This window comes from Burkholderia sp. HI2500, from assembly GCF_002223055.1.
Lineage (GTDB): Bacteria > Pseudomonadota > Gammaproteobacteria > Burkholderiales > Burkholderiaceae > Burkholderia.
In genome coordinates, this window is record NZ_NKFL01000006.1 from 115,344 (window position 1) to 171,395 (window position 56,052).

Below are 56,052 nucleotides of genomic sequence, written 5' to 3' on the forward strand. Positions count from 1 at the left end.
CCGACCGTCACGCCGAGCGGCGCATTGCCGTTGTCGGCGTGGGCGGGCGGCAGCGCAAACCAGTGCACCGGCGTGCGCTTCGGCGGGACGGCGGGCGCGGCCGCCGCGGGCGCGTCGAGCGAATACGGCACGGGCTCGCCCGCGCCGTTGAAGATGCGCACGTCACCGAGGTCGTCGCGCCGGCTCGCCGCGTAGACAGGCTGCGGCACGGTGAGCTGGTAATACGCGGCGGTGCCGTCGAGGTCGAGCGAGAAGCGCTGCGCGACGCGCCCGTCGGCCGCCGCGAACGACGCGAGCAGGCTCAGTCCGAGCAGGGCGGCGAGTCGTTTCATGGCGTGTCGTCCTGCTGCGCGGCGGCCTTCGGCGGCAGCGGCGAGAAATACCCGATCAACAGCAGCAGCACGCCGATGCCGATGAACGACACGATGCGCTCGATGCCGGTCACGTGCGACAGGTCGAACAGGAACAGCTTGACGACCGTGAGCGCGAGCAGCGCGGCGCCGACGAACCACAGCGGACGCAGCCCGCGGCGCGTGGCCCAGATCGTGATCGCGAGCGCGCAGAGCGTCCAGTACACGGATACCGATGCCTGCACGAGCGTCGATTCCGCCATCGCGCCGAGTTCGTACGGCACGCCGGCCCAGTGATGCAACGTGCGCAACAGGATCGCGTTCAGCCACAGGAACGCGGTCGCGCCGGCCGCGCTCAGCAGCTCGACGCGATACTTGCCGAACGACCAGCCGAGCTTGCGTGCGCGCACGAACCACGACGCAGCGAGTGCGTAGACCACCGCGAGCACGAGGTCGAGCGGGTTGAAGAGCGGCACGCGCGCCCAGTTTCCGCCGTCCTGCGTGAAGTTTGCGTAGAAGGTCCACCCCCACATCACGACGATCAGCGGCAGCGACGCGAGCGCGCACACGCGGGCGATGCCGTCGCGACGCGTCAGCCACATCCCGGCGAACGCAAACAGGCTCCAGCCGACCATGAACACCTGCTGGATGCCGAACGACGACAGCACGGTGTCGATGTCGTAGGCCAGGTGGAAGCGCTGATGCAGCGTGCGCAGCATCAGTGCGTTGAACCACAGGAACACGGTGGCGATGGCCACGTAGTCGACGACGCGCGGATGCCACGCGATGCCGAGCGTCTTCAGCCGGCGCAGCCACACGGCGAATGCAATGAACACCAGGCACTGCGCGATGTCGAGCGGGTTGAGCAGCGGCAGCCAGAAGAGCGGCGCCGCGTTGCCGTCGCTGATCACGCTGGCAATGCTCCACAGCCACAGCAAGGCCGCGAGCGGCGCCGCACCCCACACCTGGTACGCGCGCGGAAACGCCGCGACGGGCCAGCGCAGCCGCGAGCCGGGGCCCGACACCAGCAGGAGCAGCGCACCGAAACCGTAGGCCCACGTGCTCCAGCTCCACGCGCCTTCGGGCACGTACGCACGCAGGCGCCAGAAGCCTTCGAGCGACAGCAGCCCGCACGCGGTCCAGAACATCAGCGTATGCAGCGGCGCGATGATGGCTGCGGAGAGAGATGGCGCGACGGCGCGCGCCGAGCCTGGCGCGGAATCGGCGCCTGCCGTGCCGCGCGACTGGCGCCACAGCAGCGCAAGGCCTGCGCCGACGGCGACGGGCCACGCGAACGCGCCCATCCCCGACAGCGGCGCTTCGTGCGCATCGAACACACGCAGCGCGAGCAGCGCCAGCACCGGCGTCAGCGCGAGCGCGGGCCATTCGGCGAGCGGCCACGCCAGCCGGCGGCGGGCGACGTGCGCGAGCCACGCGGTGCCGGCCGCGAACAGCGCGGTCGAATCGACGACGAAGCGGTCGGCATGCAGGTCGACGTGACGGCTCGCGTAGACGAGGATCTCGTGCAGGCCGCCGCTCACCCACCACAGCAGCCCCCATGCGGCGGCCGCGGCGCCGATCTCGGGCATCCACGCATGCCACGCGCGGGCTTCGCCGCGCCCGTGCAGCCACCAGCCGGTGAACAGGCCGGCGAGCGCGATCAGCAGCATCGCGATATACGGGCTGTTGAGCACCGGCAACGCGGTGGCGTCGGCCGGCCCGAGCAGGCTCGTGAAGAACGCGCCGGCCGCGGCAACCTGCATCAGCAGCCCGAAGCCGAACCGCAGCATGCGCTTCTCGCGCACGCCGAGCCAGACGACGGCCGCGCCTTCGATCGCCCACGCGGCGCTGGTCGTCGGACCGGAGAACGCGAGCGGCACGGCCAGCGTCGCGAAGATCACCGCGAGCGCGAGCGTGGATTCGAACAGCAGCGCGAGGCGGTCGCGGCGCCGCGCGAGCCACGCGGTGACCACGACGTAGAACGCCGACAGCGCGACGGCGCTCCACGCGAGCCCGAACGGCATGTCCTTCACGAGCGACGCCTGCAGCGCGGTCGCGACGATCGGCGTGCCGAACACGAGCGTGCCGTCCACGTAGTGCCGCAGCGCGAGTTCGCGCTTCACCGCATACAGCAGCGCGATGCCGACGTACATCAGGAAGAACAGGATGAGGAACGGCTCGGTGCTCGCGAACAGCGCGGGGCGGTAGGCCGTCACGCCCCACGCGGAGCCGATCGTGAACGTGAAGACGAAGCCGAGCAGGTTCAGCGGACGCCAGGCCTTGAACCACGCGATCGCGAAGATGCCCGCGTTCAGCAGCGCGTAGTAGCTGAACAGCGCGACATGGTTGCCCTGGCCGGTCGACAGCAGCACCGGCGCGAGAAAGCCGCCCGCGGTGCCCATGAACGCGAGCGGCAGCGCGTTCTGCCGCACCGCGAGGAACGCGCTCAGCGCGCACACGGCCACCATCAGCGGGAACGCTGCGCCGACGGGCAGCAGCGCGTAAAGCTTGGTCGCGGCGAAGATCGTCAGGTACAGGATGCCGACGCCGCCGCCCTGCAGCACGAGCCCGTACGCCGAACGGCGCGCGCGTACGCGCCAGCCGATCGCGAGCAGCGCGGCCGCGGCGAGCGCGGTGCCGGCGAGGCGGAATTCGATCGGCAGCATGTGGTTGTCGGCCGCGTACTTGAGCAGGAACGCGACGCCGAAGAACAGCACGATGATCCCGACGCGCACGACCGTGTTGCCGCCGAGCAGCCAGTCGCGTGCGGCGCGGAATGCGCGCTCGACGAGGTCGGGCTCGCGCGGTTTGGGCGGCGCGGGAGGCGCCGACGGTGCGGGCGCCGGGGCGGCACGCGTTTCGCTCGCGCGGATCGCGGCGGCCGGTGTCGGTGCCGGCGTGGCGGCGCGAACGAGGGTGGGAGCGGGGGCCGATGCGGACGCCGGTGCATCCGCGCGTGCGGCGGCCGGCTGGGCAGGCGGGCGCGGCGGCAGGGCGGCCGAAGGCGGGACGGGTGCGGATGGGGTGGCGGAGGCGGTGCCGGAGGGCGTGTGCACCGTCGCGCCGCTCGCGGCCGAGCCGGCTTTCGCACCGGCCAGCTGGCCGCGCAGCGATGCGACTTCGCGCGTCAGCGTCTCGACGGTCGCCTCGAGGCGCGCGACGCGCTCGGCCAGGGGAACCAGCGGCTGGGCGGGCGGTGCCTGCATCGCGAACGCATCGGGGGCCGTGCCTTTGTTCTTGCGCTTGCGCTGTTGCAGCGTGTTGTCGAGGCAGAACCCGATCGCGGCGCCGAGCACTGCGCCGGTAATGGCGGAGAAATCCCCGATCAATGCGGCAATCCCGCCCACGATGAAGCCGATTGCGGTAAAAGCCCAGTTCATCTCGCCTTGCTCCCTCTCTCGTATCGTTATCGGCCTGCGATCGGATGTTTGCCGGTCGAGGCGGTATCGGCATGGCCGGCAGGCGAACCGGCATGCGCTGCTGACCACGGCGGCCGCGTGATGGCCTGTGTCGCGGTCAGCCTGTTGGCGGGGAATGTATCACAGCGGCTGTCGGGGATTTTCCGGGTTGGCGCGGTATCGCGGCGTGCACCGTCCGGTGTCGCCGCGCGGCTTTTTGCACGGTCATGCTTTTTATCGGTGGAGACGATGCGCTTTCGTCTGAGCAGATCGACGCGTGATCGGACGTGAAATTGTCGTAAAGCGACGCGTGCCCGATGCGAATTGGCGCAACGCGCGACGCGATCCGCGCCGCGTTGCTGCGCACAAGTCCGACGCGCGACGCCCGCCGTTGCTGGCCGTGCGCGTATTGCGCCGCCGCAATCGGGGGCCGCCGCGTGCCGCGGCCCGCCCGGCGGGGCTGGCAGCCGTGTCGTATTTGCGCAAGCGTTTGTCGTAATTCGTCGGCAGGTCGGGGTTTTTTCTGGCAACTATGTAGGCACGCTAAGACAAGCGCGAGTCCCCGCTACACGAGGAGAAGGTTTCGATGGATGCCCCCAAGGTCGTGGTCGAAGGTCTGTGCAAGGTGTTTGGAAGCAACCCGCAGCAGGCGCTCGACATGCTCGCCGCCGGCGCGACGAAGGACGATGTGCTCAAGCGCACCGGCCAGGTCGTCGGCGTGCACAACGTCTCCTTCGATGTGCAGGAAGGCGAAATTTTCGTGCTGATGGGCCTGTCCGGCTCCGGCAAGTCCACGCTGATCCGCCTCGTGAACCGGCTGGTCGATCCCAGCGCCGGCAAGGTGATGATCGACGGGCTCGACGTCGCGTCGGCGCGTCGCTCGGCGCTGACCGCGCTGCGTCGCAAGGACATGAGCATGGTGTTCCAGTCGTTCGCGCTGATGCCGCACCGCACCGTGGTGTCGAATGCCGCGTTCGGACTCGAAGTCGGGGGCATGGGCAAGAAGGAGCGCGAGCGCCGCGCGATGGAAGTGCTCGAGCAGGTCGGCCTCGCCCCGTTCTCGCACAAGCTGCCGTCCGAGCTGTCGGGCGGCATGCAGCAGCGCGTCGGCCTTGCTCGCGCGCTGGCCGTGAACCCGTCGCTGATGATCATGGACGAGGCGTTCTCCGCGCTCGATCCGCTCAAGCGCCGGGAAATGCAGGATGTGCTGCTGCAGCTGCAGAAGGAACAACGCCGCACGATCATGTTCGTGTCGCACGATCTGGAAGAAGCGCTGCGCATCGGCAACCGCATCGCGATCATGGAAGGTGGCCGGCTCGTGCAGGTCGGCACGCCGCAGGACATCATCGCGAACCCGGCCGACGATTACGTGCGCGCGTTCTTCGACGGCATCGACACCAGCCGCTACCTGACGGCCGGCGACCTGATGCAGACGGGCGCCGTGCCGATCGTGTCGAAGTGCGATGCCGCGAACGTCGCGGCGACGCTGAACGGCAGTGCCGACTATGCGTTCGTGCTCGATGCGCAACGCAAGATCCGCGGCTTCGTCACGCGCGACGCGATCGGCCAGGCGACGCCGTCCGTGAGCCCGATCGAATCCATCCGGCGCGACGCGTCGCTCGAACATGTCGTCGCGCGTGTGGTCGCGAGCCCGAATGCACTGCCGGTCGTCGACGACGACGGCTGCTACTGCGGCTCGGTCGATCGTGCGCTCATCCTGAAGGCCATCACGCGTTCGCGAGGTTCCCATGTCTGAAATGATTCCGCTCGGTACCTGGGTCGACCAGTCCGTTCACTACCTGCTCGACCACGACGCCAAGACGTTCGACACGATCGGCCAGGCGATCGAAGGGCTCGCGGCATTCGTCGAGCACGGCCTGCAGGCGATCCCGATGTGGCTGATGATGGCGATCTTCATCGGCGTCGGGCTGTGGCGGGTGGGCTGGCGCTTCGCGCTGTTCACGACGCTGTCGCTGCTGCTGATCTTCGCGACGGGCTTCTGGGACCAGACGGTCATCACGCTCGGCCTCACGCTGTCGTCGACGATCATCAGCCTCGTGCTCGGCATCCCGCTCGGCATCTGGGCCGCGAAGAGCAAGTGGGTCGCCGCGATCGTGCGCCCGATCCTCGACCTGATGCAGACGATGCCCGCGTTCGTCTACCTGATTCCGGCCGCGATGCTGTTCGGTCTCGGCCGCGTGCCGGGGATCCTGTCGACGGTGATCTTCGCGATGCCGCCCGCGGTGCGCCTGACGAGCCTCGGGATCCGCCACGTGAACCGCGAGATCGTCGAAGCCGGCCAGGCCTTCGGCTGCACGCCGTGGCAGCTGCTGTACAAGGTGCAGTTCCCGAATGCGCTGCCGTCGATCATGCAGGGCGTGAACCAGACGATCATGATGGCGCTGTCGATGGTGATCATCGCGTCGATGGTGGGTGCGGGCGGCCTGGGCAACGACGTGCTCGCCAGTATCCAGCGCCTCGACATCGGCCTCGGTTTCGAAAGCGGTCTGTCGGTCGTGCTGCTCGCGATCATTCTCGATCGCATCACCGAAAGCTTCGGCCGTGCGCCGGGCACCGTGAAGGCGCCGCTGTTCTCGGGCCTCAAGCAGCTGTTTCGCGTGAAGGCCGCGCCCGCGCAGGCCTGACCTCCGGCGGCCGGCATCCCCGGCCGCTCACCCTGAATGAATAACGGCTTCCGCGGTTTCCGCCGCGGGGCTGGCCCCCTGCAACCTCCTCGCCAGGAGACCGATGTGACGTCCGCCGTCGCTGTCGCGCCCGCAGCCTGCGTTTCACCGGTTTCATCGCTCGCCCATTTCGGCTTCCTGACGCTGCCGAACTTTTCGATGATCGCGTTCTCGAGCGCCGTCGAAGTGCTTCGGATGGCGAACTACGTCGGGCGTGCCGATCACTATCAGTGGTCGATCTATTCGCTCGACGGCAGTCCGGTTCACGCCAGCAACGGCATCGCGGTACGGCCCACGCAGGCGCTCGACTACACGAACCTGCCCGACGTGATGATCGTGTGCGGCGGCATCCGCATCCGCGACGTGGTCGACGAAGGCGCGCGCGATACGCTCGCGGCGCTCGCCGAACGCGGTCTGCCGCTCGGCGGCATCTGCACGGGCGCGTATGCGCTGATGTCGAGCGGGCTGCTCGACGGCTATCGCTGCACGGTGCACTGGGAGAACCTGTCCGCGTTGCATGCCGAGTTTCCGCAAGTGGGTTTCGCCGATGAACTGTTCGTCGTCGACCGCGACCGGCTGACCTGCACCGGCGGCACCGCGCCGCTCGACCTGATGCTGAACCTCGTCGGGATGCGCTTCGGCCAGCAACTGGCCGCGCAGGTGTCCGAGCAGTTCATCCTGGAGCGCATCCGCAGCTCGACGGACACGCAGCCGATTCCGGTCGATGCGCGCGTCGGCTTCTCGCGCGCGGAGCTGATCGAGGTCGTGCGGCTGATGGAGGCGAACATCGAGGAGCCGCTGTCGCTCGAGGAGCTCGCGCGGCTCGTGCGGCTGTCGCAGCGGCACCTGCAGCGCATGTTCAAGGTGTACCTGAACGTGTCGCCGACCCACTATTACCTGACGCTGCGCCTGAAGCGCGCACGCGACCTGCTGCGCACGACCGACGCGTCGATCGCACGCGTGACGACGGTCTGCGGTTTTCATTCGCCCTGCCATTTCAGCAAGGCCTACCGTGCGCAGTTCGGCCACGCGCCGAGCTACGAGCGCCGGTTGCCGGGGCGCTGACTAATCCAATGGTCCGCGACGCCGCCGGGATCGCGGCGCGCGGCTTCAATAAACGATCCCGCATTCAAGCAAACGACATCACTTTGAGGAGAAGCAAGATGAAGCGCCTATTGATCGCAGCGGTGTGCGGGATCGGGATAACCGCGCCGATGTCGGCCGTGTATGCGGCCGATCCGCCCGTGTGCAAGAACGTGCGCTTCGCGGACGTCGGCTGGTCCGACATCGCGGCGACCACGGGCCTCGCATCGACGATGCTGCAAGGGCTCGGCTACAGCCCGACGAAGACGATCGCGTCGGTGCCGATCACGTTCGCCGGCATCAAGAGCAAGCAGATCGACGTGTTCCTCGGCTACTGGTCGCCGACGATGGACCCGATCATCCAGCCGTTCACGAAGGCCGGCCAGATCAAGGTGCTGTCGACGCCGAACCTGACCGGCGCGAAATACACGCTCGCGGTGCCCGACTACGTGTACCAGGGCGGCCTGAAGTCGTTCGCGGATATTCAGAAGTACGCGGACAAGCTGAACGGCAAGATCTACGGGATCGAACCGGGCAACGACGGCAACCTGCTGATCAAGAAGATGATCGACGGCAACAAGTTCGGCCTCGGCAAGTTCAAGATGGTCGAGTCGAGCGAGGCCGGGATGCTGGTCGAGGTGAATCGCGCGATCCGCGACAAGCAGTGGATCGTGTTCCTCGGCTGGGAACCGCATCCGATGAACGTGCAGATGAAGATCGACTACCTGAGCGGCGGCGACGACGTGTTCGGCCCGAACTACGGCGAAGCGAAGGTGCTGACGGCGACGCCGCCCGACTACTCGCAGCGCTGCCCGAACGTCGCGAAGTTCGTGTCGAACCTGCAGTTCACGACGTCGATCGAGAACCACGTGATGATGCCGATCATGAACAAGGAAGACCCGAACAAGGCGGCGGCCGAGTGGCTGAAGGCGAACCCGCAGGCGCTCGACAAGTGGCTCGCCGGCGTGACGACGCTCGACGGCAAGCCGGGCCTGCCGGCGGTGAAGGCCTATCTCGGCGTGCATTGAGCGTGACGCGTCGGGCTTCGCGGCTTCGGCTGGAAGCCTGACATGTTTCCGAGCCGGTGGAAGCAGGGTGCGCATCCTGCTTCCACCGGCTTTTTGCTTCCGGCTTCAGGTTCGGCCCGTCAGTGGACGGGCGATGCGCTAGACTGCCCGATCCCGATCGAGGAGACGGCAATGATACGCAGTGCGCTTGAGGTGCCCGGATGGCGGCAGGTAGCCGGCACGCGGTCGAGGCCGAACGGCGCGTCGGCTTGTCGCGACGCAGGCTGCAGCCGGACGATGCCGCACTGCGGCCATTCACGCGCATGAAGCGCATCGAGCAAGTGGTGCTGGCTGCCGATCTCGCGGGCACGGCGGTGTTCGCGGTCGAGGGTGCCAATGCGGCGATCGGCGCCGGGCTCGACCTGTTCGGTGTGATGGTGCTGTCGCTCGTCGTCGCGCTCGGCGGCGGCGTGATCCGCGATCTGCTGATCGGCGCACGGCCGCCCAGCGCCGTGAGCGACTGGCGCTATCCGGCGCTTGCGTTCGCGTCAGGCCTGTTCGCGTTCGTGTTTCATGAGCGGGTCGCCGCGTTTTCTCCGTCGCTGCTCACGACGCTCGATGCGGCCGGCCTTGCGTTGTTCGCGGTCGCGGGCGCGGTGAAGGCGCTCGAATTCCGGGTTCACCCGTTCATTGCGACGCTGATGGGCGCCGTGACCGGTTGCGGCGGCGGTGTCGTGCGCGATGTGCTGCTTGCACGGATTCCGGTCGTCCTGGTCACGGACATTTATGCGAGCGCGGCGCTGCTCGGCGCGGTGGTCGTCGTGTCGTGCCGGCGGCTCGGCTGTTCGCCGATCGTCGCGGCCGTGCTGGGCGGCGCCGCATGCTTTGCGCTGCGGATGGCGGCGGTGCGCTTCGGCTGGCAATTGCCGAAAATTGCCGCCGGGGCGTGAGCGTTCGACTCATTGCCCCTTCGTCGCCGCCGGCACGTCGAACACCCGATCGAACGCCCACTGGAACACGAACGCGTAGCAGAAGAAGAACGCGAACAGCCCGATGTCGACGACGAACGCGTCGAGCCACGAGATGTCGAGCCACCCCGCCACGACCGGCACCAGGATGAAGATCAGCCCGCCTTCGAATCCGGTGGCATGCAGGATCCGCCGCCCGAGCGTGCGTGTCGGCTGGCGACGCGACGCTTCCCAGCGCTCGAACAGCGCGTTGAAGATCATGTTCCACAGCATCGCGATCGCCGACATCGTTGCCGACAGCGCGCCCGAATAGACGAGATCCTGCTTGAAGATCGCCGCGATCACGGGCGAGATGCAGGAAATCGCGATTGCTTCGTAGAGCACCGCCTGTGTGATCCTGCGCGGTAGGCCTTGCACGTTGTTGCTCCGGTGGGACGTCACTCGCCGCGGCACCGTACCGCGACGTCCCGCAAGGCTATCCGCGTTGCACGCCCGCTTCAATTCACCTAATCTCACCCGGATTCAATTGAATTCAACCCGGCCCGATCCGGCCCGCGAGGCCCCGTGTTCTCGAAAATCCCCCTGACTGCATTGCGTGTATTCGAGTCGTCGGCACGGCTCGGCGCATTCAAGGCCGCCGCGGACGAACTGTCCGTGACGCCGGCCGCCGTGTCGCACCAGATCAAGTCGCTCGAAAGCCGGCTCGGCGTGCTGCTGTTCGAGCGCGGTGCGAGCGGCGTGCGGCTCACGGACGAAGGCGAACGCCTGTTTCACGCGAGTCACGATGCACTGCTTGCGTTGAGCCGCGGGCTCGACGCGGTGCGGCCCGAGGCGGCCGGCGAGCGCACGCTCGTGCTGACCACCACGCCCGCGTTTGCCGCGATGTGGCTGATTCCGCGCCTTGGCCGGTTTCGTCGCATCGATCCGCAACTGCATATCAAGGTTGAAACCGGCAACACGCTCGCGGATCTCGAACGCGATGCGCGGATCGATCTCGCGATTCGCGCGACGTCGCGCACGTTTCCGGCGCTGCACGAGATTGCGCTGATCGACGAGTATTTCGGCGCGTATGCGGCCGTCGGGTTCGACGCGCATCGCACGGACGAGCCGCTCGACCTGATCGAGACCGTGTGGGATACGCCGCTGCCGGTGTCGGTCGACTGGGCGTCGTGGTGTCGCGCGGCCGGCCGCGATGCGTGGCTCGAGCGCGCGGTGTTCCGTCACTACGACGACGAGCATTACGCGTTGCAGGCGGTGCTGCACGGGCAGGGCATCGCGTTGCTCAGTTCAGTTCTGGCTGCCGAGCATGTCGCGCATGGGGCGCTGACGCCAATCGAGCCGGCGGTGCGGATCGAGGGCGCGCGTTTTGTCGCGCTGTGCCGGCCCGGGCGGGAGCGCGAGCCGCAGGTCAGGTCGTTTCTCGACTGGCTCGAGGCGGAAATTGCGCAGACGCGGGAGGCGGTGGGGCGGATGGGGGCGGGCGTTGAGCGGTAAAGCGGGCCGTGCAGGCCCGATGCGAACCGACCCGCCCGCACACCTACCATCACCCGAACCTGACGCAATAAACCGGTGGCAAATGCGCAGACACCAGTTGCCAGTTTTCGCCGCCGTCGCCGGACGTCCATAACCCGCCGGTGGTCGATCCCATTGCGAGGTGCGTGCCCGTGTCATCGATCGCGAGCCCGTGCCGATACACGAGGTCGTACGCCGGCGCACTCGGCAGCCCGTTCGAGAATTGCTCGAAACTGCGCCCGCCGTCGCGCGTGCGCGTGACGACGAACCGGCCGTTCACCGGAATCCGGCACGCGTCCTTCACGGCCGGCACGAACCACGCGGTGTCCGGTTCATGCGGGTGCACGGCTACCGCGAAGCCGAAGCTCGAAGGCTGCGCCTCGATGCGCCGCCAGTGCTCGGCGCCATCGGTCGAGCGGAAGATCGCGCAGTGATGCTGCGTCCACAGCACGTCCGGGTTGGCCGCGCACTGCACGACGCGGTGCGGGTCCTGCGCGTTGGGCTCGCCGCGCCGCTCGGGCGGCATGTAGTCGGCTTCCATGCCGTCCGCGGTCACGCGCCACGTCGCGCCGCCGTCGACTGTCTGCCAGACGCCGCCGCACGAGATGCCGACCATCACGTGCCGGCTGTCGCGCGGATCGACCATCACCGAATGGATGCCCGGCGCATCGTATCCGCCGCCGCCCCATTCGGCGCGCTCCGGGCGATCCCACAGTGCCCGGTTGAGCACCCAGGAACTGCCGCCGTCGTCGGAGCGGAACAGGCCGCCGGGAATCGTGCCGGCCCACAGGACGCCCGGCTCGTCGGCGCCGCCGGCTTCGAGCGACCAGATCTGCTGGAGCGTCCATGGCGGTTGCGGCGGGCCGGGTGGCGCGTCGTCGTCGTCGCCGGTGCCGGCATTCACGCTGGCGCTGGCGGGTGGGGCGTCGGCGGGCTGTGGCGGATAGACGGGAACCGCGCATTCCTCCCAGTCGGCGGCGCCTGCGCGCTGGCGGTGCAGCTTGACGCCGAAATGGCCGAGGTTCAGCGCGGCGTACAGCGTGCCGTCGCGCGGGTCGGCGAGCGCCATGCTGACCGGCTCGCCGGCGAAGTGCGGCTCACCGAGCGTCCAGCCGCCGTGGCCGTCGGCCTGCAGGACGAACAGGCCCTTGCGGGTGGCGACGAGCAGTCGATCGTTCATTTGCGATGTCTCCGGATGCCCGGCTTGACGTTGGGGTGCGCGGCCGGTGCTTGTGCATATGTCCCCTTATCCGCCCGTCAACGCCTGCACGACATAGACCCGGCTGGCGTTGCCGAGCACATCGGACAGGTGTTGCCGGTCGCGGATCGGCTGGCCGTCGATGAATACCGACAGGTGTTTGCGCAGCGCACCCTGGTCGTCGAGGATGTAGCCGCGCAGCCGCGGCTGCTCGCCGAAAACGGTGTCGAATGCTTCGCCGACCGAGTGGGCGTCGATTTCGCGCTCGGGCGTTTCGATATGCCGCTGGATCGAGGCGGCGAAGAAGAGGTGCGCCATGGCGGTGGCTGGCAGGAGCCTCGCGGAGGGGACGGTCTGTAGTTTAGGCGATCCAGCGGGCACGACGGGGCTGGATCCCGCATCGGTTTGGTCTTGCGGGGTCGCCCCGTCGGGCGCTTCGGTCACGCGTACTTGTCACCCACCGCCGCCCTGACCGGATGCGTGTCATAGACGATGATCATGCGCTCGACGCGTCCGCTTTCGTCGAATTCGAACACATCGACACATTCGAACTGCACCGCCGAGCCGTCCTTCAGCCCCCAGTCATACGCGAAGTAACCGGTTGCCCGTCGTGCGCCGGTCGCGCTGACGCAGATGTCGATCGCCGTGATGCGGCTTTGTCCGGATGCCGAAACGACTTTTTCGAAAAACGGTGTCGGCTGCATCCAGCCGAGAAACGGCGAAAAAATCCGCGCATCCGGCGTGAACAATGCGCAGATCGCGGCGACGTCGCCGCGCTCGAGCGCCTTCAGGTAGGTGTCGACCTGCCGCGTGTATAGTGCCTTCGACGATGGGTCCATTCTCTTTCTCCGCTGGTTGTTGACGAGCCGGGCCGCGACAGGTGAGGCGGACCCGGCGCAACCACGATAGCGATGCACAGATGTCCGAACAATCGAAAAATCCGCAACCCGGGCATGCGGCCCGTGCATACCCGCTGGCCGAACTCACGCGAACCCTGCCGCCATTGACGGCGTTCCAGGCCTTCGTTGCCGCGGCCGAACTCGGCAGCTTCAGCCGGGCCGCCGATCATCTGTGCCGGACCCAGGGTGCGGTGAGCCGTCAGGTGCAGCAACTGGAAGTGCATTACGGGTGTGCGCTGTTCGTGCGTCATGCGTCGGGGCTGACACTGACTGCGGAAGGCGGCGCGTTGCTGACGGTGGCCGTCGACGTCCTGACGCAACTGGCACGCCACGCGGAGGCGCATGGCGACGTCGCGCCGGTTCTCACGCTGCGGTTGCCGTCGACCTTCGCGATCCGCTGGCTGCTGCCCCGTCTCCCGGCGATCAATCGCGCACTCCCGCAGACCGAGCTGCGGATCCAGACGTCGGCGGACGACACGCCGGATTTCGCCGGAACCGACGTCGACGCGATCGTCGTACGAGGCGCCGGGCACTGGGCCGGCATGGTGTCGGTTCCGCTCTTTGCAGAGCGGCTGACGCCGATGTGTACCGGCACGCTGGCCGCTTCCTTGAGATCGATCGCCGATCTTGCGCAGGCCACGTTGCTTCATCCCGCCCCCGGGCACGACGAGTGGCGCTGCTGGCTCGCGGCCGTCGGCGCGACGCAGGTCGACCCGGAAGCCGGGCTCGTACTGGACACGCTCGAGCTGACGCTCACCGCCGCCGAGCAGGGGCACGGCGTGGCGATCGGTGACCCGCGCATGGCCCGGGACCGGCTTGCCGCCGGGTCGCTGGTTGCCCCGTTTGGCGACGTCGCGGACAACGGTCTCGGCTATTTCCTCGTGTACCCGTCGCCGCGTGCGATGCAGCCCAAGATTCGCGCGCTGACGTCGATCCTGACGGAACTGGCACAGGACGATTCGCCGCGCATGGCGTGACGGGAAGCCACGCCGCTCACACGCGCTAAACCGGAATCGATCGCCCGCGCATCCTGATCCCGATTCGCACGACACCGATCACCGCATTCGACAGCCACGTGAGCAGGCGCGGCATCCCGCGCCGGCGGATATCGAGCAGCAGCACGATCCGCACCGCGTCGCTGTCGTTCCACACCTCGTGCATGAACGTGTCGTCCCACAGCAGGAAACGCCCTTCCTCGAGCCGGTATTCGTGGCCGTCGACTTTCAGCACGGCGGCCGGCGTGCCGTCCGCGCGCTTCGGCATCGACAGCACCAGATAGCCGCGCAGGATGCCGCGAAACGGCCCGCGATGCGGGGGAATGTGCTTGCCGGGCGCGAGGAACGACAGCGATGCGGACAGCACGTCCGGCGATGCCGCGACGATCGACGCGACGGTCGGGCAGCGCGACAGGTTGCGCGGGAACGGCTGGCCGTATGCCTGCATGATGAACATCCGCCAGTCGCGTGCATCGTTGGCCGAGATGTCGTACTGCTCGCGCATGATCTCGTGAAAGCGCGGGATGCGCGGCATGTCGAGCGCCACGGCGAATGCCTCTGCCTGGATGTCGGTCCATGCACGGACGAAACGCTCGGTGTCGGGAAACACGGCCGTGTCGAGCACCGCGCCGCCGTCGATATGGCGGTCGAACAGCGTGCGCAGCAGGCCGGCTGCATAGTCGTAGGCGACGGACATGATCGAAGGGCGATCCGTAAGGGGTGACGTCAGTCTGCCCGAAGCGCGGCGGGCGCTGCGTTACGTCAGGTTACGCCGGCTGACGAAAGAATGACAGTTGCATGAACGTCCGTCCCGGGCGCGCCGGCGCTCGAGAAGCCGCGTGATCCGGGTTGCGCGACGCGCGGGAATAAACGCACGCGTTCCGTCGTCATACGGGTGTAGCACGTCGTCTCGTTGACTTCTCAAGGAGTGGAACATGAACACGCATTGGCTGGTGGCCGCCGCGGTGGCGGCGATTTCTCTCGCGGGTATCGCGACGCAAGCGTCGGCACAGGCACTGACGCGCGCGCAGGTCAGGCAGGAACTGATCGACGCCGAAAACAACGGGCTGCGCTTCGTGACCGACACGTCGTATCCGGACGTGAGCCCGCTGTTCCAGCGGCAGGTCGAACAGATGCCGGCGCATCAGGCCAGCACGGCGGTCGGCAGCGATCCGGCCGCGTCATCCGAAGCGGGCAGGCCGGCGACGATGTCGCCGCGACAGGGTTCCGCCGCATGCGTCGGCCCCGCGAGCTTCTGCGCGGTCTATTTCGGAAGCTGACGCAGCCGCCTGCGTTCGCAGGTCAGGCATTCAAGGCATTCAACACGGTTGATCGATACGGAACATTGAAGGAGTTCATGATGAAGACATATATCGCAGTCCTGACGATGATCGGCGCGATCGTCGGTCAGTCGGCCTTCGCGCAATCGGCCGCGCCGCTCACGCGTGCCCAGGTTCGCGACGAATTGATCCGCCTGGAAGCGGCCGGGTACGACCCGGCAAAGGGGGACGACGGCGAGTATCCGGCGGACATCCAGGCGGCGGAAGCGAAGCTTGCCGAGCAGGACCGGGCCCGGATGGCGGCTGCCGCCGCGCACGCGCCGGCCGCCGGTATGCCGGCGCAGACCAGCAACTAGGTGTCGACATGGTCTTGTGCGACTTCAGGCCGTCGTGTTCGCGACACGGCCGTACGGCAGCCCTTCGTGCCGCTCGACGCGGCAGAAGGGCGCCGGCCGCGCCGCCGGTCATCGCGCGCCGCTTCGCGCGGCGGCGCGATCATCTCATCGGCCGCGTGCGATGAGCGGCCGGTCGGGCGTGCGACGAACCGGAACGAAGACGGTAGCGGTATCGGTGGCAATCCGGCACATGCGCACGATGGCATGCGGTGCCGCCAGCATGGCTATCACCAGGGCATCATGCGCTGCATGACCTGATCGCGCAGCACGAAGCGGTGCGCGAGCGCGGCCGCCACGTGCAGGCAGATGCCGACGAACAGTGCCCACGCGAGGATGCCGTGCACGTCGCCCATCGCGTGGCCGAACGCGGAGCCGGCCGCCGACAGCGCGGGCAACGGCACGATCCCGAGCAACGTCACGCTCCATGCGCGCGACGACGCGTTGATCCAGCCGAGCAGCGGCACCGCGATCAGCAGCGCGTAGAGCGCGAAATGCGTCGCGCCCGACAGTGCGCGCATCGCGGGCGGCAGGTCACTCGCGGGCGGGCGATGCGTCACGCGCCATAGCACGCGGCAAGCCATCGCCGCGAGCAGCGCGGTGCCCACGAGGAGGTGCGCGGCGATCAGGCCGATGGGCTGCGTGTCGCGATGCACGTCGGGCATCGTCCAGCCGATCGCATATTGCGCGATGACCAGCGCGACGATCAGCCAGTGAAGCAAGCGCGCGACGGTGTCATATCGGGCGGGCGTGGACATGGAGACTCCTGCGGACGACGGGGACGATATCGGTCGAGCGGATTCTACGTTCGCTTTCTTAACGAAACGTTAAGCAGGCGTCGCCACAATCGTTCTCAGCTGGACTTTCGCCTTTCTTCATCCTGACCTACGCGACCTTTCGAATCTTTCAGATCGATAGTGGTCGTCCGCACAGGGAGACTCTTTCACCATGGCACCTTCGACGATCGAGCGATGGCGTGCCCACCTGCTGATCGCCGCGCTGGCCGGCATGTTCATCCAGGGTTTCATGCTGGTGTCGTTGCTTGCATGGCACGTACCCGAAGCATTTTTCACCACGATGACGTTTCGTATCTGGGTCGCCATCGCGTTAGCCACCGCGATCCTTTCGGCCCGCAAGCTTGCCGACGTCGCGTTCCGCGCCGCGCTCGCCTGCGGCTACGTGCGCGTGACAGGAATCGATCGTCGCACGGTAGTTGTGTCATCTGATTGCGCGTATCGTCGCTTGGTCGTCCTTCATATCCGGCTCCACGGGAATCGATACGGCGGCGTGCACGGGTGACCCTGCGTGCGCGCGGCGGCTCCCGGGTGTCGTGGTCGCACGGGTCACCACTGGGGAGAAGCATGGTTTTGCTGCATGTGCTGCGCGCGCTGGCCGGGGCAATGTCGATCGTCTGCGGGCTGGGCGTGTTACTGGGCATTGCCTACACGATCACGGCCAGCGTGCTGGTCGGCCGGTTCTTTTCCCGGGCGGCGGCCGAGCCGCGCGATTATCCGGGCGTCACCGTCGCGAAGCCGCTGCACGGCGACGAGTGGCAACTCGTACAGCATCTCGAAAGCTTCTTCGTGCAGAATTATCCGGGGCCGGTCCAGCACCTGTTCGGCGTGCACGATGCGAACGACAAGGCGCTCGTGGCCGTCGAGGCGCTGCGGACGCGCTACCCTGATGCGAACATCAAGGTCGTCGCCGATGCGCGGCTCTATGGGCCGAACCGCAAGATCGCCAATCTCGTGAACATGCTCGAACACGCGGAGTATTCGGTGCTCTGTCTCGCCGACAGCGACGTGCGGGTCGAGCGCGATTATCTGCGCGCCGTCGTCGGCGCGCTGCAGCAGCCGGAGGTCGGCATCGTGACGAGCGTGTATCGCGGCATCGCATCGCCGGGCTTCTGGCCCGGTGTCGCCGTCGCGATGACGAACTACCATTTCCTGCCGGGCGTGATCACCGGGCTCTTCCTCGGGCGCGCACGGCCATGCTTTGGCCAGACGATTGCGATCACGCGCGCGACGCTCGAACGCATCGGCGGCCTCACGCGTTTCGCGCATCGCCTGGCCGAGGATCATGCGCTGGGCGAGGCGGTGCGGCAGGTGGGCGCGCAGGTCGTCATTCCGCCGTTCGTCGTCGGGCATGCGTGCGTCGAGGAGACCTTCGCGAAGCTGTACGCACACGAATTGCGCTGGAGCTGCACGATCCGCGCGGCGGACCGGCTCGGTCACGCCGGCTCGGTGCTGATGCACCCGGTGCCGCTCGCGCTGCTGGCGCTGCTGTTCTCCGGCGGTACGGCCGTCGCATGCGGGCTGGCGGTCGCGGCGCTTGCCGCGCGGGCGCTGCTGATGCTGAACACGAGCCGGGCGACCGGCGCCGGCCTGCGCGGCGCGCTGTGGCTGCCGTTCGTCGATCTCCTGCAGTTCGTCGTGTTCGTGTCGAGCTTCTTCTCGTCGCATGTCGTGTGGCGCGGCACGCGCTTTCGCGTCGACCGGGAAGGCCTGCTGTCGCCCGCGAGCGAATCATGACGACCCCAACGAACCCCGCTGCCGATGCCACGGAGCGCAACGCCGCGCGGGGCGACGCACGGCTGCGCCACGTGGGGCGGGTGGCGGCGCTGGGCGGGCTGGCGCTCGCCGTGTGGCTGATCTGGCGCGAGCATCCGCTGGACATCCTGCATCGCCTGCAGATCGCCGGGGCCGGGCTGTTGCTCGCGGCGCTGGCGCACATCCTGCCGATGCTCGCGAATGCGTGGGACTGGCGGATGCTGATCCGCGGCCCGCGCCGGCCGTCGTTCGCGACGATGCTGAAACTCGTGTGGATCCGCGAATCGATCAACGGGTTGTTGCCGGTCGCGCGGATCGGCGGCGAGATCGTGTCGTTCGGCCTGCTGCGGCAGGCGGGCGTGCGGCCGGCCACCGCCGTCGCCAGCCTCGTCGCCGACATGCAGCTGACGCTGATCAGCCAGCTCGTGTTCGCGCTGGTCGCGATCGGCTACGTGCTCGAGCACGTGTCGTCCGACGCCGCGCGGGTGGCCGGCAACCTCGCGATCGGCATGGCCGCGCTGGTGCCGGTGCTGCTGCTGTTTGCGCTGGTGCAGCATGCGCGGCCGTTCGAGCGCGCGATGCGCGTGCTCAACCGCGTCACGAGCGGCAAGGTGGTGGCGCTGGTCGGCGAATCGGCGCGCACCGATCAGTCGATCCGGATGATCTGGAGAAAGACCGGCATCGTCGTGCGTTATCTCGTGATCTGGCAGACGCTGCAGTTCGTCGGCTATGCGCTGGAAATCTGGCTCGCGCTGTATTTTCTCGGCGCGGAGCCGACGTTCGCGCAGGCGCTCGCGATCGAGGCGCTGATCCAGCTCGTGAGCAGCATCGCGTTCCTGATGCCGGGCGGGCTCGGCGTGCAGGAGGGCGGGTTCGTGCTGATCGGCGGGCTGCTCGGGTTCGACCCGCCGACCTGTCTCGCGCTGGCCGGCGCCCGCCGCGTGCGCGACCTGCTGTTCTATCTGCCGGGCCTGCTGGCATGGCAGTGGGCGGCCGGTTCGGCGAAGCGGCCAGGCGCGACGCAAAACCCGTCGTTGCCCATCGGGGAATCGGCCCGGCCGCGTTGATGCGACCGGGGAGCCCACGCCCGCGCGGCGGGCCGCGCGGGACTCAGCGCCGTTCGTCGGCGAGATGGCTGCGGATCACGTCCGCGAACGACGTATCGCCCTTCAAGCCGAGGGCTTCCGCGCGCGACGTATCCCAACGGCCCGGCCAGCTGCCGACGATCTTCTCGACGCGCTCGTCCGGCACATGGCGGATCAGCTTCACGACGTCGTCGCCCGCGACTTCGCGCAGCGCCGCGATCATTTCGTCGACCGACACCGACAGGCCGGGCAGATTGATCACCCGTTTGTTGCCGAGCTTCGCGCTGTCGATCTCGCAGCCCGCGACGAGCGCTTCGATCGCGCCGCGCGGCGACAGCAGCCACAGCCGCGTCGAACCCGGCACCGGGCACACGCTTTCCTCGCCGTTCAGCGGCTCGCGGATGATGCCGCTCGCGAACGACGACGCAGCCGCGTTCGGGCGGCCCGGCCGCACGCTGATCGTCGGCAGCCGCAGCACGCGGCCGTCGACGAAGCCGCGCCGCGCGTAGTCGCACAGCAGCAGCTCGGCGATCGCCTTCTCGGCGCCGTACGACGATTGCGGGTTCAGCGCGGTGTCGTCCTGCACGACGTCGGGCAGCGTGCCGCCATAGACCGCGACGGAGCTCGTGAACACGACGCGCGGCCGATGGCCACGCGCGCGGCACACTTCGAGCAGCGTGCGCGACGCGTCGAGGTTGATCCGCATGCCGAGATCGAAATCGGCTTCGGCCTGCCCGCTGACGATTGCCGCGAGGTGGAAGATCGCGCCGGTTTGCGTGTCGATCGCGCGGTCGAGCACCGCGCGATCGGCGATGTCGCCGACGATCGACGTCACGCGTGCGTCGCCGAAATCGCTGCCTGCGACGACGTCGAGCAGCACCAGCTCGTCGATCTTCTCGCTGCGGCCATCGGGGCCGGTGAGTTCGCCGCGCTCGAGCAGCTTGCGTGCGAGACGCTGGCCGAGAAAGCCGGCGCCGCCGGTGATCAGTACTTTCATGTTGTTTACCCTCAGAGGAATGCTCGAATTACAGGTACGGCCTGAGCCAGCCGAGGCCTTCGGACGTGCCGGCCTTCGGGCGGTACTCGCAGCCGATCCAGCCGTCGTAGCCGAGCGCGTCGATCAGCGCGAACAGATACGGGTAGTTGAGTTCGCCGATATCCGGCTCGTGGCGTTCGGGCACGCCCGCGATCTGGATATGGCCGATGCCCGCGAAATCGCGCTTGAGCTTCATCGCGAGATCGCCTTCGACGATCTGGCAGTGGTAGCAGTCGAACTGCACCTTCAGGTTCGGCGCGCCGACTTCCGCGCAGATCGCCTGCGCGTCGTCCTGGCGGCTCAGGAAATAGCCGGGCATGTCGCGTTGGTTGATCGGCTCGATCAGGATCGTGATGCCGTGCGCGGCGGCGGCCTGCGTTGCATGCCGCAGGTTCGCGAGGTAGGTGTCGCGATGGCGGGCACGATCGGCGCCCGGCGGCACCATGCCGGCCATCACGTGCAGCTTCTTGTTGCCGAGCACGCGCGCATAGTCGAGCGCCTGGTCGATGCCGCGCCGGAACTCGTCCTCGCGGCCCGGCAGCGACGCGGTGCCGCGTTCGCCCGCGGCCCAGTCGCCGGGCGGCGCGTTGAACAGCGCCTGCTCGAGGTGGTGCGCGTCGAGGCGCGCGCGGATGTCCTCGGCGGCGAAGTCGTACGGGAACAGGTACTCGACGGCCTTGAAGCCGTCGTAGGCGGCAGCGGCGAAGCGTTCGAGGAACGCGTGCTCGGTGTACATCATCGAGAGGTTGGCGGCGAAGCGTGGCATGGCAGCGGGTCCTGTGAATGAATGGGGCGGGGCGCACGGCGCCCCGCGTCGAATGGCGGCCGGATCGTTCGTGGGGCGAATCAGCGGTTCACGAGTTTCGCGGGCGTGAGCCACACCGCGATCGCGCCGATCACGAGCATCGCGGCGAGCACGTACATGCCGGACGCGGTGCTGTGCGTGACATCCTTCAGGTAGCCGATCACGTACGGGCTCGCGAACCCGGCGAGGTTGCCGACCGAGTTGATGATCGCGATCCCGGCCGCGGCCGCGGAGCCTGCGAGGAACGCGGTCGGCAGCGACCAGAACAGCGGGGCGCAGGTCAGCACGCCGCCCGCCGCGAGCGACAGGAACACGATCGACACCGCCGTATTGTGCGAGTACGACGCGGCGACCGCAAACCCGATTGCGCCCATCAGCGCCGGTACGATCAGGTGCCAGCGGCGTTCGCGGCGCTTGTCCGCGCTGTGGCCGAACAGGTTCATCACGACGATCGCGACGAGGAACGGAATGGCCGACAGCAGGCCGATCTGCAGCGTATCGGTGATGCCGGTCGACTTGACGAGCGTCGGCATCCAGAACGTGAGGCCGTACTGGCCGGTGACGAACGCGAAGTAGATCAGCGACATCCACCACATGCGCGGGTCCGCGAACACGGCCTTCAGCGAATGGCCGTGCTTCTGCTGTTCCTGCGGCTGCGCGGCGATCTCGTCCTCCAGCAGCTGCTTCTCGCGCTCGTCGAGCCACTTCGCGCTGCGGATGCTGTTGTCGAGATACAGGATCGTCGCGATGCCGACGAGCACGGCCGGCACGGCTTCGATCATGAACATCCATTGCCAGCCGTGGAAGCCCGAGCCGCCGTGGAAGCGCTCCATGATCCAGCCCGACAGCGGGTTGCCGAAGATGCCCGACACGGGAATCGCGGACATGAACACCGCGATGATCTTCGCGCGGCGATGCGACGGGAACCAGTACGTCAGGTACAGGATCACGCCGGGATAGAAGCCGGCTTCCGCGAGGCCGAGCAGGAAGCGCAGCACGTAGAACTGCGTCGGCGTCTGCACGAACGCGAACAACGCGGATAGCAGGCCCCACGTGATCATGATCCGTGCGATCCAGATGCGTGCGCCGATGCGATGCATCAGCAGGTTGCTTGGCAGTTCGAACAGAAAATAGCCCAGAAAGAAAATGCCGGCGCCGAGCCCGAACACCGTTTCGCTGAACGCGAGATCCTGTGACATCTGCAGCTTCGCGAAGCCGACGTTCACGCGGTCGAGATACGCGACCACGTAGCAGAGCATCAGGAACGGCACGATGCGCCAGAACACTTTCTTGTAGGTGCGGTCGAGTTCCGCGGCATGGGCGGGCGCGGCGGGCGAGCGGCCTGCGGCCGCGTCGAGAGCAGTCATCGTCGTCTCCAATGATGTCGTGTGCCGGCGGCGCGTACGTCGCCGGTCGTGTGTGTGCTGACGGAAGGGCCCGCGCACACGGCGGGCATGGGAATCGTTGGGTGGTGCGTTGTTACCAGCGCGCGCCGAAGCTGATGCGCAATTCGTCGAGCGCGGCGTCGTCGAGCGGCTCGGGTTTCGGGTGCGTCATCAGCCACAGCCGCGCCGTTTCCTCGAGTTCCTCGAGCGCATACGACGCGTGCGACACCGACGGCCCCCACATCACGGGGCCGAGGCGATCGAGCAGCACGCCGCGCACCTGGTCGGCGAGCGCCGCGACTTCGGCCGCGACGGCCGGGTCGCCAGGGCGGCGGTAACGGATCAGCGGGATGTGGCCGACCTTCATCACGTAGTACGGCGTGATCGGCGGCAGCACGTCGGTGTCGCGCCACACGCCCGCGAGCGTCAGCGCGACGAGGTGTGTCGAATGCGTGTGGACGATGCCATTCGCTTCGGCGTTGCGCGCGTAGATGCCGCGATGCAGTGCGAGCGTCTTCGACGGCTTGCCGCCCGATACGGGCTGGCCGTCGAGGCCGACCTTCGCGATGTCGTTCGGGTCGAGCCGGCCGAGGCATGCGTCGGTCGGCGTGATCAGCCAGCCGTCGGCGAGGCGCGCGCTGATGTTGCCCGCGCTGCCGACCGCGTGGCCGCGCGCATACAGGCTCGCGCCGACCACGCAGATCTCTTCGCGCAGTTTCGCTTCGTCGCTCATCGTGCGGCTCCATCCAGCGCGCGCAGCGCCTTGTCGAAAAAGTCCGTGGTGCCGAAGTTGCCGGACTTCAGCGCGAGGCCGAGCGGCTGCGCGTCGATGGTGGCCGTCGCCGGCACGCCCGGATCGATCTGCGCGCCGATCTGCAGCGATTTCACGTCGAGCGCCTGCACGACCGCGCCGGACGTTTCGCCGCCGGCGACCACGAACTTGCGCACGCCGAGATCACGCAGGCCGCGCGCGATCGCCGCGAGCGTGGCTTCGACGAGATGGCCGGCCGCGTCGACGCCGAGCGCCTGCTGCACGGCCTTCACTTCGTCGGGCGTCGCGGTCGCATAGATCAGCACGGGCTGCGGCAGGTGCGAGCGCGCAAAGGTGAGTGCTTGCTCGACGACGGGTTCGCCGCGCGATGCCGCGAGCGGATCGATGCGGAAGCTCGGCCGCGTGGCGCGCCATGCGGCGACCTGCGCGTTGGTGGCCTTCGACGCGCTGCCGGCGAGCACCGTCGAGAGCCCTTCGATGCGCGGCAGCGACGCCGCGTTGTCGCGTTCGGGCAGTTGCTCCGCGCGACGGAAATTCGCGGGCAGGCCGAGCGCGATGCCCGAGCCGCCGGTGACGAGCGGCAGGCCCGCGCACGCTTCGCCGAGCACGTAGAGGTCGCGGTCCGACAGCGCGTCGGCGATCGCGAAGCGCACGCCTTCCGCGCGCAGTTGCTCGATCCGCGTGCGCACGGCGGCCGCGCCAAGCGCGATCGTGTCGTAGCGGATCAGGCCGACCGGCGATTTCGTCTGCCGTTGCAGCACGCGTACGAGGTTCGCATCCTTCATCGGCGTGAGCGGGTGATTCTCCATCCCCGATTCGTTCAGCAGCACGTCGCCGACGAACAGGTGGCCGCGATAGATCGTGCGGCCGTTCTCGGGGAACGCCGGGCAGGCGATCGTGAAGCCGCCGCCGGCCGCATCGAGCAGCGCATCGGCGACGGGGCCGATGTTGCCCGCGTCGGTCGAATCGAATGTCGAGCAGTACTTGAAGAAGAACTGCCGGCAGCCTTGCGCGCGCAGCCATTCGTACGCGGCGAGCGATTGCGCGACGGCGTCGGCGGCGGGGATCGTGCGTGACTTCAGCGCGACGACGATCGCGTCGGCGTCGAGCGGGGTGTCTGCGGCGCCGTCGGCGGGCACGCCGATCGTCTGCACGGTGCGCATGCCGCTCTTCACGAGCATGTTCGCGAGATCGGTCGCGCCGGTGAAATCGTCGGCGATGCAGCCGAGCAGGGGACGGGAAGCGGAAGCGGTCATGGCAGAAGCGTCGGTCGAATCAGCGGGCGGGCGGCAGCGTGATGCCGGGGAAAGTCTTGATCACGGCGGAATCGTCCTCGCCGCCGTGGCCGGCGCTCGACGCGCTCATGAACATCTGGTGCGCGGTGGCCGACAGCGGCAGCGGGAACTTGCTGCGGCGGGCCGTATCGAGCACGAGGCCGAGATCCTTCACGAAGATGTCGACGGCCGACAGCGGTGTGTAGTCGCCGTTCAGGATGTGCGGCACGCGGTTCTCGAACATCCACGAGTTGCCGGCGCTGTGCGTGATCACGTCGTACAGCGCGTCGGCATCGACGCCTTCGCGCAGGCCGAGCGCCATCGCCTCGGCCGCCGCCGCGATGTGCACGCCGGCCAGCAACTGGTTGATGATCTTCACTTTCGAGCCGATGCCGTGCGCGTCGCCGAGGCGATAGACCTTGCCGGCGATCGCCGCGAGCACGTCCTCGCAGCCCGCATAGGCGGCGGCCGGGCCCGACGTCATCATCGTCATCTCGCCGGAGGCCGCGCGCGCGGCGCCGCCGGATACCGGCGCATCGAGCATCTGCAGGCCGGCCGCCTCGATCCGCGCGCCGAGCGAGACCGCGAATTCGGGCGCGACGGTCGCGCTGGCGATCACGACGCCGCCCGGCTTCATCGCCGCGACCGCGCCGTGCTCGCCGAACAGCACCGTTTCGGTCTGCGCGGCATTGACGACGAGCGTGACGACGACGTCGCACTGCGCGCCGAGTTCGGCCGGCGTCGCGCAGGCGATGCCGCCTTCGGCGGCGAACGCCTGCAGCACCGTGTCGCGCACGTCGCATGCGTGCACGCGCAGGCCGGCGCGCAGCAGCGAGCGGGCGACGCCGAGGCCCATCGCGCCCAGGCCGATGACTCCAACATTTCGTGACATGGTCAACCTTGATCGATTCGGGAGAGGGGCGGCGCGGCGGCCGCCGGGTTCAGCAGATACCGGCTTCCGCGAGGCGGCGGGCGGCGTTGTACATGTGCGTGCGTGCCGCGTTGCGGGCGGCCATCGGGTCGCGCGCGCGGATCGCGTCGGCGATCGCCGCGTGTTCCTCGCGCACCTGGCGCGAGAAGTCCTCGCGCGTCGCTTCGTTGCGCCGCGTGACCTTCACGCCGGCTTCGAGGTACTGGTTCAGGAACTGCAGCGTCTTCAGGAAATACGGGTTGCCGGTGACGGCCGCGATCGTGCGGTGGAACGCGACGTCTTCCGCGACGCCGTCGCGCCCTTCGGCGACCGCATCGTCGATCTTGCGCAGCGCGTCGTCGATGTCGGCCATGTCTTCGTCGGTGTGGTTCAGCGCGGCTTCGGCCGCGACCTCGGCCTCGATCGCGCGGCGCACCGCGAGCAGGTGCGGCAGCGACGTGGCTTCGACGGCCTCCGCGTAGTCGATCCGCAGCGGCCGGATCGCGCCGTGCTGGTTCACGTACACGCCGCTGCCCTGGCGCGGCTCGACCACGCCTTCGTTCTTCAGCCGCGAGATCGCCTCGCGAATCACCGTGCGGCTCACGCCGAATTCCTGCGCGAGCACGGCCTCCGTGGGCAGCTTGCCGGTGGCGGAGAAACTGCCGACTTCGATCTGCTTGAGCAGTTGCTGCGCGACATGGTCGCTCATCGCACGGGCGGGAATTTTCTCGAACATGGTGCTCTGGCTTGTAAGGTTATGTGGTCATCATACAAATTTGAATGAATGGCAGCATCCGGGATAACCCTCGGTTAACGGGGCGCAACGTCGGTTAAATGGACTGGAACCGGTTCCAATTGAGTCGAAACCGCTGCGTTCGAGTGTCGTGTCGCAATCGGTTGGTAAAGGAGCGGGGGCCCGTCGCCGTCAGTCGGCGATGTCCTCGATGGGATCCGCCGCGATTACCGCGCCGGCTTCCACCACTTCCCCGCCACGCTCCCGATACGTCGCCGGCGGCACGCCGAACTGCTTGCGAAATTCGCGCCCGAGGTGCGATGCATCCGCGAATCCGCAGCTCGACGCGATATCGGCCACCGTGCGGTCCGAGCTCGTCAGCAGCCACGCGGCCGTGCGCAGCCGCACCTGCTTCGCGAACGCCTGCGGGCTCTTGCCCGTCTCCGCCTTGAACAGCCGCTCGAGCTGCCGGGTCGACAAATCGAGCTTGCTCGCGAGTTCGTCGAGCGACAGCGCCCGCCCGACATGCTGTTCCATCAGGAGAATCGCGCGCTTGACCTTCGGGTGCGTGGCCGGTTCGAGGCCCGGCGGATGCGGCTGCGGCGCGTTGCCTTTCTGCATCTCGCCGACCAGCAGGATGCGCAGCGCCTTCTGCACGGTCGCGTGATCGAAGTGGCGCAGCAGGATCGCGGCGGCGACGTCGATCGACGCGCGGCCGCCCGAGCAGGTGATGCGGCGCCGGTCGATCACGAACAGCCGGTCGGCGATCAGCAGGTCGGGATCGGCAGCCGGAAAGCGCTCGATGAAATCCCAATAGTGGAACCAGCTCACGCAGGTGCGGTAGCCGTCGAGCACGCCGGCGCGCATCAGCGTGAACACGCCGGTGCAGATGCCGACGACCGTCGCGCCGCCCGCCGCCGCGCGGCGGATGAAGTCGAGTGTCTCGGGGCCCGCCTGGGGCCCCGAATGCAGCAGCCCGCCGACCACCACCACATAGTCGAACGGCTCGGCCGCGTCGAACGTTTCCCACGGCGTGATCTGGATCCCGCAGCTCGCGCGCACCGGCGCGAGGGTCTCGCCGATCACGCTCCACGCGCAGCGCACGGGCTTGCTGTAGTCGCCGTCGTCCGCCGACAGCCGCAGCATGTCGACGAAGCCGGAGAAGGCCGTCAGCGTGAAGTTCGGCAGCAGCACGATGCCGAAGCGGATACGCCGCGGCGTGGGTTCTGCGAGGGGGGAAGCGGGTACGTCGGTTGTCATCGCGGCCAGTCTCTTCACGCCGGGCGGGCGGTCTCACTCAGTCTGTTGATACGGGTCATGCGGGTACGGCGGCCGGGCGGGGCGGATGTAGCCAGCGTCGCTGATCGGTTCCGGCACGACTTGTGGTTTTCCGTCGCGAACCATCGCCAAAACGCACTTTCGGGCCTGCCGGCAGGGCGCTTGGCGGCGGTATCCCACGCCGATGCCGTTTTTGTTCTATCGGCCGATTTTACGCTTTGATGTACTGGCGCCAACGTCATTTCACGTGTGTGCCACCCAGAGGAAGCCAATGAACGTCAGCGTCTTCGACCTGTTCAAGATCGGCATCGGCCCGTCCAGTTCGCATACGGTCGGCCCGATGATCGCCGCGTGCCGCTTCGCGTCGCACGTGGAGGACGCGAACCTGCTCGGTTTCGTGCGCCGCGTGCGGGTCGAACTATACGGCTCGCTCGGCGCGACCGGCAAGGGCCACGGCACCGACAAGGCCGTGCTGCTCGGTCTCGAGGGCCACCTGCCCGACACGATCGATCCGGACCTGATCGAGCCGCGGCTCGCCGCGATCCGCGCGGAGAAATCGCTGTCGCTGCTCGGCAAGCAGACCGTCCGCTTCGAGGAGAAGGAGCACATCGGCTTCTATCGCAAGCTGATGAGCGGCACGAGCATCGTGCACCCGAACGGGATGCGCTTCCAGGCCTTCGACGAGCACGGCCAGCTGCTCGTCGAGAAAGAGTATTACTCGGTCGGCGGCGGCTTCGTCGTGAACCGCGACGGCGATCGCGTGAACGGCGTGCGCGCGGCGGTCGAGGTGCCGTATCCGTTCCGCACCGGCGACGACCTGATGCGCCAGTGCCGCGAGCACGGGCTGTCGATCGCCGAGCTGATGATGCGCAACGAATGCGCGCTGCGTCCCGCCGACGAAGTGCGCGCCGGGCTGCTCGCGATCTGGCGCACGATGGCCGCCTGCGTCGAGCGCGGCTGCAAGGTCGAGGGCGACCTGCCCGGCCCGATGCGCGTGAAGCGCCGCGCGGCCGAGCTGAACAATCGCCTGCGCGCGCGTTCGGAAGAGTCGCTGCGCGACCCGCTGTCGATGCTCGACTGGGTCAACCTGTATGCGATGGCCGTCAACGAGGAGAACGCGGCGGGCGGCCGGGTCGTCACCGCGCCGACCAACGGCGCGGCCGGCGTGATTCCCGCGGTGCTGCACTACTACGTGAAGTTCGTGCCGGGCTCGAACGAAGCCGGCATCGTCGAATTCCTGATGACGGCCGCGGCGATCGGGATCATCTACAAGGAAACCGCGTCGATCTCCGGCGCGGAAGTCGGTTGCCAGGGCGAAGTGGGCGTCGCGTGCTCGATGGCCGCGGCCGCGCTCGCCGCGGTGATGGGCGGCACGCCCGACCAGGTCGAGAACGCCGCCGAGATCGGCATGGAGCACAACCTCGGGATGACCTGCGACCCGGTCGGCGGGCTCGTGCAGATCCCGTGCATCGAGCGCAACGCGATGGGCGCAATCAAGGCGCTGAACGCGTCGCGCATGGCGCTCAAGGGTAACGGCCAGCACTACGTGTCGCTCGATTCGGTCATCAAGACGATGCGCGAGACGGGCGCCGACATGAAGACGAAATACAAGGAAACGTCGCGCGGCGGTCTGGCCGTGAACGTCATCGAATGCTAAACGAAGGATCACTCACATGAGCCGCTACTCGATATTCAGCCTGTTCCGCAACGGCCTCTCGTATCACGAGAACTGGGAAAAGCAGTGGAAGAGCCCGGAACCGAAGAAGGAATACGACGTCGTGATCGTCGGCGGCGGCGGCCACGGCCTCGCGACCGCGTATTACCTCGCGAAGGAGCACGGGATCACGAACGTCGCGATCCTCGAGAAGGGCTGGATCGGCGGCGGCAACACCGCGCGCAACACGACGATCGTCCGCTCGAATTATCTGTGGGACGAATCGGCCGCGCTGTACGAGAAGGCGATGAAGCTGTGGGAAGGGCTATCGCAGGACCTGAACTACAACGTGATGTTCAGCCAGCGCGGCGTGATGAACCTGGCCCACACGCTGCAGGACGTGCGTGACACCGAGCGCCGCGTGAACGCGAACCGGCTGAACGGCGTCGACGCCGAATTCCTGACGCCCGCGCAGATCAAGGAAATCGAGCCGACCATCAACCTGAACAGCCGCTACCCGGTGCTCGGCGCGTCGATCCAGCGCCGCGCGGGCGTGGCGCGCCACGACGCGGTGGCCTGGGGCTTCGCGCGCGGCGCGGATCGCGCGGGTGTCGACATCATCCAGAACTGCCAGGTGACGGGCATTCGCCGCGAAGGCGGCGCGGTGGTCGGCGTCGATACGGTGAAGGGCTTCATCAAGGCGAAGAAGGTTGCGGTGGTCGCGGCCGGCAACACGACGACGCTCGCCGACATGGCCGGCGTGCGCCTGCCGATCGAGAGCCACCCGCTGCAGGCGCTGGTGTCCGAGCCGATCAAGCCGGTCGTCAACTCGGTGATCATGTCGAACGCGGTGCACGCGTACATCAGCCAGTCCGACAAGGGCGACCTCGTGATCGGCGCCGGCATCGACCAGTACACGGGCTTCGGCCAGCGCGGCAGCTTCCACATCATCGAAAGCACGCTGCAGGCGATCGTCGAGATGTTCCCGGTGTTCTCGCGCGTGCGGATGAACCGCCAGTGGGGCGGCATCGTCGACGTGTCGCCGGACGCGTGCCCGATCATCACCAAGACCGACGTGAAGGGCCTCTATTTCAACTGCGGCTGGGGTACCGGCGGCTTCAAGGCGACGCCCGGCTCGGGCTGGGTGTTCGCGCACACGATCGCCCGCGACGAACCGCACCCGCTGAACGCGCCGTTCGCGCTCGACCGTTTCTACACGGGCCACCTGATCGACGAGCACGGCGCTGCCGCCGTCGCGCACTGACCGCTACCGCACAGACACAGGAGAAAGAAACATGTTGCTGATCGAATGTCCGTGGTGCGGGCCGCGCGCCGAATCCGAGTTCTCGTGCGGCGGTGAAGCCGACATCGTGCGCCCCGTGAACAACGAGAACATGACCGACCGCGAATGGGGCGAGTACGTGTTCATGCGCGAGAACAAGCGCGGGTTGCACAAGGAGCAGTGGCTGCACGCACAGGGCTGCCGCCGCTGGTTCAAGGCCACGCGCGACACGGTGACCTACGATATCAAGGGCTACGAAAAGTTCGGTGGCGAAGCTGCCGGAAACGCACACGAAGAGGGCACCAGCAAATGAGCCAGAAAGACCGCCTCGGCACCGGTGGCCGCATCAATCGCGCGATTCCGTTGACCTTCACGTTCAACGGCCGCACGTATCAGGGCTTCCAGGGCGACACGCTCGCGTCCGCGCTGCTCGCGAACGGCGTGCACTTCGTCGCGCGCAGCTTCAAGTACCACCGCCCGCGCGGGATCGTGACGGCCGACGTCGCGGAACCGAACGCCGTCGTGCAGCTCGAATCGGGCCCGTACACGGTGCCGAACGCACGCGCGACCGAGATCGAGCTGTACCAGGGGCTCGTCGCAACGAGCGTGAACGCGGAGCCGTCGCTCGAGAACGACAAGTACGCGATCAACCAGAAGCTGTCGCGCTTCCTGCCGGCCGGCTTCTATTACAAGACCTTCATGTGGCCGCGCAACATGTGGCCGAAGTACGAAGAGAAGATCCGTGAAGCCGCCGGCCTCGGCAAGGCGCCGGAAGCGCTCGACGCCGATCGCTACGACAAGTGCTACGCGCACTGCGACGTGCTCGTGGTCGGCGGTGGCCCGTCGGGTCTCGCGGCCGCGCATGCGGCGGCCACGGCCGGCGCGCGCGTGATCCTCGTCGACGACCAGCGCGAGCTCGGCGGCAGCCTGCTGTCGTGCCGCGCCGAGATCGACGCGAAGCCCGCGCTGCAGTGGGTCGAGAAGATCGAGGCCGAGCTGCGCAAGCTGCCCGACGTGACGATCCTGTCGCGCAGCACCGCGTTCGGCTACCAGGACCACAACCTCGTGACGGTCACGCAGCGTTTGACCGATCACCTGCCGGTGTCGATGCGCAAGGGCACGCGTGAGCTGCTGTGGAAGGTCCGCGCGAAGCGCGTGATCCTCGCGACCGGCGCGCACGAGCGTCCGATCGTGTTCGGCAACAACGACCTGCCGGGCGTGATGCTCGCAGGCGCCGTGTCCACCTACGTGCACCGCTTCGGCGTGCTGCCGGGCCGCAACGCGGTCTTGTTCACGAACAACGATCGCGCGTACCAGACCGCGCTCGACCTGAAGGCGTGCGGCGCGAAGGTGACGGTCGTCGATTCGCGCGCGTCGTCGAACGGTGCGCTGCCGGCCGCCGCGAAGCGGCAGGGCGTGACGGTGATGAGCGGCGCGGTCGTGACGGGTGCATCGGGCAAGTGGCGTGTATCGTCGGTCGACGTCGCGTCCTACTCGAACGGCCAGACCGGCGGCAAGCTGCAGACGCTGCCGTGTGACCTCGTCGCGATGTCGGGTGGCTTCAGCCCGGTGCTGCACCTGTTCGCGCAGTCGGGCGGCAAGGCCTGCTGGAACGACGAGAAGGCCTGCTTCCTGCCGGGCAAGCCCGTGCAGGCGGAAGCGAGCATCGGCGCAGCAGCCGGCGAATTCGGCCTGGCGCGCGCGCTGCGGCTCGCGGTCGATGCAGGCGTGGAAGCCGCGAAGGCAGCGGGTTTCACCGCTGCGCAGCGCGCGGTCGCGCCGCAGGTCGCGGAAACCGTCGAAGGCGCACTGCAGCCGCTGTGGCTGGTCGGCAGCCGCGAAGCCGCGGCACGCGGGCCGAAGCAGTTCGTCGACTTCCAGAACGACGTGTCGGCCGCGGACATCCTGCTGGCCGCCCGCGAAGGCTTCGAGTCGGTCGAGCACGTGAAGCGCTACACGGCGATGGGCTTCGGCACCGATCAGGGCAAGCTCGGCAACATCAACGGGATGGCGATCCTCGCGGGGGCGCTCGGCAAGACGATTCCGGAAACGGGCACGACGACGTTCCGCCCGAACTACACGCCGGTGTCGTTCGGCACGTTCGCGGGCCGCGAGCTCGGCGATTTCCTCGACCCGATCCGCAAGACCTGCGTGCACGAATGGCACGTCGAGCACGGTGCGCTGTTCGAGGACGTCGGCAACTGGAAGCGGCCGTGGTATTTCCCGAAGAACGGCGAGGATCTCCATGCGGCCGTGAAGCGCGAATGCCTCGCGGTGCGCAACAGCGTCGGCATCCTCGACGCGTCGACGCTCGGCAAGATCGACATCCAGGGTCCGGACGCGGTGAAGCTGCTGAACTGGATGTACACGAACCCGTGGAACAAGCTCGAAGTGGGCAAGTGCCGCTACGGGCTGATGCTCGACGAGAACGGGATGGTGTTCGACGACGGCGTGACGGTGCGCCTCGCCGACCAGCATTTCATGATGACGACCACGACGGGCGGCGCGGCGCGCGTGCTCACGTGGCTCGAGCGCTGGCTGCAGACCGAATGGCCCGACATGAAGGTGCGGCTGTCGTCGGTCACCGATCACTGGGCGACGTTCGCGGTGGTCGGCCCGAAGAGCCGCAAGGTCGTGCAGAAGGTGTGCCAGGACATCGACTTCGGCAACGAGGCGTTCCCGTTCATGAGCTACCGGAACGGCACAGTCGCGGGCGCGAAGGCGCGCGTGATGCGGATCAGCTTCTCGGGCGAGCTCGCCTATGAAGTGAACGTGCCGGCGAATGCGGGCCGCGCGGTGTGGGAAGCGCTGATGGCGGCCGGTGCCGAGTTCGACATCACGCCGTACGGCACCGAGACGATGCACGTGCTGCGCGCGGAGAAGGGCTACATCATCGTCGGCCAGGATACCGACGGCTCGATCACGCCGTACGACCTCGGGATGGGCGGCGTCGTCGCGAAGTCGAAGGACTTCCTCGGCAAGCGCTCGCTGTCGCGTTCGGACACTGCGAAGGAAGGCCGCAAGCAGTTCGTCGGCCTGCTGACCGAGGACGAACAGTTCGTGCTGCCGGAAGGCGCGCAGATCATCGCGAAGGACACGCAGGTGTCGGCGGTCGATCCGACGCCGATGCTCGGCCACGTGACGTCGAGCTACTACAGCCCGATCCTGAAGCGCTCGATCGCGCTCGCGGTGGTGAAGGGCGGCCTGAACAAGATGGGCGAGAGCGTCGTGATTCCGCTGGCCAACGGCCGCCGCATCACCGCGACGATCTCGAGCCCGGTTTTCTACGATACCGAAGGGGTGCGCCAGCATGTGGAATGAAACCAGAAACCAGACGCAGGTGGCGGGCGCGGGCGGCGTGACGCTTGAATCGCCGTTCGTCGGCGCGGCCGACGTGCTGAAGCCGCACCAGGCGCGCGCCTCGAAGAAGTTCACGCTGCGCGAGCGGCCGTTCCTCGATCTCGTCAACGTGCGCGGCGAATTGAGCGATCCGGCGTTCGTGAGCGCGTTCGAGCGCGTGGTCGGCTGCCGGCCGCCGGCGGCGCCGAACACGGTCGCGCGCGGCGCCGAGTACGACGTGCTGTGGCTCGGCCCCGACGAGTGGCTCGTGCGCTCGAACGGGCCCGTGCCGGCCGGCGTGCTCGAAGCGAAGCTCGCGGAAGCCGTGCAGGGCACGTATTCGGCGGCCGTCGACGTCGGCAGCGGCTATACGGTCGTCGAGATCAGCGGCGAACGCGTGCGCGACGTGCTCGCGCGCGGCTGTCCGCTCGATCTCCATCCGCGTGCGTTCAAGCCGGGCCAGTGCGCGCAGTCGCATTACTTCAAGTCGTCGATCGTGCTGATCCCGACCGGTGACGATGCGTTCGAGATCGTCGTGCGCCGCAGCTTCGCCGACTACTTCGTGCGCATCATGCTCGACGCGGCCGCGCCGCTCGCATCATGAAGCCGTTCGACGAACCGTTCGTGGCGATCGACGCGCCGCGCCTGCGCGGGCGCGGCTGGAGCGTGTTCGTCGACGAACTGAAGGTGCCCGCGCGGATCGGCATTCATGCGCACGAGCATGAAGCGCCGCAGCCGATCGTGATCGATGCACGGCTTGGTTACCGGTGCGAGCCGAGCGAGCAGGGCGAGTGGATCGATTACGACGGCTATTGCGCGCGCCTTGCCGCGTTTCTGTCGCACAAGCCGCATACGCGGCTGCTCGAGACGCTCGTCGCCGATATCGCGGTGCTGTCGTTCCGTGAGTGGCCGGCGCTGGAGTCGCTGACGCTGTCGGTGTACAAGCCGAAGATCCGGCCCGGCACGAAGCGGGTCGGCGTGTCGCTCGACTGGACGCGCGGGGATTATTTGCGGTGGACGGGGGCGGCGGGGCAGTTTTGAGGCGTGATGACACGGCAAGCCGGTGCATCTGGCTTGCCGTGCGTTTCTCTTTGTTCCTGAAATATGAGAACAATGGGTGTGCGGTGAATGTAGTCGGCATTGTTCCTGAAATATCGGAACAATGAGACGTTCACTCGCCGTCACGTATAACGCGAGCGCTCTTGGGCGACCCGCTTCGGCCCCGCTCCAGCAGCTTGCGCTGGCCTTGCAGGCCAGTGTTCGCGGTGCCGTCCTTTACGAGCCATGCCAGCGGCAATGCCATCGCGGGTTCGGCCGTGCTTTGCGTGCGCGCGTCGATCGTCGCGGCAGCCGTCAACGGCGATCTTTTCAAGATTGTGTTGTGCCGCCCCGGCACGACCTGTTCCAATCACCGTCAAACTTCCTCTGACCGCAGTGCGATGTTTCCCACGTACTATTCGCTATTGGGAAATATTCACGAAATCCATCGGGATGGCGATAATGAAACGCGCTGTGATTTTCGTTGTTGCCGCTTTGGCGCCGCTCATCGCACATGCCGGGTGCAGTGATAACCTTCAGAACTGGTCGGCGCGACTCCATCCCGACCATACACTGGATGCTACGCACGCGGTTTGCAAGGTCTGGCCTGCGAACGCGGCGCTGACGATCGGGGCGTTACCGCTGATGCAGAAAGGCAGCGCCGACGGGCCGAACGTCGTCGACATGGAAGTAGTGGTTGCCGATACGGCTACGGGTGCGATTATCGCGCATCGGTTTCAGCGATCGGCGATTCGCTATGCCGAGGATCACTATTTTGAGGGCATCGACCTCGACACGGCGCGCTATCAGCTGACCTCCACTCAACGTGCCTTCGGCGTGCGCCTGAAGTCGTCTGGCGGCCCGCCCGCGGATATGTCGGGCATCGCTACGCTGAGTCTCTATTTGATCGATGGGCAGCATTTGCGCACGGTGTTGGACCGCCTGATCGTGAGCGATTGGACGGGCGACCGCGATGGTCCTTGTACCAGCATTTCAGAAACGTCACGCACACTCGCACTCGGCCCGCCAGACACGCAAGGCTATGCCGTTTTGCGGGTCAGCGAAAAGTACGTCGAGCGCGTGAACCGGCTCGAGGTCGATAAATGCTCGGGTCACACGTCACCCGCTCAACGCCGCAACATTACACTCGACTATCGCGATGGCACATACCGGATACCGGATGCCATGCGAAATGCCGATTGATCAGTTGCCTCCGCTTCACCATTCTCCTGCCCCGTTCAAAGTGATAGGTGGGGAGCAATGAAACGTTTGGTTTTTGACGGATATCGAGCGGACCACCTACGATAGCTGCGAGACGTTTCAGGCGTATCGCAGCTATCGCTCCGTGCGACAGCATCAAGCCGCAGCCGCCCCATCCAGCGCCGGATAGTCGACATACCCGCGCGCATCGCCGCCGAAGAACGTCTCGCGCCGCGCGTCGTTCATCGGCGCGCCGGTCTTCACCCGCGTCACGAAATCCGGATTCGCCAGCACCATCTGCCCGTACGCTTCGAGATCGGCCAGCCCCGACGTCACGTCGGTGCCGATCGCGTCGCGCGTGCGGCCCGGACGGTTCAGGATCAGCGTGCCGTTCCAGCGCGCACGCAGGTCGGCCAGCAGCGCTTCGTTGCCCTGATGCATCACGTGCAGGTAGGCGAGGCCGAGCCGGTCGAGTTCCGTCGCGAGGTGGCGATACAGGTCCGGCCCTTCCGCCCCTTCGTCGAGGCCGCCCAGCGTATTGCCGGGCGATACGCGGATGGCCGTGCGATCCGCGCCGATCTCGTCGGCGATCGCCGTGGCGACCTCGATCGCGAAGCGCGCGCGGTTCTCGATCGAGCCGCCGTACGCGTCGGAGCGCGTGTTGGCATTCGGCGCGAAGAACTGCTGGATCAGGTAGCCGTTCGCACCGTGAATCTCGACACCGTCCGCGCCCGCCTCGATCGCGCGGCGCGCGGCGATGCGGAAGTCGTTCACGGTCTCGCGCACTTCGTCGAGCGTCAGCGCGCGCGGCGCGGGGATGTCCAGCATCCCCTTCATCGTGAACATCTGCGCATTCGGCGCGATCGCCGACGGCGCGACGGCCTGCCGGTGATGCGGCGTATTGTCGGGATGCGACATGCGCCCGACGTGCATCAACTGGATGAACAACCGGCCTCCATGTGCATGCACGCGGTCGCTGATCGCCTTCCAGCCGGCGACGTGCGCGTCGGTATAGATGCCGGGCGTCGTCAGGTAGCCTTGCCCGTCGTCCGACGGCTGCGTGCCTTCGCTGACGATCAGGCCGACGCTCGATCGCTGCGCGTAATACTCGGCGGCCCATTCGCCGGGCGTGCCGTCGAAGGCGGCGCGGCTGCGGGTCATCGGCGCCATGACCAGGCGGTTTTCCAGCGTATATCGGCCCACGCGGACCGGGGTGAACAGTTGGCTCATGATGCGTCAGCTCCTCGAGATTCGGGATAGCGGCGCCGGGTCGGTGCCGCCTCGGGCGCCGGCCGCGCACGGGTGTGCCGACCTCGCCTCCACACACCCATCATCCATTGCTTCCTTTTCGGGATAAACCGGGTAATCTGGATAACATTGATCCATTGATGGAGCAGTGGGCATGGAACTGCTGAACGACATGGCGCTGTTCGTCGAAGTCGTGAAGGCGAAGGGTTTTCGCAGTGCGGCCGAGACGCTGGGGATGCCGAACTCGACGCTGTCGCGGCGCATCAGTGCGCTGGAGAAGGCGATCGGGCTGCGGCTGCTGCATCGCACGACGCGCCGGATCGAGCTGACCGAGGCCGGCCAGCTCTATTTCGAGCGCTGCAAGCGCATCGTCGACGAGGCGCGGCTCGCGCACGAGCAGCTCGGCGGGTTGCTGGCGGAGCCGACCGGCGTATTGCGCGCGTCGTTTCCGGTCGATTTCGCGGTGACCTACCTGGCGCCGCTGATCGTCGATTTCTCGACGCATTACCCGAAGCTGACATTCGATTTCGAGCTGACGTCGCGGCGGGTCGATCTGGTGAGCGAACCGTTCGACGTGGCGATCCGCTTGGGCGAATCCGACGATTCTCAACTGATCGCGCGGCGGCTGGCCACGCTCGGGAACTACCTGTATGCGTCGCCCGGCTATCTCGCGCGCGAGGGCGAGCCGCGCACGCCGGACGACCTGGCACGGCACGCGTGCCTCAGCCTGGCGAGGGCCGGCACGTGGACGCTGCATGACGGCACGCAATCCGTCGCGGTGCCAGTGAGCAGTCGTTTCGCGGGAAACAGCGTCGGCATGCTGCGGCGCCTGGCCACGCTCGATGCGGGCATCATCGTGCTGTCCGAGGCGATCGTCGCGGACGACCTGGCCGCCGGCCGGCTGCGCCGCGTGATGCCCGCATGGGAGGGCGAGCCGATTCCGGTCTACGCGATGACGGAAACGCGGCTGCTGCCCGCGAAGACGCAGCATTTCATCGAGTTCTTGCGGGAGCGCTTCGCGCAGGCGTGACGGGCGGGTAGCCGTTCGTCGTTCAGTTCTGCGCCGGTGGCGGTGCGTCCAGCTGCGCTTCCCATTTCTTCAGGATGCGCACGCGTGCCTGGCTGAAATCGACCCAGCAGTTCATCCGCGCGTCTTCCGGGATCATCTGCTGCGGATTGGCGGCTTTCACGTAGTCGCAGGTGTCGTCGGCGAAGCGGGTCCAGCTTGCCTGCGACTTCGCGAGCGCGCTGGCGGCATCGGGGTTGCGCTGCTTGAGCTTGTGCTCGAGCGACCGGTACGCGCGCTCGACGGCCTGATCGTTCTGACCGAGTACGCAGGTCCGCACGTCGTTCATCGTCAGCGCGTGTTTCTCGCAATCGACGGCGGCAAACGCGGTGGTGTGGCCGATCGCCAGCGCGGCGACGGCAAGGAAGCGGGTGGCGTGGCGCATGCGCGTCGATCGAAGGGGGAGACTAGTTGGCGCGGGCCGACGTCGGGCTCGTCCTTTCGCTGACCGGCACCATGCGGGCCTTCGCATCGTTTGCGGGATTCACGGGATTCGAGGCTTTCACGTCGTCGTCAGGTTCAAGCACGAAGCGGAACGAATCGACGCGCTGCATCACCTTCGCCGCATACGCGTTCGAACCGCCGCTGTAGCTCCTCAGTCCGGCCCGCACGTCGCCACCGGCCGCCCTCACGTAGCCCGACAGGATCGCGGAGCCGACTTCGACGTTCGCGTTCGGGTCGGTCAGGTCCTTCACGTTGCGCACCAGGCCGCGGTGCGCGGTCGGCACGACCTGCATCAGCCCGGTCGCGCCATGCTGGCCGCGCGCCTTTTCCTGGAAGCGCGATTCGATCGAAATAATGGCGTAAACGAGTGCGGGAGGCAGCGAATATTTCGTCGCAGTGACGCTCACGATATCGGCGAGCTTCGCGGCCCGTTCCTTCGCGACGCCGAACTTCTTCGTCAGGTAGGACGTGATGCGGCGGTTTGCTTCGTTCGGCTGATCGTTGGCGTCGGCGAGCGGCGCGGAGGCGACGGACGGCGCCGATGCGGCTGCTTCGGGCGCGGACGCAGGCAGTGCGGGCGCTTGCTGCGCCGACGCCTGTTGCGCGATGCCGAGCGAAAGCACGATCAGCCAGAGAAACCGTCGCATGGTGGAGTGCGGGGAATGGGAAGGCGCCTAGTATATCGGCCAATTGCCGCCGGTGGTCGAGTGCCGGTTCGAATGAAAGCGGCATGTAGGCTTGTGTCGCGGCGAGCCGATCGAGGAACCGATCGTTGCGCGGACACGCATCGGAGTCCGGACGAACGCTAGTTGATGATCTCGCCGATGCCGGTTTCGATGCGGATTCTGAGCTGCTGGATGAACGCCGGATCGTAGGGTTCCCAGCTTTCGAGTTCGCCGACGATCTTCAAAGGCGATGTGCTCCGGTACGATCGCGTCGGATTGCCCGGGAATTTCTTGTCCGTGACGTTCGGGTCGTTTTCGAATTCGCCGGTGGGTTCGACGATGTAGACCCGCGGTCGGCCGTCGCCTTTGGCCATTTCCGCAGCCAGGCCGGCGCCTTTGGGCAGGGCCGTGAAGTAGATGTGATTCATCACGACGTCGTCGCGATAATTCGATCGGAAGCCTGCCGTCAGCAAATCGCCGATCCGCAAATCCGCTTTCGTGCCATGAAAAAACGGGCCGGTGTCCGAAACGGTCATGGTTTCTCCTTCCAAAAGTCGCGCAACGGCTTCTACGCGCGGCGTGCGGCTGCCACCCGTGCAATCGCGCCGATCGCATCGCTGACGAGCACCGCGAGCAGCCCGACGATCACGCCGCCCTGCAGCACGAACGCGGTGTTCGACGTCTGCAGCCCCGCGATGATCACGTCGCCGAGCCCGCGCGCGGCGACCGTCGAGCCGATCGTCGCGGTGCCGAGATTGATCACGACCGCGAGCCGCACCCCATTGACGATCACCGGAAACGCGAGCGGCAGCTCGACCGACACCAGTTGCTGCCAGCCGCTCATCCCCATCCCGCGCGCGGCGTCGACGACGTCGCGCGGCACGTCCTCGAGCCCCGCGATCGTGCTTTCGAACACGGGCAGCAGCCCATACAGCACGAGCGCGATCAGCACGGGCTTCAGGCCGAAGCCGACGGCCGGCACCGCGAGCGCGAGCACCGCGACGGGCGGGAAGGTCTGGCCGATGTCGACGACGCTGCGCGCGAGCGGCAGGAAATCCGCGCCCCACGGCCGCGTGACCGCGATGCCGGCCGCGACCGCGACGATCGTGCCGATCACGCTCGACAACGCGACCGTGCCGAGATGCGCCAGCGTGAGGTCGAGCAGGCTCGCGCGATCGTAGATGACCGGCGCGCCGTTGTCCGCGAACGGCGCGAACAAGCCTTGCAGCCAGGCGGGTCGCAACAGCAGCACGAGCAGTAGCGCGAGCGCGGCCGCGCGTGCGAGGTAGGCGGGAAGTGCCGACCGCCCGGGCCGCGTGCTGCCGTGCGTCGTCATGCGGGCTTCCTTGCGTGCGCACGGATCGCATCGAGCGTGATGCGGCGCGTGTTGCGGCCGTCGCCATCTTCCACCGGAAGCACATCGACACCGCGCCACAGCAGCTCCGACACCGCATCGCGCAGCGTGCGCGTCGCGGCGATCGGTTCGCCGTCGGCATGACCGGGTTCGGCCACCGCGTCGATCGGCGTCAGCGCGAGCAGGCGCAGCGGCCGGTCGACGCCGGCGACCAGCTGTTCGACGACGCCGGCTGCCGGCTTGCCGAGAATCTCGGCCGGCGCAGCGACCTGCAGCAGCCGGCCGCCGTCCATCACCGCGATCGTGTCGCCGAGCTTCAGCGCTTCCTCGATATCGTGCGTGACGATCACGACCGTGATGCCGAGGCGGCGCTGCAAGGCAAACAGGTCGTCCTGCGCCTTGTTGCGGATGATCGGATCGAGCGCGCCGAACGGCTCGTCCATCAGCAGCATCGCGGGCTCGGCCGCGAGCGCACGCGCCACGCCGACGCGCTGTTGCTGCCCGCCCGACAGTTCGTGCGGCAGCTTGTCCGCGAACTCGGCCGGCGCGAGATGAAACAGATCGAGCAATTCGTTCACGCGCGCGTCGATGCGATCGGCCGTCCAGCCGAGCAGGCGCGGCACGGTCGCGATGTTGCGCGCGACGCTCCAGTGCGGAAACAGCCCGTGCCCCTGGATCGCATAGCCGATGCCGCGACGAAGCTGCTCGGGCGCAACGGTGGCCGTATCGACACCGTCGATGCGGATCGTGCCGCTGGTGGGCGCGATCAGCCGGTTGATCATGCGCAGCAGCGTCGACTTGCCGCTGCCCGATGCGCCGACGAGCGCGGTGATCGTGCCGCGCTCGATCGTCAGCGAGACGTCGTCGACGGCGACGATATCGCCGAAGCGTTTGCCCGCACGTTCGATCTCGATCATCCTGCACGCCCCTTCGCGAGCGTGGTCGCGGCTTCGAATATGACGGCCGCCACCAGCGCGAGCGCGATCGTCGGGATCGCGCCGAGCAGCACGAGATCGGCGGCCGATTGCCCGATCCCCTGGAAGATGAAGGTGCCGAAGCCGCCGCCGCCGATCAGCGCGGCGACCGCGGTCAGCCCGATGTTCTGCACGAGCACGATGCGCACGCCGCTCAGGATCACCGGCAGCGCAAGCACGAGATCGACGCGCAGCAACCGCTGCGCGCGCGTCATCCCCATCGCGCGCGCCGCTTCGGTCACGTGCGGCGGCACCTGGCCGAGCCCGACCACGACGCTCGACGCGATCGGCAGCAGCGAATACAGGAACAGCGCAAGCACGGCAGGAGCGACGCCGATGCCGCGGATGCCGAGCGCGGCCGCAAGCGGCACGTGTGCGGCGAGCAAACCGAGCGGCGCCATCATCAGCCCGTACATCGCGATGCTGGGGATCGTCTGCACGATATTGAGCACGGGCATCGCGACGGTACGCACCGCCGCGATGCGCGCACAGGCGATGCCGAGCGGCACGCCCGCGACGAGCGCGGCCGCCACCGAGCCGCCGGTGAGCGACACGTGCCGGATCGCCTCGATCCAGAAGTCGTCGCTGCGCACCGCGTATTCGCGCATCACGGAAAGTCCGTCCCACCAGCCGCTCGCGAGCGGCACCGAAATCGCTGCTATCGCGACGACGAGCGCGGCGAGGCGCCGCCACGGGCCGAATGCGAGCCGCGCGAGCGCATCCGCGACGAGCACGGCCCACGCGAACAGCAGCAGCCAGACGCCGGAGGAGGGCGATACGCGGGCGAGCGTGTCGTCAGGCGCGACGAGGTGCGTCGCGGCCGCGCCGACCGCGTACGCGAGCGTGGCGAGCCACGCGCAGCCGGCCATGAGGCGCCACGCGGGGCGGCTGGCCATCATCGCCCACAGCGCGCCGACGATCCACAGCGCGGCGAACCCGGCGCCCTGCAGGGCCGGCAGCGCGGCGAACACCGACAGGTCGGTGCCGGCCGCGATGCGGTTCGGCCGCAGCACCGCGAACGGCAGGCCGAGCACGGCGACGATCGTCAGGACCCCGATCAGGATGCCGACCTTGTCCGCCGTGATGCGCCGCGCGGACGCTGCCGCGCGATCGGTCATTTAACGAAGCCCTTCGCTTTCAGGTAGCTTTTCGCGACGCCGGCGGCCGGTTCGCCGTTGATCTGGATGCGCGCGTTCAGCGTCTGCAGCGTCTTCAGGTCGAGGCTCGCGAACACGGGCTTCAGGTAGTCGGCGATCTGCGGGTGCGCTTTCAGCACGGCTTCGCGGATCACCGGCGCAGGCGCGTAGACGGGCTGCACGTGCTTGTCGTCGTCGAGCACCGCGAGGCCGCTCGACGAGATGCCGCCGTCGGTGCCGTAGACCATCGCGGCATTCACGCCGTCGGTCTGGTTCGCTGCGGCCTTGATGGTCGCGGCCGTGTCGCCGCCGGACAGCACGACGAGCTGGTCGGGCTTCAGCTTGAAGCCGTACGCCTTCTCGAACGACGGCAGCGCCGACGCGCTGTTCACGAATTCGGCCGACGCCGCGAGCTTCACCTTGCCGCCGCCGGCCACCCACTTGCCAAAATCGGAGAAGGTCTTCAGGTGCTGCGACTGCGCGACCGGTGCGAGCAGGGCGACGCCCCACGTGTTGTTCGCGGGCGCCGGGGTGAGCCAAACGAGATGGTTCGCCGCGTAGTCGAGCTGCTTCGCGGTGTCGTAGCCCTGGCTCGCGTTCTTCCACAGCGGATCGTCCGCCTTGTTGAAGAAGAACGCGGCGTTGCCGGTGTATTCGGGGTAGACGTCGATCTCGCCGCTCGTGAGCGCCTTGCGCACGATCGGCGTGGTGCCGAGCGCGATCTTTTCGGTGACGGGAATGCCGTGGGCCTTCAGCACCTGCGCGATGAGGTTGCCGAGCAGGTTGCCTTCGGTGTCGATCTTCGACGACACCACGACGGGCGTGTCGGCATGCGCGCCGGGCGCGACGATCGCGGCGGCGAGCGCGAGGCCCAGGATCCGGGCGGGCAGGGCGAGCTTCATACGGGCCAATCTCCAGGACGAGGGCGTACGCCGAAAGTTACTTGACTGAGCCGGCTTTGGCAAACCACGTGCGGCGGCGTGCCCACAGCCCGTGTGGGGATTACCCGCATCCGTGTGGCAGGCTTGTTACACTGAATCCGTTCCCGCCTTGCCGACACTTCCTGACATGAAGCCCGAGTTGCTGGTTCTCATCGCATTGCGCGGCGACGCGCATCGCGAGATCGCCGCGTCGTTCGACGTGCGCTACGCCCCGACATCCGACGAACGCGAACGTGCGATCGCCGAACACGGCGGCACGATACGCGCGGTGCTGACCAACGGCAGCACGGGGCTCACCGCCGCCGAAATCGATCGTCTTCCGCAACTCACGTTCGTCAGCGCGCTCGGCGCCGGCTACGAGCACATCGATGTCGCCCATGCGAAGACGCGCGGCGTGACCGTGGTCACGGGCGCCGGCACCAACGACGATTGCGTGGCCGATCATGCGTTCGCGCTGCTGCTCGCGGCCGTGCGCAACGTCGTGCAGCTCGATGCGAAAACCCGTGCGGGCGTGTGGCGCGACGGCCTGGCGATGCCGCCGAACGTGTCGGGCAAGAAGCTCGGCATCGTCGGGCTCGGCAAGATCGGCGAGAAGTGCGCACGCCGCGCGGCCGGCTTCGACATCGAGATCGGTTATCACAACCGGTCGGAGAAGAACGTCCCTTACCGCTATTTCGATCGCGTCGACGCGCTCGCGCAGTGGGCCGATTTCCTGATCGTCGCGACGCCGGGCGGCGCGGGCACGCGGCACCTGATCGATCGCGCGGTGCTCGACGCGCTCGGCCCCGGCGGGTTCGTCGTCAACGTGTCGCGCGGCAGTGTTGTCGATACCGCTGCTTTGGCGGACGCGTTGCGTGAAGGACGCATCGCGGGCGCGGGGCTCGACGTGTACGAAGGCGAACCCGAGCCGCCGCGCGCGCTGACGGATCTCGACAGCGTCGTGCTGACGCCGCACATGGGCGGCTGGTCGCCCGAGGCGCTCGATCGGTCGGTGCGGCAGTTCATCGACAATGCCGAGCGGCACTTTTCAGGGCGGCCGGTGTTGACGCCGGTGTGAGCGGCGCCGGGACGATGATTCGCCGCCCACCGTTTCGTCCGGGATCGATGTCGGCGTGAGAGGCGTCCCGCGACGGTCGAGGGCGGGTGCGCAGCGCTATCGATCGATACGCAGCACGAGCTTGCCGGTCGTGCCGCCCGACTCGAGCGCCACATGCGCGTCGACGATCGCGTCGAGCGCATAGCTGCCCCCGATCAGCGGCTTCAGTGCACCGGTGGCCAGCAAGCCGAACAGCTCGCCGAGCGTTTGCTGCACGACGTGATCGGCGAGGAACGCATGCAACGCGAAACCCGACAGCGAGCGGCAGCCGAAGATGAGCGCGTTCATCAGGCTGTCATCGACCGCAAGCAACTGGCCGCTTGCCGCGCCATAGGCGACGAAGCGACCGTGCGGCGCAAGGCTGGACGCCAGCGTGCGGGCCACGGCGCCACCGATCGAATCGAACACGACGTCGGGGCCCGTGCCGCCGGTTGCGGCGCCGAGTCGATCGACCCACGCGTCGTCGCGATAGCTCACGGCCTGATCGGCACCGAGCGCCCGCACCGTCGATAGCTTCTCCGTGGAACCGGCCAGGCCGACGATCGTCCTGGCGCCGTCGAGTCTCGCCAGCTGGATGAGCATCGAACCGACGCCGCCGGCTGCGGCGGTGATGGCGACGGATCGTGCGGCCACCGGCGTCTCGCGCAGCAGCATGCGGGCGACCAGCCCCTGCAGCATGACCGCGACGGCGTCGTCGTCCGAAACGGCGTCGGGAATCGCGACGATCAGCGGAGCGCGTACCGTCACATATTCGGCATAGCCGCCGGTTCCGCTCGTTGCGCCGAACAGCGCCGCGGCCACGCGATCGCCGACCTGGAAGTCCCGCACGTTCGCGCCGAGGGCTTCGACGGTGCCGACCGTTTCCGATCCCAATATCGCCGGCAACGTCGGCGCCGGCCCCGGATAGGTACCGGCGCGTTGCAGCGTTTCCGCGAAATTCAGTCCGATGCGCGTCACGCGCACGAGGACTTCGTCGGGAGCCGGTGTCGGGCGCTCGATCACGACCGGACGGAGTACGGACGGAGCGCCGAAATGATCGATCTGAATGGCATTCATGGTGTTCACGGGGAAATCTCGCTGGATGCGGGGGCGTTGCCCCCGGGATGTGTGAGGTGTCGGGCAGGACGCGGCGTCGGCCGGATCACTCCGGCAGGGATGCCCGATCGCCGCGATCGAACGAGGCGCGGCCCGCGCCGTTCAGCACGAGCGCGAGCAGGCCGCCCGTCATCGACAGGTTCATCATGAAGAAGGTCTGCTGCGTCTGGTCGCCGCCGCTATGGAAGATCACCGCGGCGATGACCGAAAAGATCGCGAGCCCGAGCGCGGCGAGTCGCGTCATGAAGCCGGCGATCAACGCGAGGCCGCCGGCGACCTCGACGAAGATCACGAGCGGCAGCAGCGCCCCCGGCACACCCATGTGCGCCATGTATTGCTCGGTGCCTGCGTAGTTGAAGATCTTGCTGATGCCCGCGCCGACGTAGACGCCGGCGATGAGGGTGCGCACCAGGACGGACAGGATGGCGTTGACGGTGGGCGTCTGCGCAGCGGTTCGGTACAGGGCGCGGTTGATCGATCGAATCATGGTGAGTCCTTGTTCGAGGGGCGGCGGATCGGCGATCCGCCGCCGTGTTCAGCGGTTGGGGTTCGGGGCCGCGCTCACGCGCGAAACGGCGGGTAGTCGGTATAGCCGGCTTCGCCGCCGCCATAGGCCATGGACATGTCCGCATGCGCGAGCGGCCGGTCGTGCCGGAGGCGTTCGGCAAGATCCGGGTTCGCGATGAACGGGTAGCCGAACGACACGAGATCGGCATGGCCGTCGGAAAGTGCCGTTTCCGCGCGTGCTTTCGTATAGCCGTTGTTCGCGATGTAATGCCCGCCGAACGCGTGCCTGAGCGCGCCGTAGTCGAATGCGGGCACCGCGTCCGGTGCGGCCTGAGGGATGCCTTCGACGACATGGAGATAGACCGCGAGTCCGCTCAGCCGGTTGGCGAATCGCTCGAACAGCGTTTGCGGATCGCTATCCGCGATTCCACCGAAATGCGGCGTGACCGGAGAGATACGGATACCTAATCGATCGGGGCCTGAAACGAGGCCGACTGCGCGCACGACCTCGAGTGGCAGCCGAAGCCGGTTGTCGATCGTGCCGCCGTAGTCGTCGGTCCGGCGGTTCGTGCCGTCACGCAGGAACTGGTCAAGCAGATAGCCGTTGCCGGCGTGAATCTCCACGCCGTCGAACCCGGCCTGCAATGCGGCGCGAGCGGCCAGCACGTATTGGTCGACGACGGCGGGCAATTCGGCGGTTTCGAGCGCGCGCGGCACCGGGTACGGCTGCGGGCCGGTCGGCGTATAGGCGTCGCCGTCGGGCCGGATCGGCGACGGCGCGACCGGTCGTGCGCCGTCCGGCTGCAGGTCTGGGTGACCGATGCGGCCGACATGGGCCAGTTGCACGAAAATGCGGCCGCCTTCACGGTGCACCGCATCGGTCACCTGTTTCCAGCCCGCGATCTGCGCGTCGCTGTAGATGCCCGGCGTGAACGGATAGCCCTTGCCCTGTGGCGAGATCTGCGCGCCCTCGGTGACGATCAGGCCGGCCGAGGCCCGTTGTGCGTAGTAGGTCGCGTTCATCGGGCCGGGCGCGTCGCCGGCACCGGCACGGCTGCGCGTCATCGGCGCCATTACGATGCGATTCCTGAGCGTGATGCGCCCGAGTTCGATCGGGTCGAACGGCGTCGGACGCGCAGGTGCCCGGGGCGGTGAAAGCAAGCGGTCGGTCGTCATGGTTCCATGTTCCTGTGACATTGACGGGGGACTGTCGACGCGGGGGAAGCCGCGATCGACATGGCGTGACAGGAATGTAGGGGATCGTTTCGATCCAAACAATTGGCTAGAATGGATCGTTAAAATCAATTTTCTGGATAGATCGTGGATCGCAGCCCCAATCTGGATCAGCTTCGTGCGTTCGTCGCCGTCGTCGAGGCAGGCAGCTTTTCAGGGGCGGCGCGTCGGCTCGGCAGGGCGCAATCGGTGGTGAGTTATGCGGTCGCCAGCCTTGAGGCACAGCTGGGCATGCCGTTGTTCGAGCGCGGCAGACGCCGTCCGCAACTGACGGCCGCCGGCGAGGTCGTGCTCGCCGATGCGCGTCGGCTCGACATGCTGATGGGGCAGTTGCAGGCGAAGACGGCCGGTTTGCGGGGCGGCGTGGAAGCCGAGCTGTCGCTGGCCGTCGACGTGATGTTTCCGTTGCCGAAGCTGGTCGAAGGCATGCAGGCGTTTGCGGAGGCGTTCCCGACCGTCGCACTCAACCTGGCGATCGAAGCGCTCGGCGGCGTCATGAAGCTGGTGCTCGACGGCGGCTGTGCGCTCGGCATCAGTGGCCCGATTCCGAACTGGCCGGATGCGATCGACGCGACCTCGATGGGGGCGATCGAGTTGCTGACCGTTGCGGCGCCCATGCATCCGCTCGCGTTGCGTGACGCGCCGATTCCGCTCTCGGAGGCGCGCGAGCATACGCAGATCGTGCTCACCGACCGCAGCAAGGTCACCGACGGGCAATCGTTCGGAATCCATGCGACCCGCACCTGGAAGGTGGCCGACCTCGGCGCGAAACATCGGTTGCTGCTCGCCGGGCTGGGCTGGGGATCGATGCCGATGCATCTGATCGAGGACGATCTGCAGTCGGGCCGTCTCGTGCCGGTGCAACTGGCCGACCGGCGCACGTTCCGCTACGGACTATCGCTGATCCGGCGTGCCGATCGCGCGAGCGGTCCGGCCGCGCAGTGGCTGATCGATTATTTGAGTCGCCAGGGCGATCCGAACGGCCGGCGGGCCTGACCCATGCCCGGCGGCGACCGGCCGGGCAGGCCGCCCGGCCAGCCTTGCATTCCGCGACGATCGAAGGCTGGCCGGACGTTCTGCCGTGTCAGCGACGCGCGCCGGCTGAAGTGCGTTCCGCGCGGCGCACGCCTGCTCAGGACGAAGCCAGCGGCACCGTCACCGACGTACCGGCCGGGTCCAGCGTCAGCCCGGTGCCCGGCGTCGGCCGCAGCGTCGCCTCGTTGTCGCTCGACAGCACGACGAGCCCCAGCCGGTGGCCGGCTTCCAGCTTGTAGTCACGCGGCATGAACGTCAGCTTCAGGTCGTACGGCATGCCGGGCAGAACCGGCTGCGAGACCCACTCCGACACGCGGTTGCGCGGGTCGGTCCACGCCCGCGTGACGATCGTCGCCGTGCCGTCCGGCGCGCGATCGACCAGCAGGGCCGTCACGTTGGCCACGGCCGTGAAGGTCAGCCTGACGCGCGCGGTCGCCGAACCGGACAGGCGTGTCGCGGCCGTGAGCGGCGCGGTTTCGAAGCGGCTGCGGTTCTCGCCCGTCGGCGCGTTCGCCAGCGTGAGCGCGGTAATGCGCGCATCGTCGGTGAAACGCGCGAGCGGGCCGCCGGTCGGCAGCCGCAGCAGCGTGCCGGTTCCCGCGCCGTCGCCGCCCGCGAAGTACGTGACCGGCGTGGCGTGGCGCGCGGCCCAGTCCGCTTCCTTCAGCAGCGTGCCGTCCGCCTGCTCGATCACCGCGCGCGGATCACGTTCGACGCCATTGTCGAAACCGATCAGGTAGCGCGTAAACCAGCGGTTCACTTCCGCGGTCCACGCATCGGCCATCGCCGGCACGCGGGTCGGGTCGGTGTGCTTCAGGCGATGCAGCCACAGCTGCGTCGGCACGCCCTGGCGCCGCATCGCGAGATGCCACAGCGTCGACTGGTCGACCCGCACGTTGTCGTCGGTGAGCCCCTGCGCGACGAGCGCCGGCGCGACCGCGTACGCGGTGGGAATATCGCGCGCGGCCCAGAACGGCGAATAGTCGCCGGTCTTGCGGTCTTCCTGCTGCAGCGCTTCGTCGATCAGGTGCGTGCAGCGCTCCGGATGCGCGTTCGTCAGCAGCGCCTTGATGTACACGTCGACGTCCTCGCCCTGATAGCCTTCCGGCGCACGCACGAGCCCGCCCGAGCGGTAGTAGCCGTACATGTTCGTCAGCCCGGCGACCGGCACGATCGCGTCGAGCCCGCGCGTGCGCAGGCTCGCGACCATCTTCGGCAGCGTGCCGTCGTACGACACGCCGTACATGCCGACGTGGCCCGTCGACCAGTTCGCGACGACCGTCTTGCCGTTCGCGTCCTTCGCGGTCGCGTCGCGGCCGAGCCAGCGGATCACCGAGGCCATCGCGACCGATTCGTCGCGGGTGAGGATCGTCGGGCAGCCGTCCGAGCCGGCCGTGCCGAGCGAATCCGCGTAGACGATCGTGAAGCCGCGCGGGATGAAGTAGCCCTCGATCCACGAGCGCCCGGCGGCGGCCGCCTCGACCTGCTGCAGCATCCGCACCTGCGGCGCGGCGGCCATGATGCGTGCGGAGGCACCGGTCGCTGCCGCGGCCGCCGTGGCGGCCGGATGCGGCGTGCCGTCGAGTTCGACGTCGACGTTGTGGTCGGGGCTGTCGGCGAGGCCCGCGTAGTACGGGCTCGCGAGCACGATGACGGGCGTGCGCGCGCCGTTCGCGGTTTCGGTCGGGCGCACGATGCGCACGTGGATGCGGTCGCGCGTGCCGTCGCCGTCGGAGTCGACCGGCGTGTCGACCCACGCGTTCTCCTCGATCGTGCCGCCCGACAGCGACGGCTGCACCTGGCCGTTCGCGATCACGGGCCGGTAGCGGCCGCCGCTGGCCGGGTTGGCGTACGGCACGCCCGACGGCGAAATGCGTGACGCGAGCGACTGCTTGTCGGCCGCCGAGGCGGCGGCCCCCTCCTGTTGGCCCTGCGCGAGCGCGGAGGCGCCCGCCACGCTGCCGCCGTCGTCGCCGCCGCACGCGGCGAGCGTTGCGGCCGCAACGAGCGCGGGAAGCCACGCGCGACGTAATCCGGTTCGATGAATGTCCATTGTCGACCTCTTGTTGTGATTGTCTGGAACCGGACGGCCCGCGATATGCCCCCTGCGGCCCGGCCGGGTGCTGCATCGGATGAAACGGAACTGCATCTTCGAAAGCGCCGGGCGCGATGCCCGGGTGTCACGGCCGGTGTCGACGCGCGTCACGCATCGCGCGACCCGGTGAGCGTCGGGGCGATTGCATCGCCTCGACCGCGAAGCGTCAGCGCGGCGGCTGATTCGGGGCGCCCGGTCGAAGCGAGGCCGGCGGCACGAAGTGAATACAGGAGTGCGAATCAAATGCGGGCATGCCCGATCTTCCTTCAGGTTTCAGATGAAACGGAACGGCACGATGCGATAAGGCGGGGATGGTGCGAACGGCGGTGCTGCAACGGCAGGAAAGCGCGACGCGAGTCGGCAGGGCTGGCCGGAATGCTTTCCGGAAGCTTGCGCAAAACTTATCTCAGTGAAATCTCGGTGTCAAACTTTTTTAGTTTGAGTCAAACAAAGTTTTAAGTGTGCGGGGCGATGGACCTGCGATCGGTCTAAATTTCCGGGAAATCTGTCCGTAAACGGTAAAAAACAGATTGAAAGGAGAGAGAGGGCATGACGACTTCAGTCACGGCAGCGAGCGGCCTTTCGCTCGTGCAGATGGCGCAGCAGGCTGCGCTCGACGGGCGCCAGCAGACGGACGCGGCGACCGGGCAGCCGCAGGACACGCCGATTACCATCCGGGCGCTGGACCAGGACGCGATGCACGCGGCGCGCATGAAGCAGATGTCGATCCTGGGCAACCTGTCGACGAAGCTGCGCGACGTCACCAGCCAGCTCGCGACGAGCCTGCACGAGATCATCGCGAAGCGTCCGGGCCTGGCCGACGCGCAGTTCGACTTCATGACCGACAACGGGCAGATCAAGGTCGTGTCGAAGACGATGACGGAAAGCGATCGCGCGTGGGTGGAGTCGACGCTGAACGCGAACGCGGGCCTCGTGCTCGCGACGCGCGCGTTTCACCAGCAGGCCGTCGATTTCGCGGAGCAGGGCGCGGCCGCCGTAGGCGAGACGTTCACGGACGACGATCGCAAGGTGGCCAGCCAGCGCGCCGACGCGGACTTCCTCTTCATGAAGGAGATCAACGCGTCCGTCGCGCGCAACCAGAGGTTCGAGGAAGTCGGCGGGCATTTCACTACGCAGGACGGCACGCGGCTGACGTTCGATCAGTCGGCCGGCACCGCGCGCGGCACGCTGGCGCTGCTGGATACCGACCGCCAGTTGTCGTCGGGTGCGGCGATCTTCGTCGACGATTCCGGGCAGAAGACCTACGGCCGGCGCGCCGGCCTGATCGACGTCGGCTTCGGCGCCGCGTTCGAGGATATCCTGAACGGCCGCAACAGCATCGGCTTCCACGAGATCGCGTAGCCACGCGCGTCACGGAGCCGCACGCCGCGCGCCTATTCGTCGCGCAGCGCTTCGGCCGGCCGCACCCGCGCGGCGCGCCAGCTCGGGTAGAGCGTCGCGACGCACGACATCAGGAACGCGGCCGCGGCGATCTCGATCACGTCGGTCGCCGCGAGCTTCGACGGCAGCGAGCTGAGGAAGTACACGGACGGCGTCAGGAAGCGGATGCCGAGCAACTGCTCGATGGCGGGCAGCACCCACGGGATGCTCACCGCGATCGCGCAGCCGAGCGCGACGCCCGCGAGCGTGCCGGCGAGGCCGATCGTCATCCCCTGGATCGCGAAGATCTTCATGATCGACCCGGGCGGCGCGCCGAGCGTGCGCAGGATCGCGATGTCGCCCTGCTTCTGGGTGACGGTCATCACGAGCGACGACACGAGGTTGAACGCGGCGACCGCGACGATCAGCATCAGGATCAGCGACAGCATGCGCTTTTGCAGCCGCTCGGCCTCGAACCACGTGCGGTTCTGCCGTGTCCAGTCGCGGATATAGAGGTCGCCCGACAGCGTGCGCGACAGTTCCAGTGCGACGTCCGGCGCGCGCTGCAGATCGTCGAGGCGCAGCCGGATGCCGGTCGGCGCACGCACGTTGAACAGCGTCTGTGCGTCGCGGAGGTGGATGTAGGCGAGCGCGCTGTCGTACTGGTAGTGGCCCGACTCGAACGTGCCGACCACGTTGAACTGCCGGAACCGCGGCAGCGCGTCGCCGATGCGCGCGGTGTTGCCGGGCGCGAAGAACGTGACGCGGTCGCCGATCTTCACGTGCAGCGCGTCGGCCAGCGCCGAGCCGAGCACGATGCCCATCTCGCCCGGCACGAGCGCGTCGAGCCGCCCGGTCTTCAGCTTGCGCGCGATCTCGGACACCCGCGGCTCCAGCACGGGATCGATGCCGCGCAGCGCGACGCCCGTCACGCTGCCCGCGTTCGTCAGCAGCGCCTGCGCGTCGACATAGGGTGCGACGGCGCGCACCGCCGGATTCTGCAGCGATTCGTGCGCGGTGAGCCGCCAGTCGGGCATCGCGCCCGTCGGCGAGAAGATTTCCACGTGGGCGAGCACCGACAGCATCCGGTCGCGCACTTCGGTCCGGAAACCGTTCATCACCGACAGCACGACGATCAGCGCGGCGACGCCGAGCGCGATGCCGGCCATCGCGGCGCCGGCAATGAACGACACGAAGCCGTCGCCGGCCGAGCGCCGGCCGCCGCGCGCATAGCGCAGCCCGATCTGCCATTCGAACGGGAGTTTCAAGCGGTTTCCTTTCATTTCGATTCGAGCCTGCCGAGCCGCGCATTCTAGCGAACGCGGCGCCGCCGTGTGCAGAGGTTGCGCCCTGGACGACCGAGATCCGCCCGACCGGCCGGTCATCCGGCGGCGTTGCGCGCCGGCACACCGATATTTCCATCGTTTCGGGTCTGATCGATAATGGCGCCCAGCATCCGGTCGAACATACCAAGCAATTACGGCGCAACCGGGCCGCGCCGTCACAGACCCATAACAATTCGGGGAAGGTTGCCGCACCCGGCAGCATGTCCTTGACAAGGAAATAACAATGGATTTGCTGCGCTTCCTGCTGCTCCTGCCGATTCGTGTGGCGGGCTTCGTGTGGTGGCTGCTCGGCTGCGCGCTGCGGCCGCTGGTGGGCGACGTGTCGTGGACGGCGCCCGCGTGGATGGGCGTGACCGCCGCGGCCGTGCGCCGCCGCCCGTGGCATGCCGGCGGCCTCGTGCTGCTCGCGGCCGCGCTCGGCTACGGCGGCTACTGGTTCAAGCACCGCCCGAAGCCGCCCGAGCCCGAGACCGTCAGCTTCACCGTCAAGGCGCCGGCGATCACTACCTATGAGGTGGACGACAGCGACAAGCCGAAGATCACCGTGCATCCGCTCGAAGTCGTGTTCGCGCAATCGGCCGCGCCGATCGAACAGGTCGGCAAGCCGGCCGGCGACGGCATCGAGATGACGCCCGCGCTGAAGGGCGCGTGGGCGTGGGTCGACGACAAGACGCTGCGCTTCACGCCGGCGGCCGACTGGCCGGTCGGCGCGCACGTCGAGGTGCGTTTCGCGGTGCACCGGGTGTTCGCGCCGCAGGTGGCAATGCACGACGATCGCTTCGCTTTCGATGTGCCGGCGTTCGCCGCGACAGTCGGCAACAATGAGTTCTACCGGAATCCCGACAATCCGGCGGAGAAGCAGGCGCTGCTGCAACTGCGCTTCAACTACCCGGTCGATCCGGCCGAGTTCGAGAAACGCGTCGGCCTCGTGCTGGTCGGTCGCGACGGCAAGAATACGACGCCGCTGCGCTACACCGTCAGTTACGACAAGATGAAGACGAGCGCATGGGTCCGCTCGCAGTCGCTCGAGATCCCGCGCGATCCGCTGGTGGCACGGCTCGACGTCGACAAGGGCGTAAAGAGTGCGCGCGGCGGCAACGGCACGCTGGACGTGCTGCATGCGTCGGTCGCCGTGCCGGGGCTCTACAGCCTGTCGATCGCCAACATCGCGCCGACGCTCGTCGACAACGAGCGCTACGAGCCCGAGCAGGTGCTCGTCGCGGAAGCGTCAGACGGCGTGCGCAGCGCCGACCTGGCCGCGCGCGCCAAGGCGTGGGTGCTGCCGAAGCGCAAACCCGGCGTCGATCAGTCGGACGACGATCCGCCGTACGAATGGAACGTGGCCGACATCAGCGACGCGGTGCTGAAGCAGTCGAAGCCGCTGCCGCTCGACGCGGTGCCGACCGAGAACGACTACGCGACGCTGCAAAGCTTCAAGTACCACGCGACGCCGGGCGATCGCATCGTCGTGCGTTTCGCGGGCGACCTGAAATCGGCGGGCGGCTACCTGCTCGCCGAGCCGGTGACGACCGCGTTCACGGTGCCCGACTATCCGAAGCTGCTGCGCTTCATGGCTGACGGCTCGCTGCTCTCGATGAGCGGCAGCAAGCGGCTGTCGGTCGTGTCGCGCAACCTGCCGGGGATGAAGGTCGAGATCGGCCGTGTGCTGCCCGACCAGCTCCAGCATCTCGTGAGCTTCAACAACGGCACGTACGCACGGCCCGAGCTGTCGTATTCGTTCAGCGAGGATCACATCGTCGAGCGCTTCGTGCAGAAGCGTGCGTTCCCGGCCGGCGACCCCGGCAAGGCGCATTACGAAGGCATCGATCTCGGCCAGTACCTGAAGGGCGGCAAGCGCGGCTTGTTCCTGCTGCACCTGACGAAGTACGACCCGGCGGCCGAGAAGAAGAAAGCCGACGATGCGAAGGACAGCGATGCATCGTCCGGCGACGGCAGCCAGGATCAGTCGGACAACGCCGATTCGGGCGACAGCAGCAGCAACGGCGACGACAGCGACAACGCGCTCGGCGACACCCGCCTGATCGTCGTGACCGATCTCGGGATGCTGGTCAAGAAGGCGCTGGACGGCAGCCAGGACGTATTCATCCAGTCGATCCGCACGGGCAAGCCGGTTGCGGGCGCAACGGTATCGGTGCTCGCCGTGAACGGCCAGGCGCTGTTCACGCAGACCACGAGCGCCGACGGCATCGTGCATTTCCCCGCGTTCAAGGGGCTCGACCGCGAGAAGCGGCCGCAGCTGTACGTCGTGAAGAAGGACACCGACCTGTCGTTCCTGCCGGTGGCCGGCCGCGATCGCCAGCTCGACTTCTC

General features: G+C 67.7%; 53 protein-coding genes and 1 pseudogene (2 of these 54 running past the window's edge). 24 read left to right on the top strand and 30 right to left on the bottom strand.

Annotated elements, in window-relative coordinates; all coding sequences use genetic code 11:
* On the bottom strand, positions 1–332 hold the start of the coding sequence (locus CFB45_RS18260) for a DUF3999 domain-containing protein (protein ID WP_089426756.1). Its footprint begins 1,012 nt before the window's first position; the window shows 332 of its 1,344 coding nt (coding positions 1–332); its start codon is at positions 330–332; its stop codon lies beyond the left edge, outside the window.
* Positions 329–3,730 carry a DUF2339 domain-containing protein gene (locus CFB45_RS18265; RefSeq protein WP_089426757.1) on the bottom strand — a complete coding sequence of 1,134 codons (3,402 nt, stop codon included), beginning with the start codon at positions 3,728–3,730 and terminating at the stop codon, positions 329–331. Before CFB45_RS18265 ends, CFB45_RS18260 begins: the two co-directional genes overlap by 4 nt.
* A gap of 485 nt (positions 3,731–4,215) precedes the next feature.
* Here CFB45_RS18265 and CFB45_RS18275 point away from each other — a divergent pair.
* The 5 genes and pseudogenes from CFB45_RS18275 to CFB45_RS18295 all read left to right on the top strand — a co-directional run.
* Positions 4,216–5,504: pseudogene (locus CFB45_RS18275) on the top strand (quaternary amine ABC transporter ATP-binding protein); the annotation flags it as partial.
* Complete coding sequence (gene choW / locus CFB45_RS18280; RefSeq protein ID WP_046549695.1) at positions 5,497–6,393, top strand: choline ABC transporter permease subunit; 897 nt, start codon at positions 5,497–5,499, stop codon at positions 6,391–6,393. The pseudogene CFB45_RS18275 and the gene choW, both read left to right, overlap by 8 nt.
* Before the next feature lie 105 nt (positions 6,394–6,498).
* Positions 6,499–7,497, top strand: a complete 999-nt coding sequence (locus CFB45_RS18285) for a GlxA family transcriptional regulator (RefSeq protein ID WP_011354068.1) — start codon at positions 6,499–6,501, stop codon at positions 7,495–7,497.
* 98 nt (positions 7,498–7,595) lie between these two features.
* The gene (locus tag CFB45_RS18290) at positions 7,596–8,543 is read left to right on the top strand and encodes a choline ABC transporter substrate-binding protein (RefSeq protein WP_089426758.1); all 948 of its coding nucleotides are present in this window, start codon (positions 7,596–7,598) and stop codon (positions 8,541–8,543) included.
* A gap of 302 nt (positions 8,544–8,845) precedes the next feature.
* The gene (locus tag CFB45_RS18295) at positions 8,846–9,472 is read left to right on the top strand and encodes a trimeric intracellular cation channel family protein (protein WP_089429035.1); all 627 of its coding nucleotides are present in this window, start codon (positions 8,846–8,848) and stop codon (positions 9,470–9,472) included.
* A gap of 9 nt (positions 9,473–9,481) precedes the next feature.
* On the opposite strand, the gene CFB45_RS18300 is transcribed toward CFB45_RS18295, so the two are convergent.
* On the bottom strand, positions 9,482–9,907 hold the full coding sequence (locus CFB45_RS18300) for a PACE efflux transporter (RefSeq protein ID WP_089429036.1): 426 nt from the start codon (positions 9,905–9,907) through the stop codon (positions 9,482–9,484).
* Between the two features lie 147 nt (positions 9,908–10,054).
* Here CFB45_RS18300 and CFB45_RS18305 point away from each other — a divergent pair, with 147 nt between their 5' ends.
* On the top strand, positions 10,055–10,984 hold the full coding sequence (locus tag CFB45_RS18305; protein ID WP_089426759.1) for a LysR substrate-binding domain-containing protein: 930 nt from the start codon (positions 10,055–10,057) through the stop codon (positions 10,982–10,984).
* A gap of 49 nt (positions 10,985–11,033) precedes the next feature.
* Here CFB45_RS18305 and CFB45_RS18310 read toward each other — a convergent pair whose 3' ends face one another.
* The 3 genes from CFB45_RS18310 to CFB45_RS18320 form a co-directional block, all read right to left on the bottom strand.
* Positions 11,034–12,182, bottom strand: coding sequence for a WD40/YVTN/BNR-like repeat-containing protein (locus CFB45_RS18310; RefSeq protein WP_089426760.1), 1,149 nt, complete (start codon positions 12,180–12,182; stop codon positions 11,034–11,036).
* A 66-nt stretch (positions 12,183–12,248) separates the two neighbouring features.
* Positions 12,249–12,518 (bottom strand): MoaD/ThiS family protein, encoded by a 270-nt coding sequence (locus CFB45_RS18315; protein ID WP_089426761.1) that lies wholly within the window; start codon positions 12,516–12,518, stop codon positions 12,249–12,251.
* Positions 12,519–12,640: 122 nt separating this feature from the next.
* Positions 12,641–13,039 carry a nuclear transport factor 2 family protein gene (locus CFB45_RS18320; RefSeq protein WP_089426762.1) on the bottom strand — a complete coding sequence of 133 codons (399 nt, stop codon included), beginning with the start codon at positions 13,037–13,039 and terminating at the stop codon, positions 12,641–12,643.
* 80 nt (positions 13,040–13,119) lie between these two features.
* Here CFB45_RS18320 and CFB45_RS18325 point away from each other — a divergent pair, with 80 nt between their 5' ends.
* A complete protein-coding gene (locus CFB45_RS18325) occupies positions 13,120–14,076 on the top strand; it encodes a LysR substrate-binding domain-containing protein (RefSeq protein ID WP_089426763.1) in 957 nt (318 codons plus the stop codon).
* Between the two features lie 25 nt (positions 14,077–14,101).
* Here CFB45_RS18325 and CFB45_RS18330 read toward each other — a convergent pair whose 3' ends face one another.
* The gene (locus CFB45_RS18330; protein WP_089426764.1) at positions 14,102–14,791 is read right to left on the bottom strand and encodes an aspartyl/asparaginyl beta-hydroxylase domain-containing protein; all 690 of its coding nucleotides are present in this window, start codon (positions 14,789–14,791) and stop codon (positions 14,102–14,104) included.
* A 238-nt stretch (positions 14,792–15,029) separates the two neighbouring features.
* Between CFB45_RS18330 and CFB45_RS18335 the strand changes: the two genes are divergently transcribed.
* Positions 15,030–15,374, top strand: coding sequence for a DUF4148 domain-containing protein (locus CFB45_RS18335; RefSeq protein ID WP_089426765.1), 345 nt, complete (start codon positions 15,030–15,032; stop codon positions 15,372–15,374).
* A gap of 80 nt (positions 15,375–15,454) precedes the next feature.
* Entirely contained in the window at positions 15,455–15,730 is a 276-nt protein-coding gene (locus CFB45_RS18340; RefSeq protein WP_089429037.1) for a DUF4148 domain-containing protein, read from the top strand.
* Between the two features lie 266 nt (positions 15,731–15,996).
* Here CFB45_RS18340 and CFB45_RS18350 read toward each other — a convergent pair whose 3' ends face one another.
* A complete protein-coding gene (locus CFB45_RS18350) occupies positions 15,997–16,524 on the bottom strand; it encodes a cytochrome b (RefSeq protein WP_089426767.1) in 528 nt (175 codons plus the stop codon).
* A gap of 190 nt (positions 16,525–16,714) precedes the next feature.
* Here CFB45_RS18350 and CFB45_RS18355 point away from each other — a divergent pair, with 190 nt between their 5' ends.
* The 3 genes from CFB45_RS18355 (at position 16,715) to CFB45_RS18365 (ending at position 19,382) form a co-directional block, all read left to right on the top strand.
* A complete protein-coding gene (locus tag CFB45_RS18355; RefSeq protein ID WP_089426768.1) occupies positions 16,715–17,065 on the top strand; it encodes a hypothetical protein in 351 nt (116 codons plus the stop codon).
* Positions 17,066–17,127: 62 nt separating this feature from the next.
* Entirely contained in the window at positions 17,128–18,297 is a 1,170-nt protein-coding gene (hpnI, locus tag CFB45_RS18360; RefSeq protein WP_089426769.1) for a bacteriohopanetetrol glucosamine biosynthesis glycosyltransferase HpnI, read from the top strand.
* Positions 18,294–19,382, top strand: a complete 1,089-nt coding sequence (locus CFB45_RS18365) for a lysylphosphatidylglycerol synthase domain-containing protein (protein ID WP_089426770.1) — start codon at positions 18,294–18,296, stop codon at positions 19,380–19,382. Before hpnI ends, CFB45_RS18365 begins: the two co-directional genes overlap by 4 nt.
* Before the next feature lie 43 nt (positions 19,383–19,425).
* Here CFB45_RS18365 and denD read toward each other — a convergent pair whose 3' ends face one another.
* From denD to CFB45_RS18405, 8 genes are all read right to left on the bottom strand, one after another.
* A complete protein-coding gene (gene denD, locus CFB45_RS18370) occupies positions 19,426–20,397 on the bottom strand; it encodes a D-erythronate dehydrogenase (protein ID WP_089426771.1) in 972 nt (323 codons plus the stop codon).
* A gap of 28 nt (positions 20,398–20,425) precedes the next feature.
* A complete protein-coding gene (gene otnI, locus CFB45_RS18375) occupies positions 20,426–21,202 on the bottom strand; it encodes a 2-oxo-tetronate isomerase (RefSeq protein ID WP_089426772.1) in 777 nt (258 codons plus the stop codon).
* Between the two features lie 80 nt (positions 21,203–21,282).
* Positions 21,283–22,608, bottom strand: coding sequence for an MFS transporter (locus CFB45_RS18380; protein WP_089426773.1), 1,326 nt, complete (start codon positions 22,606–22,608; stop codon positions 21,283–21,285).
* Positions 22,609–22,720: 112 nt separating this feature from the next.
* On the bottom strand, positions 22,721–23,359 hold the full coding sequence (otnC, locus tag CFB45_RS18385) for a 3-oxo-tetronate 4-phosphate decarboxylase (protein ID WP_089426774.1): 639 nt from the start codon (positions 23,357–23,359) through the stop codon (positions 22,721–22,723).
* Complete coding sequence (otnK, locus tag CFB45_RS18390) at positions 23,356–24,654, bottom strand: 3-oxo-tetronate kinase (protein ID WP_089426775.1); 1,299 nt, start codon at positions 24,652–24,654, stop codon at positions 23,356–23,358. The genes otnC and otnK overlap by 4 nt, the downstream gene beginning before the upstream one ends.
* 19 nt (positions 24,655–24,673) lie before the next feature.
* Positions 24,674–25,564, bottom strand: coding sequence for an L-threonate dehydrogenase (ltnD, locus tag CFB45_RS18395; protein WP_089426776.1), 891 nt, complete (start codon positions 25,562–25,564; stop codon positions 24,674–24,676).
* 49 nt (positions 25,565–25,613) lie between these two features.
* A complete protein-coding gene (locus CFB45_RS18400) occupies positions 25,614–26,318 on the bottom strand; it encodes a FadR/GntR family transcriptional regulator (RefSeq protein ID WP_011354089.1) in 705 nt (234 codons plus the stop codon).
* 189 nt (positions 26,319–26,507) lie between these two features.
* The gene (locus CFB45_RS18405) at positions 26,508–27,575 is read right to left on the bottom strand and encodes a GlxA family transcriptional regulator (protein ID WP_089429038.1); all 1,068 of its coding nucleotides are present in this window, start codon (positions 27,573–27,575) and stop codon (positions 26,508–26,510) included.
* 289 nt (positions 27,576–27,864) lie between these two features.
* Between CFB45_RS18405 and CFB45_RS18410 the strand changes: the two genes are divergently transcribed.
* From CFB45_RS18410 to CFB45_RS18435, 6 genes are read left to right on the top strand one after another with little or no spacing between them, the layout of a single operon-like run.
* The gene (locus CFB45_RS18410; RefSeq protein WP_089426777.1) at positions 27,865–29,250 is read left to right on the top strand and encodes an L-serine ammonia-lyase; all 1,386 of its coding nucleotides are present in this window, start codon (positions 27,865–27,867) and stop codon (positions 29,248–29,250) included.
* A 16-nt stretch (positions 29,251–29,266) separates the two neighbouring features.
* A complete protein-coding gene (locus CFB45_RS18415) occupies positions 29,267–30,511 on the top strand; it encodes a sarcosine oxidase subunit beta family protein (protein ID WP_006480591.1) in 1,245 nt (414 codons plus the stop codon).
* 31 nt (positions 30,512–30,542) lie between these two features.
* A complete protein-coding gene (locus tag CFB45_RS18420; RefSeq protein ID WP_011354096.1) occupies positions 30,543–30,842 on the top strand; it encodes a sarcosine oxidase subunit delta in 300 nt (99 codons plus the stop codon).
* Positions 30,839–33,850, top strand: coding sequence for a sarcosine oxidase subunit alpha family protein (locus CFB45_RS18425; RefSeq protein ID WP_089426778.1), 3,012 nt, complete (start codon positions 30,839–30,841; stop codon positions 33,848–33,850). Before CFB45_RS18420 ends, CFB45_RS18425 begins: the two co-directional genes overlap by 4 nt.
* The gene (locus CFB45_RS18430) at positions 33,840–34,472 is read left to right on the top strand and encodes a sarcosine oxidase subunit gamma (RefSeq protein WP_089426779.1); all 633 of its coding nucleotides are present in this window, start codon (positions 33,840–33,842) and stop codon (positions 34,470–34,472) included. The genes CFB45_RS18425 and CFB45_RS18430 overlap by 11 nt, the downstream gene beginning before the upstream one ends.
* The gene (locus tag CFB45_RS18435; RefSeq protein WP_011354099.1) at positions 34,469–34,909 is read left to right on the top strand and encodes a dihydroneopterin aldolase; all 441 of its coding nucleotides are present in this window, start codon (positions 34,469–34,471) and stop codon (positions 34,907–34,909) included. The genes CFB45_RS18430 and CFB45_RS18435 overlap by 4 nt, the downstream gene beginning before the upstream one ends.
* 130 nt (positions 34,910–35,039) lie before the next feature.
* Here the strand turns inward: CFB45_RS18435 and CFB45_RS18440 are convergent, their stop codons facing one another.
* Complete coding sequence (locus tag CFB45_RS18440; RefSeq protein ID WP_089426780.1) at positions 35,040–35,276, bottom strand: hypothetical protein; 237 nt, start codon at positions 35,274–35,276, stop codon at positions 35,040–35,042.
* Positions 35,277–35,368: 92 nt separating this feature from the next.
* Between CFB45_RS18440 and CFB45_RS18445 the strand changes: the two genes are divergently transcribed.
* Positions 35,369–36,109, top strand: coding sequence for a hypothetical protein (locus CFB45_RS18445; RefSeq protein ID WP_144025206.1), 741 nt, complete (start codon positions 35,369–35,371; stop codon positions 36,107–36,109).
* A gap of 153 nt (positions 36,110–36,262) precedes the next feature.
* On the opposite strand, the gene CFB45_RS18450 is transcribed toward CFB45_RS18445, so the two are convergent.
* Entirely contained in the window at positions 36,263–37,336 is a 1,074-nt protein-coding gene (locus tag CFB45_RS18450; protein WP_089426782.1) for an alkene reductase, read from the bottom strand.
* A 172-nt stretch (positions 37,337–37,508) separates the two neighbouring features.
* Between CFB45_RS18450 and CFB45_RS18455 the strand changes: the two genes are divergently transcribed.
* Positions 37,509–38,384: a LysR family transcriptional regulator gene (locus tag CFB45_RS18455; protein WP_089426783.1), complete on the top strand. Its 876-nt coding sequence runs from the start codon at positions 37,509–37,511 to the stop codon at positions 38,382–38,384.
* A 22-nt stretch (positions 38,385–38,406) separates the two neighbouring features.
* Here CFB45_RS18455 and CFB45_RS18460 read toward each other — a convergent pair whose 3' ends face one another.
* The 7 genes from CFB45_RS18460 to osmF form a co-directional block, all read right to left on the bottom strand.
* The gene (locus CFB45_RS18460) at positions 38,407–38,805 is read right to left on the bottom strand and encodes a lysozyme inhibitor LprI family protein (RefSeq protein ID WP_089426784.1); all 399 of its coding nucleotides are present in this window, start codon (positions 38,803–38,805) and stop codon (positions 38,407–38,409) included.
* Positions 38,806–38,827: 22 nt separating this feature from the next.
* Positions 38,828–39,511, bottom strand: coding sequence for a lytic transglycosylase domain-containing protein (locus tag CFB45_RS18465; protein ID WP_089426785.1), 684 nt, complete (start codon positions 39,509–39,511; stop codon positions 38,828–38,830).
* Between the two features lie 158 nt (positions 39,512–39,669).
* The gene (arr, locus tag CFB45_RS18470) at positions 39,670–40,065 is read right to left on the bottom strand and encodes an NAD(+)--rifampin ADP-ribosyltransferase (protein WP_089426786.1); all 396 of its coding nucleotides are present in this window, start codon (positions 40,063–40,065) and stop codon (positions 39,670–39,672) included.
* A gap of 32 nt (positions 40,066–40,097) precedes the next feature.
* Positions 40,098–40,865 carry an ABC transporter permease gene (locus CFB45_RS18475; RefSeq protein WP_089426787.1) on the bottom strand — a complete coding sequence of 256 codons (768 nt, stop codon included), beginning with the start codon at positions 40,863–40,865 and terminating at the stop codon, positions 40,098–40,100.
* Positions 40,862–41,800, bottom strand: a complete 939-nt coding sequence (locus CFB45_RS18480) for an ABC transporter ATP-binding protein (protein ID WP_089426788.1) — start codon at positions 41,798–41,800, stop codon at positions 40,862–40,864. The genes CFB45_RS18475 and CFB45_RS18480 overlap by 4 nt, the downstream gene beginning before the upstream one ends.
* The gene (locus tag CFB45_RS18485) at positions 41,797–42,975 is read right to left on the bottom strand and encodes an ABC transporter permease (protein ID WP_089426789.1); all 1,179 of its coding nucleotides are present in this window, start codon (positions 42,973–42,975) and stop codon (positions 41,797–41,799) included. Before CFB45_RS18485 ends, CFB45_RS18480 begins: the two co-directional genes overlap by 4 nt.
* The gene (gene osmF / locus CFB45_RS18490) at positions 42,972–43,895 is read right to left on the bottom strand and encodes a glycine betaine ABC transporter substrate-binding protein OsmF (protein WP_089426790.1); all 924 of its coding nucleotides are present in this window, start codon (positions 43,893–43,895) and stop codon (positions 42,972–42,974) included. The genes CFB45_RS18485 and osmF overlap by 4 nt, the downstream gene beginning before the upstream one ends.
* A gap of 166 nt (positions 43,896–44,061) precedes the next feature.
* On the opposite strand from osmF, the gene CFB45_RS18495 reads away from it, so the two are divergent.
* Positions 44,062–44,991 carry a 2-hydroxyacid dehydrogenase gene (locus tag CFB45_RS18495; protein WP_089426791.1) on the top strand — a complete coding sequence of 310 codons (930 nt, stop codon included), beginning with the start codon at positions 44,062–44,064 and terminating at the stop codon, positions 44,989–44,991.
* A 96-nt stretch (positions 44,992–45,087) separates the two neighbouring features.
* Here CFB45_RS18495 and CFB45_RS18500 read toward each other — a convergent pair whose 3' ends face one another.
* The 3 genes from CFB45_RS18500 to CFB45_RS18510 all read right to left on the bottom strand — a co-directional run bounded on the left by CFB45_RS18500 (position 45,088) and on the right by CFB45_RS18510 (position 47,808).
* Positions 45,088–46,095, bottom strand: coding sequence for a quinone oxidoreductase family protein (locus tag CFB45_RS18500; protein ID WP_089426792.1), 1,008 nt, complete (start codon positions 46,093–46,095; stop codon positions 45,088–45,090).
* Positions 46,096–46,171: 76 nt separating this feature from the next.
* Entirely contained in the window at positions 46,172–46,612 is a 441-nt protein-coding gene (locus tag CFB45_RS18505; RefSeq protein ID WP_089426793.1) for a DoxX family protein, read from the bottom strand.
* Positions 46,613–46,686: 74 nt separating this feature from the next.
* The gene (locus CFB45_RS18510) at positions 46,687–47,808 is read right to left on the bottom strand and encodes an alkene reductase (RefSeq protein ID WP_089426794.1); all 1,122 of its coding nucleotides are present in this window, start codon (positions 47,806–47,808) and stop codon (positions 46,687–46,689) included.
* A gap of 144 nt (positions 47,809–47,952) precedes the next feature.
* Here CFB45_RS18510 and CFB45_RS18515 point away from each other — a divergent pair, with 144 nt between their 5' ends.
* Positions 47,953–48,861, top strand: a complete 909-nt coding sequence (locus tag CFB45_RS18515; protein WP_089426795.1) for a LysR family transcriptional regulator — start codon at positions 47,953–47,955, stop codon at positions 48,859–48,861.
* A 136-nt stretch (positions 48,862–48,997) separates the two neighbouring features.
* On the opposite strand, the gene CFB45_RS18520 is transcribed toward CFB45_RS18515, so the two are convergent.
* Entirely contained in the window at positions 48,998–50,953 is a 1,956-nt protein-coding gene (locus tag CFB45_RS18520; RefSeq protein ID WP_089426796.1) for a Xaa-Pro dipeptidyl-peptidase, read from the bottom strand.
* Between the two features lie 591 nt (positions 50,954–51,544).
* Between CFB45_RS18520 and CFB45_RS18525 the strand changes: the two genes are divergently transcribed.
* Positions 51,545–52,357 (top strand): hypothetical protein, encoded by an 813-nt coding sequence (locus tag CFB45_RS18525; protein ID WP_089426797.1) that lies wholly within the window; start codon positions 51,545–51,547, stop codon positions 52,355–52,357.
* Between the two features lie 32 nt (positions 52,358–52,389).
* On the opposite strand, the gene CFB45_RS18530 is transcribed toward CFB45_RS18525, so the two are convergent.
* A complete protein-coding gene (locus tag CFB45_RS18530) occupies positions 52,390–53,658 on the bottom strand; it encodes a lipoprotein-releasing ABC transporter permease subunit (RefSeq protein WP_089426798.1) in 1,269 nt (422 codons plus the stop codon).
* A gap of 286 nt (positions 53,659–53,944) precedes the next feature.
* Between CFB45_RS18530 and CFB45_RS18535 the strand changes: the two genes are divergently transcribed.
* Positions 53,945–56,052 carry the 5' end (the start) of an MG2 domain-containing protein gene (locus CFB45_RS18535; protein ID WP_089426799.1) on the top strand. The gene runs 3,895 nt beyond the window's last position, so the window shows 2,108 of its 6,003 coding nt (coding positions 1–2,108); it begins with the start codon at positions 53,945–53,947; the stop codon falls past the right edge of the window.

Bases quoted from the DNA above. Each gene is read 5' to 3' on its own strand.
- CFB45_RS18420 (WP_011354096.1), top strand. From the start codon at position 30,543: ATGTTGCTGATCGAATGTCCGTGGTGCGGGCCGCGCGCCGAATCCGAG.
- CFB45_RS18335 (WP_089426765.1), top strand. From the start codon at position 15,030: ATGAACACGCATTGGCTGGTGGCCGCCGCGGTGGCGGCGATTTCTCTC.
- otnK (WP_089426775.1), bottom strand. From the start codon at position 24,654: ATGACCGCTTCCGCTTCCCGTCCCCTGCTCGGCTGCATCGCCGACGAT.
- osmF (WP_089426790.1), bottom strand. From the start codon at position 43,895: ATGAAGCTCGCCCTGCCCGCCCGGATCCTGGGCCTCGCGCTCGCCGCC.
- CFB45_RS18525 (WP_089426797.1), top strand. From the start codon at position 51,545: ATGACGACTTCAGTCACGGCAGCGAGCGGCCTTTCGCTCGTGCAGATG.
- CFB45_RS18265 (WP_089426757.1), bottom strand. From the start codon at position 3,730: ATGAACTGGGCTTTTACCGCAATCGGCTTCATCGTGGGCGGGATTGCC.
- CFB45_RS18480 (WP_089426788.1), bottom strand. From the start codon at position 41,800: ATGATCGAGATCGAACGTGCGGGCAAACGCTTCGGCGATATCGTCGCC.
- CFB45_RS18495 (WP_089426791.1), top strand. From the start codon at position 44,062: ATGAAGCCCGAGTTGCTGGTTCTCATCGCATTGCGCGGCGACGCGCAT.
- CFB45_RS18320 (WP_089426762.1), bottom strand. From the start codon at position 13,039: ATGGACCCATCGTCGAAGGCACTATACACGCGGCAGGTCGACACCTAC.
- CFB45_RS18350 (WP_089426767.1), bottom strand. From the start codon at position 16,524: ATGTCCACGCCCGCCCGATATGACACCGTCGCGCGCTTGCTTCACTGG.
- CFB45_RS18425 (WP_089426778.1), top strand. From the start codon at position 30,839: ATGAGCCAGAAAGACCGCCTCGGCACCGGTGGCCGCATCAATCGCGCG.
- hpnI (WP_089426769.1), top strand. From the start codon at position 17,128: ATGGTTTTGCTGCATGTGCTGCGCGCGCTGGCCGGGGCAATGTCGATC.
- CFB45_RS18430 (WP_089426779.1), top strand. From the start codon at position 33,840: ATGTGGAATGAAACCAGAAACCAGACGCAGGTGGCGGGCGCGGGCGGC.
- CFB45_RS18455 (WP_089426783.1), top strand. From the start codon at position 37,509: ATGGAACTGCTGAACGACATGGCGCTGTTCGTCGAAGTCGTGAAGGCG.
- CFB45_RS18435 (WP_011354099.1), top strand. From the start codon at position 34,469: ATGAAGCCGTTCGACGAACCGTTCGTGGCGATCGACGCGCCGCGCCTG.
- CFB45_RS18485 (WP_089426789.1), bottom strand. From the start codon at position 42,975: ATGACCGATCGCGCGGCAGCGTCCGCGCGGCGCATCACGGCGGACAAG.
- CFB45_RS18530 (WP_089426798.1), bottom strand. From the start codon at position 53,658: ATGAAAGGAAACCGCTTGAAACTCCCGTTCGAATGGCAGATCGGGCTG.
- CFB45_RS18505 (WP_089426793.1), bottom strand. From the start codon at position 46,612: ATGATTCGATCGATCAACCGCGCCCTGTACCGAACCGCTGCGCAGACG.
- arr (WP_089426786.1), bottom strand. From the start codon at position 40,065: ATGACCGTTTCGGACACCGGCCCGTTTTTTCATGGCACGAAAGCGGAT.
- CFB45_RS18410 (WP_089426777.1), top strand. From the start codon at position 27,865: ATGAACGTCAGCGTCTTCGACCTGTTCAAGATCGGCATCGGCCCGTCC.
- CFB45_RS18405 (WP_089429038.1), bottom strand. From the start codon at position 27,575: ATGACAACCGACGTACCCGCTTCCCCCCTCGCAGAACCCACGCCGCGG.
- CFB45_RS18330 (WP_089426764.1), bottom strand. From the start codon at position 14,791: ATGTCCGTCGCCTACGACTATGCAGCCGGCCTGCTGCGCACGCTGTTC.
- CFB45_RS18310 (WP_089426760.1), bottom strand. From the start codon at position 12,182: ATGAACGATCGACTGCTCGTCGCCACCCGCAAGGGCCTGTTCGTCCTG.
- CFB45_RS18460 (WP_089426784.1), bottom strand. From the start codon at position 38,805: ATGCGCCACGCCACCCGCTTCCTTGCCGTCGCCGCGCTGGCGATCGGC.
- CFB45_RS18400 (WP_011354089.1), bottom strand. From the start codon at position 26,318: ATGTTCGAGAAAATTCCCGCCCGTGCGATGAGCGACCATGTCGCGCAG.
- ltnD (WP_089426776.1), bottom strand. From the start codon at position 25,564: ATGTCACGAAATGTTGGAGTCATCGGCCTGGGCGCGATGGGCCTCGGC.
- CFB45_RS18355 (WP_089426768.1), top strand. From the start codon at position 16,715: ATGGCACCTTCGACGATCGAGCGATGGCGTGCCCACCTGCTGATCGCC.
- CFB45_RS18295 (WP_089429035.1), top strand. From the start codon at position 8,846: ATGAAGCGCATCGAGCAAGTGGTGCTGGCTGCCGATCTCGCGGGCACG.
- CFB45_RS18290 (WP_089426758.1), top strand. From the start codon at position 7,596: ATGAAGCGCCTATTGATCGCAGCGGTGTGCGGGATCGGGATAACCGCG.
- CFB45_RS18380 (WP_089426773.1), bottom strand. From the start codon at position 22,608: ATGACTGCTCTCGACGCGGCCGCAGGCCGCTCGCCCGCCGCGCCCGCC.
- otnC (WP_089426774.1), bottom strand. From the start codon at position 23,359: ATGAGCGACGAAGCGAAACTGCGCGAAGAGATCTGCGTGGTCGGCGCG.
- CFB45_RS18365 (WP_089426770.1), top strand. From the start codon at position 18,294: ATGACGACCCCAACGAACCCCGCTGCCGATGCCACGGAGCGCAACGCC.
- otnI (WP_089426772.1), bottom strand. From the start codon at position 21,202: ATGCCACGCTTCGCCGCCAACCTCTCGATGATGTACACCGAGCACGCG.
- CFB45_RS18450 (WP_089426782.1), bottom strand. From the start codon at position 37,336: ATGAGCCAACTGTTCACCCCGGTCCGCGTGGGCCGATATACGCTGGAA.
- CFB45_RS18445 (WP_144025206.1), top strand. From the start codon at position 35,369: ATGAAACGCGCTGTGATTTTCGTTGTTGCCGCTTTGGCGCCGCTCATC.
- CFB45_RS18475 (WP_089426787.1), bottom strand. From the start codon at position 40,865: ATGACGACGCACGGCAGCACGCGGCCCGGGCGGTCGGCACTTCCCGCC.
- CFB45_RS18465 (WP_089426785.1), bottom strand. From the start codon at position 39,511: ATGCGACGGTTTCTCTGGCTGATCGTGCTTTCGCTCGGCATCGCGCAA.
- CFB45_RS18415 (WP_006480591.1), top strand. From the start codon at position 29,267: ATGAGCCGCTACTCGATATTCAGCCTGTTCCGCAACGGCCTCTCGTAT.
- CFB45_RS18520 (WP_089426796.1), bottom strand. From the start codon at position 50,953: ATGGACATTCATCGAACCGGATTACGTCGCGCGTGGCTTCCCGCGCTC.
- choW (WP_046549695.1), top strand. From the start codon at position 5,497: ATGTCTGAAATGATTCCGCTCGGTACCTGGGTCGACCAGTCCGTTCAC.
- CFB45_RS18510 (WP_089426794.1), bottom strand. From the start codon at position 47,808: ATGACGACCGACCGCTTGCTTTCACCGCCCCGGGCACCTGCGCGTCCG.
- denD (WP_089426771.1), bottom strand. From the start codon at position 20,397: ATGAAAGTACTGATCACCGGCGGCGCCGGCTTTCTCGGCCAGCGTCTC.
- CFB45_RS18325 (WP_089426763.1), top strand. From the start codon at position 13,120: ATGTCCGAACAATCGAAAAATCCGCAACCCGGGCATGCGGCCCGTGCA.
- CFB45_RS18315 (WP_089426761.1), bottom strand. From the start codon at position 12,518: ATGGCGCACCTCTTCTTCGCCGCCTCGATCCAGCGGCATATCGAAACG.
- CFB45_RS18340 (WP_089429037.1), top strand. From the start codon at position 15,455: ATGAAGACATATATCGCAGTCCTGACGATGATCGGCGCGATCGTCGGT.